This is a genomic window from Carnobacterium sp. GW821-FHT04C06, from assembly GCF_059420345.1.
Genome location: NZ_JBWKTN010000008.1, coordinates 1 through 56,982 on the forward strand (window position 1 = coordinate 1; position 56,982 = coordinate 56,982).

Genomic DNA, 56,982 nt, shown 5'->3' on the forward strand with positions numbered 1-56,982 from the left:
TTGAGATTCTGTAAGCCTTGATGAATCACGTTTCTTCATGGTAATACCTGGTCAATCAAACAAAAAATAACTAAAAGCCTTATGAAAAAAAATCATAAGAACACTAAAGGGAATTTTTCACTCTCTAGTAAATTAGTTATCTGTTTGAATTCTTACATCTAAAAATAAATAATTTAAAAGGGGTTTTAAAAATGGAAGAAAAAAAGGAAGCACTAAAACGAATGAAACAACTAAGTTTGATGGGAAATATTATTGAACAATTTAAAGAAAAGGATAGTATCTTTTGTTCAGAAAGAGCCTCCCTAATTATCAACGGTACAAAAGTAATTAATCCCATAATTTATAATATTGAGAAAAAATTATTGGAAGATATTCGCAAATTTGAAAAAGAATATAATGTGGTTGTGTACCATATTGTAAAAAGTGAAACAGAATACGGTACACTTTATGATTATTTGTTTGTTTCGAATAATCAAGATGAGTGGGAGTACGATAGAGAAGATATAGCTAATAATGTAGCGTTTGTTTGGGTAAATAATACAACTGCTCCACATTTTTCAGAATTTGGAACAATTGGAATACGTCCTAAAATGGGTGGTATTTTAAGAACAGCATAAGTAAAAATAAGGAGGCAATAAGTTATGATTACAGAAATTGAAAGAGAACAGCTACAAGAAAAAATGGCAAAGGAGCTAGGTAATAAAATTGAAGAGATTAAGAAAAAAGGGCTGATAAACAAAGTAGAACATGTTCTTGCAAATGACTTTCTTTTTGAATCAACGGAAAATCATTCATTAATTGATTATGATAACAATGTAGCTAAGGACATGGTTGAGGATGAAGAATACTTTATTAGTGAACTAAAAATAGCTTATCAAAATATGAAAAAGGATTATCCAAATATTGACAGTATGAATGAGACAGAAATTAACGAAATGTCAGCGAGTTACGCTGACATTTTCTAAAAAATAAGGAGAAATTGAAATGAAGAAAGATAAAAATGCAGTTATGATAAAAATCAATCGCTTAGAAGAATTGATGGCAAACGATTTTAAAGTTTCAAATTATGAAATAGGAACAGATTTACTAGAGTTAAGAGTACCCAATGATATTGGAGAAAGAGAGGGTTATGTTGAACTAACTATTTGGGTTAATGGAATAGGTCAAATTGATGGTAATCAAGGTGAGGCAGTAGAGTTATTAATTGGTAACAGGGATAGTGTCGGAGATATTGAAATTATTGAAGATGAAGGATTATTTGACTTCAAATCATACGAAAGTGTAGAGAAATTACTTGAATCTATGGTTGATAGGATTATAGAAGAATCAAAACACAACTAACTACATTGAAAACATAATCTAAGAATAAGGAGACAATGGCTAATATGATACTAAAAAAATCAATCAGAACGCAACTAGCTTATCTACAGGAATACCCAATTATAACAATCAACAGTGAGGATGAATTTGGGCAAGAAGGTGAGTTACTTGCCGAAGTGGGTGAACGATATGAGCAAAGTATAGAGAGTGCTTATTCAGGATTAGGGTATGGTCTCACAACTGGAGAAACATTTTTAAAAAATGGATTATTACTTGATGAAGATGGAAATCCTATTGAATCTAAATTGTTTTATCGCATAGATTGGGAAAATATACCATGTATAAATACTCTTGAAGAGGATTGGGATAGTGATGTAGCTAGACAATTAGGTGATTTAACACAGGCTCTTAAATACGTGGAAAGCGATGAACTTTTATCAGATTTTGATGAAATTTATCGATGCTTATCAATCAACCAATATTTAATTGATTCTAACCAATACAAATTTGTATATGGTTCAGAAAATTGGGATACAGATGGAGAAGAGGAAGCAACATTATTAAAAAATTACAGAGATGAAAAAAATTATGGAGAGTTAATGAAAGAGTTAGGGTATTTTTTGAAACGCTATAACGGTTTTTCAAAAGTAGCTAAATGGAGTACGCAAGAATTGAATGGAATGGAAATAGATTTAGCCAATGATATGATAGAAATGGGGTATGATATATCAACATTAGAAGAAAAAGAAGCAAGAATATACGCTGTAGAACTAGGATTTGATGGATTATCACACCTTACAGAAAATTATTTAAGTCAATTTTATGATACTATTGACCACAAAAGAATTTACATTGGTTTATGAATGAAATAAAAATTGAAAAATCCTTCAAAGTATCGGAACTTGTCCGAAATTTTGAAGGGGTCTTCAGGATAGTATACTCCCCAGGTGGGTCGTATACTGAACTTTTTACAGTATAGGGTCGTCGCATTCATTCGTTTCGTCTTCGACTCATTCCTTTGACTGTGCGCTGCGCTTCACCATAGACAGTTAAATTTTTTTGGATTCCAAAAAAAGCGTTCTATATTATTGTGAAAAATTAAAAAGGTATTTTATTTTTTCACACCCAACAAAACTTGTTGTTGGGGCCCTTTTAGAATACTGTACTGTAGGAAAATGGATAAACTTAAAAATAAATTGATAAATAATACGATATCGTATAGAATGGAGAGTGATAAGGAGCTGGTTTAATGGTAGAAAAGTATGAATTAAATGATCCAAGAATTATGACTTTTTCTGAAGCAAGTAAAAAATTAGGTAAAAATGAGAGCTATTTGAGAATAATGCTAAATAATCATCCTCAAAATTTCTTGAAAGGAACCTACAGGAAATTTGGAAAAACCTATTTAATAACTGAAGAAGGTATTGAATACGTACAAAAAATAGAGCGAAAAAAATAAAGATCTTTTTTCATTGACAAAATATACGGTATCGTATATAATAAGAGTATGAGTTAGAAAAACAAAGGAATTAGCGCTGTAAAAAATACGATATCGTATATATAGGGAGGAGTATAAAATGAAAATTTGTCAGGTGAAAAAAGAGAAAATGAAATTAATTGAATGGACTAGAACAAAAAAACACAAAGAAATTGATAGAGAGTATGTTTTATTAACAGACAAACAATTTCAGATGCTAAAAAATAACGAGTTGCTTAAATCAGAATACAAAGGAAACTATCACATCAGTGAGAGTAAAGCTCAACAAGAAATCATAATGAACGAATTGATTCCATTCTTCAAAAAGAAACTTAACATCGATTTAGAAATTAAGTCTTACTGTTATGCAATGTTTGATTATAAAGACAAATATACAGGAAGCGTTTGTATCGGGGAAAAAAATCAAATTAACATTACGTTTTCAGAAATTCAAGTTAGTTATGGCCATGAAAAGGAAATAATAATGTGGGAAGAATGGTTTTCTACTACTGAAGAGGGTCTAAATTTATTGATCAATCGAGTAAGTAAATATTGATTAAAAAGAAAAAAAGCTAGGAGGTCGCAACTCCTAGCACAAAACAACAAACAAAAATTTGTTTGATTGTTTCTATTATATCACAGAACAAAACAACTAAAACAAAAGGAGTTTGATTAGATATGATGACAGGGTACATTTTCTTTTTCTTAGTAATAATTTTTTGGATAACTTTAATTTCTATAGTATATAAATTGAAAACCAATTTTTCAAGTAAATTTATTCCATTTTGTAACAAACACTTCAAAATCGAATATGATCGTAAAGGTGGTTTGAAAATTGAATTATTCTAAGGAAGAAATTGAAATTATTAAGCTATTATCGATTAATCCATCTATTTACCAGGTTACAAGACTTCCATCCGATAACAAACCTTTTAGTTATCTTTTATCAATCACTAGTGGAAAGAAGCCACTTTTCTATTTCAATTTAGATAATGTTAAATGCAAAATACATTATTTAACATATGGAGCAATTGATAACGAGAAAAACGGAGTAAGTAGTGGCACGACAATACAAATAAGAAGACTGTTTCAAAGTTTGCTCAGAAATGTCATAAAAACAGGGCAATTATACTAGGAGGCTAAGTTAATGGTTATAGGCGATGGATTGATTGTAATTCCTGAATACTTCAAAAAATTTGTAAAAGAAAAAATTATTCTTGATGATCTTCCTAACCAATTTTTAGTTGTTCAAGGAATTAGAAAAAATACTCTTACAAAATCTTTAGAAAATTTAACACGTTTCGTGGTTAAACATGGAAGTGAAATAACAATTATCAATCATTCTACATTTTTTCAGGTCGAAAATGAACTTCGTGAAGTAGCAGTTGTTCAGATTATAGGTTTAGTGTCATGGAAAATTGAAGACTTACTTGAAGAAGAAAGTAAAGGAGACGAAAAATAATGAAAAGAATTGAATCAACACCTTATTATAAAAATGAATCTAAAAATAAAAAAGTGATTGAAGCAGCGGTAGAATCAATTGAAAATAGTGGCTATCAACTTATAGGGTTTTGGGTTGAAGATCGGACTCTTAAAGTTAAATATGATGATCGTTTAGAAGTTGGATCCATTTATGTAGAACGTAAAGTTTCGGTATTTGAAAAAAATAATAATGCTGAAAAGCTTAAATCATTCTTGTTGACAGTAGGGTTAACACTTGTGACTGCATTACTTGCTGGATTAGCAGCATACGGTTATTTGATAGCCTTAATCGCTGAAAATAGGTAAACAAGGGGGAATCTCTATGAGTAAACTAATTACTGAAGTAATTGCAACAATTGTTGAAAAGCAAAAAAACAATGAAGCTAATCAGAAAAGTGGAGGTAATAATTAATGGATTCCAAATATACTGAAATTGTCAAAAAGGTAAAGGGCCTTTTAGCTATTGCAAATGATAGGAAAAACGATGAAGAGAGTCAGTCAGCGTTCTTGTTAGCTCAAAAATTGATGCTGAAATACAACGTCAGTAAAGAGGATGTGTCCGACTCTGAAATAGTTGAGGAGATCAATGAAGAAAGTGTTACAATCTTTAAAAAAATGTTTTGGTGGGAAAGAAAGTTAGCTACAATTATTGGTGATAACTTTAGGGTAAAAGTCTTTTATAGAAGTAAAATATTAGATGGAAATAAAAATAGAACTTCTAAAATCATGTTCTATGGATTTGAAAGAGACTTAGAAATGGCGAAAGAAATGTATTTATTAGCCTACGAAGTCATGCTATTTCATAGTAAACAGTACATTGATTATCATTATAAACAAACTGAAAAAAAACGTACTAGATACGTAACTGAGTCAGTGAAAGTTAGCTATATAAATGGGTTTTTAGAAGGGCTTAATGAACGTTTTAAAGAGCAAGTTCATGCACTAAAGAAGGAATTTGATTTAATGGTTTTAATTCCTAAAGAAGTAGAGGATAGTTATAAATCAATGTCAACAGATTTTGGAGTTTACAAGACTGTTTCTCCTCCAATTGAAGTAACAGCTGCATTTAATGATGGATTAAAAAAAGGAAAAGAAATTGATTTTACGCAAAGTACGGTTGATACAACTGATTATTCAAGTATTTATGGAAAAATAATAAAATTTAACCAAGGTGCTTCAAAAGGATTACTAGGCAAAATTTTAAAAATTGAAGACAAAGAAATGAAGCTATTGGTTTGTTATGATAGGAATAGTGGATTTAGCCCTTCTTTTTACACGTGGGAGTTACCCTTTGATTATCCTTTTGAGTTTGCAGATGATGTTGTAACTGCACAATTTGAATTGAATTACCAAAATTTAAAAGATGAACATCCAATAATTTTTAAAGAATTAGGATTAAAGTAAGGATAACAGAAAAGGAGAATAATATGAAAATACAACAACAAGCAAATATTGAATCAATAGATGAACAAATTCTATTAGTAGACAATCACATTTCTGATCTTTGTGTAGAGATGGAAAATTCCGCATTATCTGATAGTCAAAGTCAGGGATTAGAAAATAAAATTATTAGTCTTACTAGTAAGAAGAACAAATTATACAGAGAAAGAAGTCAGCTGGAAAATGAAAAAGATGTACTCTTTCAAGAATTGATAGGAAAAAATAATCAATAACCTTAAAAAAAGTGTGTGAAGTTAGAAAAACTTAATATATCAGTCCAAATTCAAGATTATTATTGTTAGATTTAAAAATAATTGGTAAAATTATTAAGATTAGAAAAATATAGAATTGTTAAAGATCAAAATATTAAAAATTAAAATAGAGAGAAGTAATTTTGATGAATAAAAAAACAAAATGGTTAGTTGTTGGTGCTTGCGGGCTAGTTTTAGTTGGTGGAGGTATTGTTGTTTTTAATCAAAAAAATGAACAAGCACAAGCAGAGGTGTTACAACAAGAAACACAAAAATCATTAAAAGAAGCAAAAAAAAATATGGAGTTATTATACAATAATGATAAAAAAGAACTTCTCGCTAATTCTATTACTGACATTAAAATACAAGCAGCAAAGAAATCTATAAAAAATGTAGATCCTAAAGCGTTATCTACTAAAGAAGAAAAGACACTTAGTTCTATTGAAAAGCAAGTTGATTTTGCAAAAGAAATGTTAACCATTCAATCTACAATAAAAGAGAAAATACAAAATGATCAAATTTTAAGTGAGAATGTAGAATTTTCTAAAGAAACAAAAGAATTAAAATCATTGGAAAAGGAAAAACCTCTTTTTGTTAAAAATATGACGACTCAAATTGATACTGCTAATCAACAAGTTGAAATAAAAAAATCATTGATGAGAATGTTTAATGACTTTGAAAAAAAAGAAGTGAAAACTGATATATCTCGTACAGATTATGATAACTTAAAAGCAAAGCTTGATTCTCAATCAAGTGATAGCTTTAAAGATAGTTTGAATAGCTATTTTGAATTAGTTTTAAAATCAATTGATGATAGAGAATCTAAAGAAAAAAGTGAACAAGCTAAAGTAGAAGATGAAAAGAAAACAGAAGCAACTAAGGAAGAAGCTTCAGGATCTAGCGCAAGCACTGGAGGAAATTCAACTTCTGCAAGCAACGGAGCTTCAAACGGAAATTCAACAGGAAGTTCAGCAAATAGTCCAGCAAATACAGGAAATTCTGCATCTCAGGCCCCTTCTCAACAAGGTGGTATTGAAGGACTAATTGCAAGTTCACCTACTGGACAACGTACTGATCAGATCGTAGGTGTAGTTGCAAATGGATCAAGCGCAACAGTATATTTATTTGAAAAAAATGGTGGTCAATGGCAAACTGTTTTAAGCAGCGGTGGACATGTGGGATCTATGGGGGTAGGTTCAGCTAGCGAAACTGTATCAAGAACACCTAAAGGATCATACTCTCTAGGATTCGCTTTTGGTACAAGTAACCCAGGTACTCAACTACCGTTTAGAGCGATTACTCCAAATTCATATTGGATAAGTAATGTAAATGACCCGATGTATAACACATGGCAAGAACGTCCTTCTTCTGACCCAGCAGATGAACATTTAAGTGATTACCCTGTACAATATCAATATGCAATCGTTATTAATTATAATAATGGTGTAGGTGGTGGCTCAGGATTCTTCTTACATTGTGATAATGGTGCGCCAACAGCTGGTTGTGTAAGTGTACCTACAGGAACAATGGCTACCCTTATGCAGCGTATTCATAGTGGGGCGTCAATTATAAACGTAAACTCACAAAGTGAATTAGCTAACTATTAATTAGACAAGAAAGAGCCGTTCTATTGAAAGGCTTTTTCTTGTTGTTCCACTGTAAAATAAATTCATTAAAAAAGCATCTATATAAGATAAGTTAGGAGAAGGAAAATGTTGGAGTTATTTTTAAGAATAATTTGGAATTCAATAAATGGGGAATTTTTAGCTGAGATTTACTTCAATTGTAGTTTGATTACTGATGGGATAGAGGTTGATGCACTGTTCGCTCTTTCAGCAACTGTGATTGCATTACTTATTCCATTAGCAATCTTTATGATGGAAAATAATGGGAATTCAAAAGATAGTTCCTTTTTTTGGGATAAAATGGTGATTTTTAATAATGTAATAAATATGAAAGAAACTATTGTAGGACTGTCTTTAATAACAATACCTCTAGTATTTTGGAATTTTATATTTTTGAGACCAATTGCTTTAGCATTATATATTATTGGTCAATATTTTGTTGTTCAATTATTAATTAACTGTTACAAGTGGATTATTGCTAAAGGAAATGGAATGCATAATTATCGTAACCAAAAAAGATTTGAATATCTCGAGAATATATCTACAATAGAAGATTGTATTTACACATGGAAAATTATTTGGGATACAGAAGAAGAACGGAAAGGAATGGATGAAAAAAAATTATTAGAAACGTATATTGTAAATTATGAGAATAACAAAAATTCAGATGCAATTAATCAGCTATTAATGCTGTATGTACCAAATGTTAAAGTTGAAATATATACACAAAAGGTATTATCTGATTTTATTTATCAGGAGTTAGATAAAATGTATGAAGAAGAAATAAGTGAATCTAATCTTTTCTTGAATTTTTCTCGTAAAGATTTATTCAATGAATATAGTAGTCAAAGTATAAAAAATAAAAATAGAACGCTCATTTACTATTTTAATGAAGGTCTTGGTAAATTTATTAAAGAAAAATCTGATGTAGTTGTTTCTAAATTCATTGAGGAAAATGGATTAAAATTAATTGAAAATATTCAAGCAAATATTGAAAATATTTACAAATTGAATGAAATATTACCTCAAGAATTGAATTACGATAAGCAAGAAGGTAACTCACATAAACAAAAAGCTATTGCTAATTTATTTGAAAGCTGGATAAATACTTCGGGCAATTCTGTTTCGAATGATAACGATATAGAAAAGTGGGAACGATCAAAATTTACTAATGAATTATTAACCTTTCTTTTTGATAATATGTCACCCATAACGTTTTCGCGACTTCGTGAATTTTCTAAAAACTTTATTCCTATTAAAGATATAAATGATAAAAATTTAGAAAATAAGATGAAAGAATTTGCTTTACGAAAAAATCCTATAATTCAAATGAGTAGAGTCCATTCTTTTAGTGGAGGAGATGAAAATGATGCTGAAGAGTACTTTTCTCAGAAAGAAAAAGAGGAAACAGAATGGACGTATGAATATTTTGCAAATTCAGATAACTGTCAGTACCAAATTGTAAGAGATGATAAGCAAATAGAACTATACATTGAACTTATAAAAAACATTAAAAAGAAATACGGAAATAAAGAAGAATTTCCTTTTGTTAAATTAGAGGGATTAGAATATGAGCTATCAAACTTACTAAAATATATAAGATCTAAAAAAGATAAAGCAGAAAATTAAGATAAAATTGAGGAAATGAAAATGAGATTAAAGAACTTTTTTGAGTAACTCATTTCAAGAGAAGACTATCAAAACTTATAAGTATTGATAGTGTGTGAGCAGCGTTACAAAATTAAGAGTTTGAGTTAGTCACTTCTTACTGTCAAAAGTAGATCGATAAGTGTAGTTAAGTATAAGGATAGTTTGTAGATATTGTAGTGCTAAAAACGGTCCCTTCTAGTATTATATAAATATGTTGAATCAACTTTCAATGTTAGTATTTAAATTGAGCAGATAGTTGTGCCAAAATCTATGTGTTAATAACATCCCTTTAGCCTATAAACTATTATAGACTACTAATACGATAAAAAAATCAGCGAATACCACATTTCTATTTAAATAATGAATTTATTTTGGTATCTTATTTTCATAATAGGAGGTGATATAAAATTGATGAAGTGGCAGAAACTTATGTTAGGACTATTTTCACTATTAATTCTAATCGTTTCGTTTTATAGTAGTATTCGCTTTCAATACACAGTCGGAAATCCTTTTGATTTTTCATTTTCCATTAGCAATAAGCAGTTTATATTCTATCGTTCGCTTTTATTATTTTGGATTTCCATATTATTACTAGTATGTTCAATTCTAGGATTTATTTTAAGCATAGTTGTTCCTAAAAAAGAGAAACTGTTACGTTTAAATTCAGAGCAACCTAATTCATTAGCCATTCAGCGTAAAACAATAGAATCTATCATATTAATAAAAGCAAATGAAAAAAAGTTCTTTGAAGAGGTAACCACTAAAGTAAAGGTTAAAACGAAAAAAAGAAAAATCACTGCGAAAATTTTGGGTTCCATTCAAAATGTTCCGAATCTTCCTGATCAAAGTAGGCTATTTATAAATGAACTTCATGAGGATATGGAAACGATCTTAGGCTTAGAGTCAGAAAAGATAAGACTGAAGGTAATACTGAAGCCGAACCAAAATAAAAACAAGACGACTACTAGTAAAAAAAGAGTCTCGTAGGGTGGTGAAAAAAATAGATGAAAGATATTATCTATAACAATAAGTTTGCTGTAATAGGCGCTTTAATAGGGTTTATCATAGCTTTATTATTTCTAACACTAGGATTCTTTAAAACCATTTTACTATTAATCATGACAATTGTGGGATTCGGTATAGGATGGTATTTAAAGAAGACAGGTTTGTTAAGTAAATTAAAATAATATAAAAAGGGGTTTTAAAAATGGCAGAATTGACAAAACAAAATCAAAAAAATGAAGAAACGAAAGAAATTGCAAAAGAATTAACGTATGAGGATAAAGTATTACAAAAAATTATTGGCATTTCTTTAGAAGAAGTGGATGGGTTATTGACAGTAGATGGTGGTTTCTTTTCAAATTTAGCGGAAAAATTTGTAAATACAGATACGACCACTACGGGAGTTAATGTAGAAGTAGGGAAAAAACAAGTAGCTGTAGATTTAGATATTGTTGTAGAGTATGGAAGAAACATTCCTGAATTATTTGAAAAGATTATCAAAACCATTCAAAAAAACGTAAATGAAATGACAGGCTTAAATTTAGTAGAAGCTAATGTGAAGGTTGTAGACATTAAGTCTAAAGAACAATACGAGGAAGAGTCCGTAACGGTTCAAGATCGCGTAAGTGATTTTACTGAAAAAGCTGGAAATACAATTGGAGAACAAACTGAAAAAGTAAAAGCTGTAGCTTCAAAAACAACTGAAAATGTAAAAGATAAAGTAGATAACAGTAGAGTGCAGTAAAACATAAAAAGAAGGTATTCGCTAAGTTCACATGCTTAACGAATACCTTTTTTTTAGAAAATAAATGAAATAATAAATTTGAGTATTTGATTTAAAAAGTAAATAAAGTTTATTTTAAATCAGGATAAGGGAAAACATTAATTTCACCTGATAGATACTCAGCCAGATAGATTTGATTTAATTGATAACCTTCTTTTTTTATCTCTTCTTCAAGCCATAGGGTGTCTTTATTAATCAAATCCAAGACATCTTCGTTAATTTGTCCATCTATAATAATGGGATACTTAATGCTTTCATCTCCATATTCAATAATCGTAATTTGTCCATTTTGTTCCATAACTGCTTTTTTTATAGTGGAAATTTCATAAATACCTGAAGATCTTAGTTTAAAAGACAAATCATTGGCTGGGATTCCACATCGTAAGCATTCTTCTACATCGATTTTTCCATTATTAACTAAGGTAATTGGCTTCCCGTCAATCACTCTTTTGATGTACTTATTATTATTCTTTAAAAATTTTAATGAAAAAACTAAAATGGTCCATATAATTAAAACTAGAAAGAATTGTAGAATCGTGATGTCTTCGCTATAAATGACTCCTCCAATAATGCCACCTAAAACATAATTTTGGACTTGGTCCATAGCAGAAGTAGGAGCTAAGTTTCCTTTACCTAATAGGTTAATTTGAAAGATTAGACAGATAAATCCTAGTGCCAGTTTAAGAAGTGCAGAATAATATAAATCCATAGAGGTAGCTCCTTTATTTGATTAATTGTATTTTGGAATTCATAAGTTTCGCAGATGTCAATTGATAAGCTGAATAGTCTGAATTAAAATTAACTAGATAGTATTTATTTTTTATTTTGACGACCATCTCGTCCGCTAAGGATGACGAGCTAACCACTATATCATTGGTTGAAACATTTTGGTCTTTTGAAAGTTTTTCTACAAATTTAGCAGTTTGAGAAAACTGGGATAAATTTGATTGTCCTTGAGTATAATTTGTAAATTGTAAGCCAATGATAAAGATTAAAAGCAAAAAGAAAATAAGACCTAAATCTCGATATTTTGTGTTAATTCTGTTGTGAGCATATTTGATAGTAACAAAGGCTAGAAAGAATAATAGAAATAATATAACAAGATATTTCAGATAACTATTTGAATGAGATTGATTCACTAAATAGCTGTATTTAAAAAATTGCATTATTGTCCTCCTTTGATAGTTGTGAAACTTAAAATTTATTATATACAAAGAGTATGAGGTTTGTAAATAAGTTGATAGTAAGTGCTCTATTTTTATTCGTAAATGTAGTTTTATATTAAACAGTTAGAAGGTTAGCTTAACTATTAAAACCTATTAGCAGTGAAAAATTTTTTTGGAAGGAAGATGACTATGAAAAAAAGAGAATTTATCAATTATTTAAGTTGGACAGCAACTATTTTAGCCATTTTGATGTATGTATCTTATATTCCTCAAATAAAGGATAATCTAAATGGAATAAAGGGAAATCCAATACAGCCGTTAGTTGCTGGAATAAACTGCTCACTATGGGTTGCATATGGAATACTAAAAAAGCCTAGAGATTTGCCATTATCTATAGCGAATTTCCCTGGTATTATTTTTGGTTTTGTCGCATTTTTTACGGCTTTATAGAATTGGTTTGATTGGGATATGATATAGCCCAAAATTGTAGTTTGATTATTTATTGATAAATAATATTTTTTAAGTAAAACTGTCAATATTTATCAGAATCAAAAGTAATGGATTTTACTTGCTATTTTTATCTAAGTATAAAATAATAAAAGATACAAATCCTTTTATAGAGGAGAAAATATGAAAACTATCGCAATTATCGGAGCGGGTGTTGCTGGATTAGCTACCGCTGCTAGACTACAGTCAAAAGGATACCAAGTTACTATCTATGAAAAAAATGAATCAATCGGTGGAAGAATGAATGTTATACAGAAAGATGGGTTTACTTTTGATTTAGGCCCTACCATTGTAATGATACCAGAAGTTTATCAAGAGGTGTTTCGATATTGTGGGAAAAATCCTGATGATTATATCTCAATGAGACAATTGACTACCATTTAAGATGTTTATTTTTCTAAAAATGATTGTATTAGTATTTCAAGTGATTTAGCACAGCTTCAAAAAATGTTAGAAACAATGGAAGAAGGGAGTACTGCGGGTTTCTTAGAATTTTTAACAGAAATATACAAACGTTATGAAATTGCTCGTAAATATTTTCTTGAAAGAAGTTTTCGTTCGCCATTAGATTTTTATAATCCGATGATGATTTACCAAGCAATGAGACTGAAAACATTTGATAGTGCTGATCGATTAATAAAAAAATATGTCTCTAACGATAAAATTCAAAAATTGTTAGCTTTTCAAACACTATACATTGGAATTTCACCAAAGCAAGGCCCTTCCCTCTACTCAATTATACCTATGATTGAATTGATGTTTGGAGTCCACTTTATCGAAGGTGGAATGAGGACAATGGCAGTTGGTATGGAAAAACTTTTTTTAGAATTAGGCGTTCAGATAAAAGTTAATTCTCCAGTTTCTAAAATAGTCATTGAAAAAAACCAAGCGGTTGGAATTCAAATAGGAGAAGACTTTTATCCGCATGATCATGTCATTTGTTGTGCAGATTTTCCATATGCAATGAACAACTTAATAAATAACAAAAAAACAAAAGGGAAGTATACACCAAAAAAAATTGATAATATGGAATATTCTTGCTCAGTTTATATCTTGTATTTAGGAGTAAATCGTAATTTAAAAGGTAAAATCCCTCTTCATAATGTTATCTTTTCAGAAGACTTTGATAAAAATATTGATAATATTTTTGATGGAGAGATCCCCTTAGATCCTTCTGTATACGTATATACTCCTTCTGTTGAAGATGAAAGGTTAGCTCCTACAAATATGGAAAGTGTCTATGTATTGACCCCTGTACCAGAACTGAAAACAGCGAAGTTTAATTGGGATAATGAAGAAAATAGTAACAAGTTAAGAACAGCAGTTTTAAATAAGCTACAGACTATCCCAGCTTTAGAGAACATTGAATGTGATATTATTAGCGAAACCACACTCAATCCAATTACTATCAAAGAACAATTTAATGGCATGTATGGAGCAGCCTTTGGCCTAAAACCAACACTAATGCAGAGTAATTATTATAGACCTCAAAATGTAAGCAAATCTTGTAAAGGCCTCTATTTTGCAGGAGCTAGTGTGCATCCAGGAGCTGGAGTACCTATTGTTTTAACAAGTGCTATGATAACTGCAAATGATGTTTTGAAGGATGACAACTAGAACAGACATTAATAATGACTATAAGTATTGTAAAAAAATTATTGAGGAACATTCTAAATCATTTAGTTTAGTCTTTAGTAAGCTCCCAGAGAGAAAAAGACACGCAATCTATGCTGCTTATGCTTTTTGTAAAGTGCTAGATGATAGCATAGATATTCATAAAGATAATAATTTGTTAAACAACTATGAAAAAAAATTTATCAAGATGTTATCTGGATCAACTGTTAATGAGCCAATATATTTAGCATTAAAAGACTCCTTTAATCATTTTGAATTAAGTTCAAAACCATTTTTTGAACTTATAAAAGGAATCCGTAGTGATCAGGATTTTAAACAACCACAAACAGATAAAGAACTTTTCAATTATTGTTACCAGGTAGCTGGAACTGTTGGAGAAATTATTCTTCCAATTTTAGCTGAAAAGAATCATAAAAAGTTAACTAAAGATGCGATAGCATTAGGGTGTGCAATGCAAATTACTAATATCTTAAGAGACGCAGGCGAAGATTTAAGGAATGAACGCATCTATTTCAGTAAAGAAACTATACAAAATTTTGAAGTAAATATAAGTGATTATAAATTCGTGCCTCAAAAAAAGTATCAAGATCTTTGGGAATACTATGCATCAAGAGCAGAGGGAGTATATATGGAATGATTAACGAATCTTCAATTATTTGACTTAGACAGTCAAATGATAGTTAAATCTGCAGCAAATGTATATGCACCAATTCTGCCAGCAGTTCGGAATATAGATTATAGTCTTGATAAAAAAGCAACCGTTTCTCACTTAAAAAAAATGAAAATATTTTCTAATAACATGAAATAGTATTTTGGACAGATGTCAATAAAGTAGAAAAAAATTGTTATCTTTTTAAGTATTCGAAAAAATGAAAGGAAGAGTAGTCAGCAACTTATAAGTTACTGACTACTCTTTTTTTTATTGATTTATTTGGGATATTGGATAGTGGACAGATGTCAATAATGTAGACACAAAAACAGATACAATTTAGGTAGAGCCAAAATAGATTTTTTCTTTTTCATTTGGTGTCATCATATTGTTTGCTGAATGAGGGCGTTTTAAATTATAAAAATCCTGTATATACTCAAAAGAAGATTGTTCAACTTCTTGAATTGTTCTAAATGTCCTACGATTTAGTTCCTCTTTTTTCATATATTTAAAAAAAGACTCATTTACTGCATTATCCCAAGGATAAGCTGCTTTGGAATAAGATGGAACAAGGTTATGTGTATCTAAAAATTGACGGACGCTAGTTGCACAGTATTGGGTTCCACGATCTGTATGGAATAGAACAGGTTCCTTGGGTTTTCTTTGATTCACAGCTGTTTCAAGTGTCTCAAGGACTAAAGAAGCTTCCACAGTTGGACGAACGCGCCATCCTATAATTTTCCTAGGAAATAAATCTAAAATGACACAGAGATAAACAAACTCTTTATTAACAGGAATGTAAGAAATATCGCTCGTCCAAACTCGATTCGCTTCAGTTGGATTGAATTGTTGGTTTAAGTGATTTGAGTAAGCTAAAGTAACCTTTGGTTTCGCATATAAAAATTTTGGCTTAGCTGTAGACATTTTTGGCAAATCCATTGATTTCATTAATCGGTACGTCCAACACTAATGAAATTTCCAAAATCACGCTCAAGAACAACTTTTATTTTCGCAGCACCTAATCGTTTTTTAGAATCCATGTAGATAGAAAAAATGGTTTGTCGAAGATGTTGATTTTCAACAGTTCTAGGAGCAGGAGTTGGGTCAAATTGTTTATAGTAGGTACTTCTATTTACATTTAAGACTCTACAAAGGCGCACAATAGAATAATCAAAACGTAATAAATGAACCGCATCTAATCGTTGTTTGAGTGTGGCGTAAAAATGGCAATCGCTTTTTTTAAGATGAGGTTTTCCTCTTCTAATAAATAAAGCGTTTTTCTTCTGTAAGTCTTTAATCTGTTTAGCAGTAAGGATGGAACCATCTTCAATTTGAACTTCAGAATATTGTTTTACCCAGAGGGATAAAGCTGTAAAGGAAACACCGTAATCCTTACACAACGAAGTTTGTGTTTTCCCTCCGTGGTAAAGATTTACAAGGCTTTTTTTAATTCTTCATCATACTTTTTGTAATTGGCCATTAAACTCATTCCTTTCATTTTAGTGTCTACTTATAAACAGTATATCATTAAAAAATCAGTCTACTTTATTAGTATATATCCACAGTAAGTAATTCAATTTGTTAAATTTTAGTAAAAAAAACAAGACTATAGTTGTATTGAAATTATTTTTTTGTATGATAATTTATTAGTGTAAGACAATTTAAAATAATAAGGAGAAATGTTATGTCAATTATTAAAGTTTCAAAATCAGTTTTGTTGTCGATTGGTGGTATAATAATTATTGTAATCAGCCAATTATTAGCTGGTCAAGTTAGTAGTTCGCTTAATAATAATTTAGAATTTGTTGTCTTTCCAACCATATATATTTTTTTAAGTGTATTTATTGTTTGGATAGTCAGTAAGATATTTAGGCAAGGAGACTTAAGTAGCATAGGGGTTACTTTGAAAAAAATCAATATCAATTGGATTTTTATTGGTATGTTATTGCCTATAACACTTAATTTAATAACAATTTTATTGAATTCAGGACAGTTTAAAAGTAACCCTATCGAGAACGTACCAATGGTTGTTTTTTCTGCTATTTTAGGTGGGGCACTTGCTCCGGGGATAACGGAAGAAGTTATCTTTAGAGGTTTCTTATTTACAAATATAAAAAAATATGTAGGTACTGCTATTGCTGTTTTTCTACCGTCATTTCTCTTTGCTGCTCTTCATATTTTTAATGGTCATTTAGACTTTTTTAGCACAATTTTATTGCTTGTTTCAGGAACATCAGTAGGAATTATGTTTACTATGATACGCATTGCTACAGGAAGTATATGGGCGGGAGTTGCTGTTCATTCACTTTGGGATCTATTAAGTGCTAGTCAGCAAAACAATATTTTTTCTATTGTCCCTTCAAATGTAGAAAGCACTTCATTTTTTTCTTATTTAATTGAATCAAAATCAGCATTATTAAGTGGTGGTCAATATGGTATAGAAACATCTTTGCTGGCTACAGTTTTATATTTAACAGTTGCTTTAATAATTTATTACAAAATAATTAAAAAAAATGAACAACAGTTTATTTGATTAGTAAAATATAATAGTAGGTATTTTTCTCTACAATTAAATGAGAGAAAGTACCTACTTTTTTATTAGCATGCAAATAACGTAATAATGTACATATTACTAATCTAAAATTGTCTATGATTTTTGACAAGTTTATAACTAGATTCAGTGTTACATTGGAAAACAATATTGTTTTTTAATCGTTATAGACAACGTGAATTTTTATAAAGATTATGATAACCATATACAAATCGGTCTAAAACAGGATACTGTATATAAATAAAGAAATACAAGGATAATTTTTAATTATTTTAACACAAATAAAACATTGTGACATGGTAATTAAAAAATACAAAAAAATATTTTTTATGTATACTCCTTGACTTTTTAACATCTAAAACATAGTATACATTATGCCTATGACATTAGCGATTGATATAATCAGAATATATTTATTGTTTGTTTATACAAAATGATTTTTCTTGTTTTACTGTAAAACAGGAAAAACTATATACAGGCTTGTTTAAAGGATTTGATTATAGTTTTTTTTTCACATTTTCAATATATACCAATTGAAAAATATTGTCAATGATTTTCAATTTTTCAAAAATAATTAAACAGTGGACTTTTTTTTTGTTTCATATATAATTTAAAAAGGCTGCTGACTAATTATTTTTTTAAGCCGTCAATAAGCCGTCAATGTAAAGGAGGTTTTTTATGTCGAAAAGAGGAGAAAATATTTACAAAAGGAAAGATGGTCGATGGGAAGGGAGATATATAAAAAATCGAAAAGATGATGGCAGTATACATTATGGTTATATATATTGCAATTCTTATACCGAGACAAAAGAGAAGTTAACTAACATAAAATCTCTCTACTATCTTCAAAATTATAATTCAAACAATGAATATTCTGGTAATTTAGAGCAGTGGTCTGAACAATGGTTAAAAAGTATAAAAGAAAATGTTAAATTGAGTACTTTCGTTAGCTATTCCCGAAAGTTGTCACTTCATGTGTTTCCATGGATTGGTAAAATTCAGTTAAAAAAACTAAATTATAACGATATTAAACAGTGGATAATAAATTTAGAAAAATTATTGGCACCATCTTCAATAAAAGTTATTTTTCAAGTATTAAATTCATGTTTAAAGGATGCCGTTAAGAAAAAGATACTTTATTCTAATCCCTGTGAACAAATTGCTACTCCTAAAGCGAAAAATAGTCTGGTGCATTCTCTTTCTAAAAATGAAGAAAATAAATTACAAGTTTTTGCAAGATCACATCCAAAAGGTCTTCCTATTTTACTTTCTCTACAAACAGGATTGCGTATAGGAGAAATTTGCGGATTAAAATGGAAAGATATAGATTTTTCATCAAATGTTCTTTATGTTAGACGGACTATTCAACGCTTACCGTCTTTAAATGAGGGTGGAAATAAAAAAACGATGATAGTAGAAAGCTCCCCTAAAAGTGACTACTCAATTCGTTCAATCCCTATTCCAATAACTGTTCATAGAGAATTATTAATTCTAAAAGAAACGTCTTCAAGTTCTTATGTTTTTGGACAAAAAAACCCCGCTGAACCCCGTTTAATTAATTATTGGTTTAAAAAAATTATTAATGAATTAGATATGCCAAACTATCGTTTTCATTGTCTTCGACATACCTTTGCTACAAGGTGCTTAGAAAAAGGTGTCAATATAGCTACAATAAGTGCTTTATTGGGACACCATTCTATAAAAATGACATTAGATACTTATATCAGTTCTTTTCTTTCAGAAAAAAGAGAGGCTATTAAACTAATAACATATACGTAAAAAATTTGATATAGTGCTTTTTTTATTAGACATTCATTTTTGTAAAATGAATGTCTTTTTTTTTTATTTATAGGCGTCATTTAAAGCGTCAAATTTATTTAGAAGCTTACTAGACCTGTCATTAAAAAACTATCTCCTGTTTTACAGTAAAACAAGTGATAGGAGAAGAAAATTGATAAAAATTGGAGTATTAAATTTCACCTCAAATAATGATAATAGAGTGGCAAGAATTGTACAAAATTTGGGATATAAAGTAAAAAAAATTTCTTCAAAAAACTTTAAAATAAATATGATAGAGGGTCTATCTATTATAATTGTTCTAAGTGATGGAATTGATGATTACACTATTATTCGTAATTGGATATATACGGTAACTAAGCAATCAGATATATGTATTATAATTACCGTAAAGAAAGAAATTGAGCTAAACCAATTAGATTATGTATACACAAAAATTGGTGTAACCCAAGTATTTAATGAAAATAGCGAATCAAAAAAATTTGATTACGTTTTAAAAAAATGCTTAGACCGAGCAAGATGCAAAATAAATTATGAAAAATTTGAATTATTTAAAACTAATCATACTGTACTAATAAAAAATAAAAAATTAGCATATCTAACTAAATTGGAATTTAGATTAATGGGCTGTTTATTAGATAATAGTGAGAGGATAGTAGAGCATTCTAAACTTATTGAGTACGTGTGGAATGAGGACGACTGTGTTACAAGAACACAATTAGCAAATTTAATATGTAGACTTCGTGAAAAAATAGAAGATAGAGATGGAGAATATATAAGAACGGTCCATTCAAAAGGATATGTTTTATTAAAAGATAAATATTCTAAAAAATAAAAAAGGGGGAGATAAAAAGTGATAACAATAAAAGAAAGAGTACAAAAGTTAATACTAATATCGATCTTAATTTCAGTAATACTGCTGACTATCAGTAGTTCAGCTTTTTCGATGGAAAATTCACCAGTTGAAACTGTACAAAGTAATGCTGGAATAACTTTTACGGAAAAAGAAAGTAGTTTTCAAGTTAGACCAGAAAACAACGAGATAAATGCTGGTAATTTACCAGGTTTAGGAGGTGATGGAAGTAATATTTCTGGGGAAAATCAGTCTAGCAAATCTATTTTCCCACAAACAGGAGAACGGTCAACAACTGTCCAATTGTATATTGGTTTGTTGATTATTACAATATTGATTAGTTACATTTGCTACAAAAAATATAAAAAACATAGAAAGAAGGAGTAAAGATGAGAAAAACAATATTAATTTCAGGAATCGCGCTATTAAGCTTATTAGGAGCAGGTCAAATTAGTCAAGCTGAGGAGGTGGTAAAAGGAACTTCTGATGGGCAAGGAGCTACTTCTTATGGTTCTATTGAACTAAACCCAGATTCAAATTCTTCTACAGACCCTTTAATTCCAACAAATCCAAGTGGTAAGACAGGAAATGTTGGTGAATTAACAATTGATAATGTATCTCCATTTGTTTTTGGTACACAAAATTTAACTGGTAAAAAAGCTACGTTTTATTCTACAACAAAAGATGCTAACACACAAATTACAGATAAAAGAGGTACTGGAGCTGGATGGACCTTATCAGTAAAAAGTTCAGAATTTGTTGATTCGAAAGACTCTTCAAACGTATTAAAAGGTGCATTGGTAACAATTCCATCAGGAACGGTATCTAGTGATGAAGGTAATAGCTCTGAAAAACCAGTAGCAAATAAAGTTAGCTTAAATTCAACAGATGCTACTATTTTTAAAGCAGAATCAAAGAATGGTCTTGGATCATGGGTAAATAAGTTTGATGGAGAATCTGCTGATTCAAAAGTATCTATTGATATCCCTGCTGGGAGTTTAAAAGGTAACTACGTTTCTACTATTACTTGGACTTTGGAAGATGCACCTAAATAAATATTTGGAGTGAAATAAAAATGAAAAAAATAGTTGTAGCAAGTGTGCTAACATTAAGCAGTTTAGCAATATTTTCTCAGGTAACTATTGTCAAAGCAGACGATGCTAGTAGTCAAGCAAATACAACAGTAGTATCTGGTGACGGATCAGGAAGTTTAATTGATCCAAATGTAAAACCACCAACAAATAGTACTGGTGCACTAACGATTGATGCTGTATCTTCATTTAATTTTGGCACATTAAAAGTTGGGACAACAAGTAAAGTAGCTGAAACAACAAATAATGAAAAATTAGGTGTTCAAGTTCGTGATGTTCGAGGATCAGGAGCGGGTTGGACATTGAATGTGAAAATTGGAGACTTTATTAATACATCGGATAGTTCAAAAAAACTAGCAGCATCAGTATCTGTCCCAAAAGGTACTGTTACCAATGGTGTTGATAATACAACTGGAGTTGAAGCCAAAGCTTTAGCTATTAACTCTTCTTACGCAAATATAATGAACGCTCCAAAAGATAAAGGGATGGGTAGATGGCTAAATGTTTTTGAATCTGATTCTAATAAAGTAACTCTTAAAGATATTGCTCAAAATGCTTATGCAGGAAGCTATACAGCCACAATGAATTGGCAATTAGTAGATGCGCCGTCTTAAAATGAAAAAAGGGAGAATAAAAATGAAAAAAATTATGTTAGTAGTTTTAGTTGGATTTAGTTACAATGCATATTTATTAAATAGTCAAGTAGTAAAAGCAGAGAGTAGCGCTGATTCAAATGCAATATTCTCACTAGAGCCACAAGATCAAAATGGAGGTGGAACAAATCCAATTTTACCTATTCCTCCAACAGGAAATAAAGGCCCTTTAACAATTGATGCTGTATCAAGTTTTGTGTTTCCGAATGCTAAAATATCGGGAGAAGCATTAACAGTAATTGGTGAATCAACTCAAGTTAATGGGAAAACTGGAGTAATGGGAGCTCAAGTTACAGATAGTAGAGGTTCTGGAGCCGGGTGGACATTAAAAGCAAGAATCACTGAATTTAAAGGTGAAGATACTGATAAAAATTCTAGAACTCTAAAGGGGGCAGTTATGACTCTACCACAGGGTCAAGTAGGAACATCTAGTAATGCTACAGCTGTATCTGATAGTAATAAACCTATCTCAAATTCAGTTTCACTCAATAATACTGATCAAAAACTGTTAACAGCATCTCAGGATAAAGGGTTAGGTGCATGGACAGTAAATTTTGAAAATAATGCTGAAGGTGCTGAACAAAAAGAAGTGAAATTATTTGTTCCAACAGGAAACTATAAAGCAGAGTATAAAGCCACCATTTCATGGACACTAACGGAAGCACCAGAATAAGGAGGAGAAAAAATGAAAAAGAAAGTAATGATTGTTTCATCTATCATATTTGCTAATTTATTAATTGCGTCACAAAGTCAAGCAGAGACTGTAAGCAATGGAAGTATCACTTTAACAGATGGTTCTGGACAAGTTACTAAACCATTAGACCCAAAAGATCCTACAAATCCCAACCCAACTTTACCGATTGATCCTAATGATTCTAATAATAACGGTACTGGAAACGTTGGTCCGTTATCAATTGATTATGTATCAAATTTTAATTTTGGGGAACATCGTGTATCTGGTTCAGACATGACATTTTATGCTAAAAATGCAGATCCTTATATTCAAGTAACAGATACACGTGGTACAGGAGCTGGTTGGACTGTACAAGCAAGTATCTCTGATTTTATATCTGAGAGTAAATCTGTGTTAAAAGGCGCTCAATTAACGTTAAAAAATCCTGAATTAAAATCAGCAAGTACATCAACAACATCTGATGCACCAAAAGGAGCTTCAATAGTTTCATTTAATTCAAGTAAACAAACAGTTGCAGTTTCTGTATCAGGAGCAGGTAAAGGCACTTGGCTAACAACTTACCCAGCAGGCGATGGAAAAGCAGAAAATACAAATGCCGTTTTAAATGTACCAGCTGGTTCACCAGAAGCAAATACGACTTATACAGCGACAATCACTTGGGAATTATTAGATGCACCTAAGTAAGATAAATAGTATAAAATAAGGCATATTATTAGAAAGCTGCCTACTATTCAGTCACTCATTAAAAATAAGAAAGTTGGGAAACATATGAATTTAAAAAAATTAATTATTATAATGGGAATAGTAGGTAGTTTTCTCGTTTTATATGGAGAAAAATCTTTTGCTGAAGGTATCAACTATTCAGTAAAGGCAAATATTCCCGAAAATCAGATTGACACTTCTAAATCATATTTTGATCTAAAAGTTCTTCCTGATCAAGAACAATCATTGTCCTTAACAATAAAAAATACAAGCCAACAACCAATTACAGTTAATGTAACTCCGACAAATGCTACTACGAATCAGAACGGTGTAATTGATTATAGTAAAAGAGATATAAAAAATGATTCCTCACTAGTTTATCCATTTACAACTTTAATTGATAAAGAACAAAAAGTAACACTTCAGGCAGATGAAAGTAAAGAAGTCACCTTTAATTTACATATGCCAAAAGAATCTTTTAATGGAACAATTTTAGGAGGTTTTTCAGTCTCAGAAGATACAGGTTCTATTAAAGATTCAAAAAGTAGTGAAGGAGTGCAAATAAAAAACGAATATTCATTTGTTATTGGGGCTTCTTTAAAGATGTCTGAAGATCCAGTTACTCCAAAGATTCAATTAAATGATGTAAAGCCAATGTTATTAAATTATCGAACAGCCGTTTCATTAAATTTGCAAAATACTGAAGCGACTATTATAAATGGATTAAAAGTTGATGCATCAATATCAAAAAAAGGATCAACTGAGGTTTTGCATAAAGAATCAAAAGAATCATTATCAATGGCTCCAAACTCAAATTTTGATTTTCCAGTGTCATGGTCAAATAATGAATTGAAAGCAGGAGAATATGAAGCGACTATAGAAGCATCGGCAGGAGATGAAAAATGGTCTTTTAAAAAAAATTTCTCAATATCTGATAAAGAGAGTAAAAAATTAAATGAAGAGGCTATTGAAGTCAAAACAACTAAAAATAATATATGGTTAGTCATTTTAATTATTATAATCTCAATTATTTTAATTACTTCTATTATTGTTTTTATACGATATAAAAAAAGAAAAAAAGAATTAATTAGGAAAGCTCGTATAAGAGCAAAGAAAAAGAAAAAAAGAGAAGCAGAGATAAGATTAAAAAGAAAAAAATTAAAACAGAAAAGATTAAATAATAATAAAGATACTGAAGCTTAAAAAGGAGTTGGAATGTGAAATGAAAATAAAAAAACATTCATTTAGTCTGGGATTCTTTATAGCAAGTGTACTGATGATTTTTCTATTAATTCAGCCGAAAGTTGCACAAGCTGCAGTGCTTGAAAGTAAAATAATAGTTCCATTATATGGAAATGGTACTGTGAAAAGTAGTACCTTATCTTTAAGGGTAGATGATTCAACTAATGTAGCAAAATTATTTTTTCAACCAGGAGATGCATCTAGTGTGTTTCATAAAGAGTTCGGAAATCAATTTTATTACAGCATAGATATAGTAAGGCAAGACAGAACAGTAAAATTCAATAGTTATAACAAAGGTAATGATTTGCAATCTAAAATGGTAAATGATATAGATGGAAAGCAAATCAGATACGGAGATATTTTGAAAATGCAACTTGTGGAACCTGTTAAAGTTCAAGTTGAAAACTATAATGGTACAATATTTAACTCACTAGAGACAAAATTTAAAGATATGTACTATTTAATGACACCAAGTGGTTTTCTTCCTGTAAATGATGCAATTGTTTTTAGAACATTTGATAATGCAAATGGTGTAAGTAATGGTAACGCGATAGGATTTCAAATGACTAGTATATTTAGTACGCAGTTAATAACAGGATCATTTGCAGCGGGTAATGATGATCTCATAACGAATTCAAATGGAACTTTTGTAAATGATTTTTCTTCTGTAGCAAATGCAGATAGGTGGAAATTTCACAATTTACTTTCAAATAGCCCAAATGAATATTCTTCATTGAGCAAATATACTGTAACTACGGACCATATATTGTCGTCTCCTGAGGTTAGCGCAAAAGCTCAACCACAGACAACAATTGGCAATTTTGGGAATCAAATACAACCTAATAAAAAAATGCCACAAGGAAATATGTCAGGAAATTATGGCTCTATTTATAGAGTTTATTCAGCGGATACTGAAAGAGTACTCAAATTCGCTCAATATGGATGGAACAAAGTTTCTCAGCCAGAAACTTATTATGAATATACTACTGATACATTTAATGCTTTAAAAGAATTAGATTTTAACAAAGTAACTGCAAAAGAAGTTACAATTGAATTAGGAAGCGATACTAGTAAACAGTCAGTAACAAATTTTTCCAATGTTCAAGACTACTCTAAATTAAGTTCAAGCTTTAACGGTAATTTAAAATCAGATACATTAGGTACGTATAATATACCAATTATTATAAAACAACCATTGATTGTGAATAATAATTATCTTAATCATACAATTACCTCTAAAGTTACTGTGGTAGATACGACCAAACCAACAGGTATATTAAAAAATGATTTATCAATTCCAATTAATGGAACTTTAGAAATTAAAGATATGTTTTCAGAAGTTAATGATAATAGTGGGAAAGACAAAGTTAGTTATGAATATGTTGGTAACGCTTTGGATACTTCAAAGCCAGGTGACCAAACAGTAACAGTCAGACTTAAAGACCCTTCAGGAAATTATAGCGACTACAATGTAACTGTAAAAGTAATGCCAGGGAACTTCGGTATCATTTCTGTTGATAAATTTACTTTTGGGAAAATAAAAGCAGGAGCAACTTCAAAAAATATAGAATTAAATTCTAAAAATAGTGTAGGTATTTCTATGGAAGATAATCGCGGAACAAAAGCTGGATGGCGAGTTCAAGCTAAAACTTCTGCATTTATGCCTAAAGTTACCACAACTGGTAAAACGTTCGTAGCAGGAATTAAGTTACCAAAAGGAGTAGCAACTAATAATGGGGCTGTATCTCAAGACTTGGTAGGACACGAAGTAACTTTAAATGGAGCTGTACAAAATGTTGTTAGTGCCCCAGTAGGAAAAGGAGTAGATAAGTGGTCATATTCGTTTGGAACAGTTCAAAATCCTGTTAGTTTAGTAGATATTCCAAGCACAGTATATGTTGGAGATTATGAAGCGGCAATTACTTGGTCAATGATTAATGCGCCGAGTTAAATATAGTTCAAGAGAGGGATAAAATGACATATCTAAAAAAAATTATTCTTTTCACTTTATTAATAATAGGCTTATCAATTAGTTTTTCACTATTTTTAGTTTATCAACCTTCTAATTTTATGATATTCAATATTATGAAATTAGATGACTATGATTTTTTTAAATTATGGATTTCTCCAGTTTTATTTTATATTAGTGGACTTAGTATCTTAATTTTACTAATAGGAATTTTTATCCTAATTTTTATTCCGATAAATTCGAAAAAAATATTAAATAAAAAAAAACATGTAAAAACAATAATAGAAACAAAAGCAATTGAGTCTTTAATTTTATTAGAATTAGAAAAAACTATTTATATTGAAAAACCAAAAGTAAAAGTGTCAGTTTTTAAGAAAAATAAAAAAATACGAGGATCTATTATTGGATTAGTATCTCCTAACTATAATTTAACTATTGATACAGAATATCTTATGGAAAAAATAATATCAAACGCAAGCAAGATGTTTGATATTCCTAAAAATTCTATTCGATTGAAACTTTTGTTAAAGCCTAACAAAAAAAGTGAAAGTAAGAAAAAGCAAATTAAACGCGTACAATAGGAGGAAAAAATGGATGTATTGAAAGAATATCAAATTGTAATTTATGGATGCCTTGTAGGGATATCATTTGGCATATTAATTATTAGTGTAGGATTCTTTAAAATGTTGTTAATTTTACTACTAGCAACTATAGGTGCTGCTATAGGCTATTATTTCAATAAAAGATTTAAAAATTAAAATTGGAGTGTGATTAATGATGGAACAATTAGAAAAAAAAGGACAACAAGTTAAATTAAAAAAAGAATTGACATATGAAGATAAAGTAGTACAAAAAATTATAGGTTACTCTTTAGAGAAAGTAGAAGGATTGCTAACATTAGATGGTGGTTTCTTTTCAAATTTAACTGGAAAGTTATTAAATAATGACGATGTTCGAACAGGTGTAAATGTAGAAGTTGGAAAAAAAGAAGTAGCTCTTGATCTAGATATTGTCGTTGAGTATGGAAAAAACATCCCTAAGTTAGTAGATGAACTAATTGATATTGTAGAAAAAAGTATAAAAATGACAACAGATTTAGAATTAATTGAAGCAAATATTACTGTGGTAGATATCAAAACTAGAAAAGAGCATGAAGAAGATTCTGTTTCAGTTCAAGATAAGCTTGCTAGCGCTACAGAACAAGCTTCTGGAGTAATTAGTGATCAAACTGAAAAAGTAAAAAAATCAATAAGCAAAAATACAGATAGTGCAAAACAGCAAACTAAAAGTGGACGAGTACAATAAAAAAATAATGAAAGAAGGAATTTAGATGACAGATAAGGGAATGTTTGATAAAACAAATGGAAAAGTAAAAGAAGCAGTTGGACATATCACAGGAGATAATCAAAAAAAAGTAGAAGGTTTATTCGACCAAGTAGTAGGAAAAGTAAAAGAAGCAACAGAATCTGTTAAAGAAAAGACTGAAGAAGTTATTGATAACATAAAAAAATAAAAAATTTTCAATAAAAATTTTAAACCACACGTTCTATATCCATAGAAGCGTGTGGTTTTTTCTAAATAATAGTTATTTTATAAACATGAAATTAAAAAATAATTATTTTATTGCTTCAAAAATTTATTTATAGTTAATATCACAATTTTCATATAGTTGATAGAGCATCTATGGCTACATTAAAAGCTTCAGAGTAAATACTAAATTTTTTTAGGAGGTATGGAAAGATCAGCAATATTAAATTTTGGAGTAATTATTATTTAATATTTAAATAATGTTCAAATTGAATCCAATATACAATTAGTAATATCAATAAAAGGAGTCGATTCATTCAATAAATATTTAATTGTAGATGGTCAAATTAATCATGTTGAGTTGGAAGAAATTGAAAATACAGAAGAGTATTTAGAAAAATAAATAAAGATTAAAAAATAATAACTATAATCAAATCAGACATTTAATAAAAATTAGGAGATGAAATAAATGGAAAACAATTCAAAAGAATTAAGTATACAAAATACAATAGTTGGCAATAAAATATCTTGGAGCGCAGTAATTGCAGGTTTAATTACGTTTCTAGTTATCTTTATTATGCTAACTATATTAAGCGTTGCAATAGGATTTGGAGCAGCAGGTAATAATGTTAACAATACTTTAGATAGTTTAGGAGTAGGTGTTACTATATTGACTGTAACTACATTTTTATGTTAGCAGGATTTATATCTGGATTAGCATCTAATAATTTAGGCTTAATTCATGGATTTTTGACTTGGGCAACAGGTATTTTGATGATAATCGTTATAATTTCTTTCACTGCAATAGGAACGCTTTCAGCAATGGGTTCGCTGTTTGGAAGTGTCACGGTAAATGTAGGTGAAAGTGTTTCAACGTTGACATCATCTTTAGGAAAAAAAATAGCATCAAGTATTAACGATGTCTCTAATGATTTGAACTTAATAAATATAGATAATTTTGATGAAGATATGACTAAAATTTTAAAAGATACAAAAGTAAAAGAGCTTCAACCAGGGTATTTAAAAAGCGAAATAGATGAATCTATTAATATTATTAAAGAAACTGGGAAAAAAACTTTGATCCATCCAGAAAATTCAGAAAAAATTATAAATTATGCAGTACAGGAGTTGAAATTAAAAGCTAAAAATATAGGTAAATCTTTAGATAAAAAAGCTATAGCTAATTCTGTATCTGCGAACACCGATTTTACTGGTGAAGAAGCAAAGCAGGTTACAGATAATATTTATAATGAATTGGAAGCCTCTACTAAAAAAATAGAAAATAAAATTGAAGATACAAGCAAAAATTTAAAAAATGTAAACATTTATTTAAAGAGTACTATTGATGATGTAAAACAAATTGCTAATGACGTGGCGCATTCAACTTCAAAAGCTTCTATATGGGCATTTGTAGCGATGCTTTTATCTTTAATTATTACTTCGTTATCTGGATGGCTAGGATCAAGTTTTTCTAAAAGATAAATACCAATAAATTTTTAACGAAAAATTTTTAAGGAGTTTAGACAATGAGAATTGAAGACTTTTGGTATGATGGCGTTTTATATGAAATACAATCAAGAAACAGTCAATCTGATCAACCTCTATATTTGTTTTGTTATACGTATAGTAATATCAAAGAAAATCCAAAAAAAATTATAAATAATTTAAATTATTCAATAATTAAAAATAACAATAAAGAAATATATGAAAATGAGATTTATGAAGTTCTTGTAGAAAAAGAATTACTAGATAATAAAGTGAGTAATGATAATTTTCTACATTCTGTGTATAGAGTTGTTTTTATAGGAAAGCCTAATAAAAAGAAAATAAAAATTGAAAAAATACTTGTCTTAAATAGATTTAATACAGAAAAAAAAGTTAGAGAGTTAGTTAAAGAAAAGTTTAGTAAAGTAATTGAAGTTATCTCTGTAGATTATGAGAATAACGTTATTATTTGAAACAGCAGACTAATAAGTTTACTTTTTATATATTAATAATTTGAAAATAGGCTAGATTAAAGTAATAAAAAAAGCTAAGGAGTTAAATTTAACTATGATAATATTGGGGGAAAAAATAAGAGAGACAAGGAAAAGAAAAAAAATGTCACAAAAAAAGCTTGCAGAAGGAATTTGTACACAAGTTACAATTAGCAAAATTGAAAATAAAAATACAGTTCCCAGAATTAGTAATTTAGCAAAAATATGTAGAAGACTAGAAATTAAAATGGAGGATGTATATGTAGTAGAAACTAAGTCAAGTGATGCTTATGAAAAATTAAAAATACTAGAAAATCACTATAGAAACGCAAGGTATAAGAGGGCTTATGATTATGTACACGCAGAAATAGATGAAAATAGTTTGATTTATACGAGTGATAAAAAAAGATACTACTATTATTTAGCTTGTACATTAATTGAAGTAACAAAAGATACTACCGATGCTTTGTATTATCTTAATCTAGCATTATCAAAATCGAAAAAACATTTTATGGATAGCATGATTTTAAATAAAATTGGTCAAATATATACTATGCAAAATAGGTTAGATAAATCACAACTTTATTATAATATGGCAATAGACAATTTAAAAATGGAGAAGTTACCAGATGATAAATATACAAAAGATACAGTTCTAATTTATTTAGAAACAGCTAAATATTACTCTAAAATTAATGATAATAAGAGTGCTATTAAATATACCAATGAAGGGATTAAAATCTCTGAAATAAATGGAGAATATTTCTATTTAGATGACTTATATTTTGAAAAAGCTAAATGCTTTGGTTTTTTTAATAAAAGAAAAGAAGCTATAGAAAATTATTTAATAGCATTTGGTCTTGCAAAAATAAATAAAAATGATTTGATTGTGGAAACAGTAATAAAAAAATTGAAAGAATATCAGTTATCCCTAGGATAACTATAAAATAGTTCGCTAATAGTATGATGGCAAATCACAATAGACTACTGAATTATAGAACATTAAATGAAATCTGTAAAAGATTAGATATTAATATTAGAGATATCATGAGTGAAAAATTTGATAGTAATGATTTGTCTAATGTTATATAAAAAAAAAGTTGAAAAAAGACACTATCAAATCTACTCCTTGTGATCAAAAAAACATTACTACTATAAAGGTTATTTGATATTCAAATTAAAAAATAATCTTTATGAAGGAGAATGATATTTAAATTTAGTATCTAGTAAAAAAATATTAAATATAGATGTTGTAGATATATTAATAGCTTCAGCACGTGGACTAAATTATTTAAAAAAAGAAAGAGTCCAAAAATCTTTAGAAATTTTTGAATAATTGATACGTAATATCAAATTGTTAAGAATTTAGAAAGAATGAAAATCACTTTTGAAATTCTATATTTATAGCGCTAAATGTTGTTTAAAGTTAAAAAAAGGATTACTATACTGTAATGCTGGAATATATACTATTAAAGAGAAGGAATCCATGTATTTATTATATGTATTCTATTTAGAATAAGGAATTAATTTAAAATATCTATGATGTTAGAAGAGAATAGTAAAAGAACAAACTTTAATTGCTTTGGGCATCGCTTTAAGCAATAATAATATGCAAAATTAGTAGAAAAAATAAAAGAGAAGGTAAAATAACACAATATCAATTTTAATTTTAGTTATAATATAAATTGAAAATAGTCAAATTTTAGAAAATATACAAATGATGTTTTTATTACCAGTAAGCATTAAACTACTTTTACAAGACAATGGACATCATTGTATACATGATGTAAACGTCCGTTGACTAAATAGTCCTAATGATTGGCATGAGGTATTTTTTGATATCCATTCATTGTCATGATTACAGGAACTAGGATTTTTAGTTTTTACCTCAATTGAACATTCATTCCAATGATCTTCATGTTGATGATGTAAGTGATCATCGCGAACATAGTCAATAGGGTACCCATGTATTATTTTTGTGTGGTAGCAGGTAAACGAATGTATGTATAATTATGATTTCTATGTTTGTGTTGCGTCATCTTAAATTCTTCCTTTTTTATAGAATACTGATTTATCATTAATTATTAAAGTTGTCAAAATACAAATCACTAATTAAATGATATTTAATATTTAAATAATTATGTTTTAAAAATAAAAAACATCGATTTTAGATAAATTAAAAAAGTGATATTATTATTATTTCAATAATTAGTAATTATCTTTAACCATTTTTTTCTTACCGATTTCTCTTTTCGAATAACTTGACACAATCTTGTTGTGTCAAGTTCAGTGAAATGGCTCAAACCTAAGTGGCTCTAAGCATGAATCCAATTTTTGGATTCATGCTTTTTATATAGCTTTTTTGAAATTGACTTAATATGTGATATAATGAAATTGAGTCAATTTCAGAAAGTGGGAGAAAATAGTGGAAATTGTGAATCCAATTCGTGATAAAAAGAAGATTGATGATATGAAAGCTGTTTTAGCTTCTACAGAAAAAGGAAATCGAAATGTGTTGATTTTCACATTAGGTATAAATACGGCTTATCGAATTTCTGATCTAGGTAGATTAAAATTATCTGATGTTTTAATAATCTCTAGACAAAAAATTGTAGCAAAAGATCGACTCCAAATGAAAGAGAAAAAAACAAGTAAAACGAATTCAATTATTATATCTAATAAATTAAGGAACCAAATTATAAAATATGTAAAAGAAGAATTTCCTGACCAGCTAGCAAACCAAGAATTTGACTATTATTTATTTCCTAGTAGAAAAGGAAATAATAAACCTCTAAGTCGTCAAGGACTTTGGTTAATTATTAGTAATGCTGCTAAGAGAGTAGGACTCAAAAATATTGGGACACATTCTATGCGTAAAACATTTGGATATTTCTTATATAGTAAAAATGGAATACCTATTGAAATTATACAAGACTTATTAAATCACTCATCAGCTAAGGAAACTTTACGCTATATTGGGATCACACAAGAAGATAAAGATACCGCTGTCATGAGCTTAGATTTATAAATCAGTCTAAAATTTTCCCAAAATAAAGTTTTTTCTCGAATGTTAATTGCGAGAGGACGATTCTAAGACGATTTCAAGTTTCGAAGATGGATAAGTATCTTATTTCACTCTGTAAGGACGTTTTAATAAATGAACAAACTAAAAAAATTCAATACACTTGGAGGATATAAAAATGCTGAAAAATAAGCTAGGTATTACCAATCAAGTTGAATTAGCAAAAGTTGAAGAAAAAATTAGTAAGACTAAGGCAAAAAAACTATATACTTCTGGAGATATTGAAGAGATAGAAGTTGGAACTTACAAGGGATTATCCGATATTCATTGCTATTTGTTTGATGATATTGATGATTTTGCAGGTCAACTTCGAACAGTAAATATTGCTAAAAGTAATTTCAGATTTGCACCGGTTATGTATCTAGAAGTATCTTTGAATCATATTGATAATATGCCACAAACTACTATAGAAGAAATTGTAGAAAAGTACGTAGAAATGAATATTGCACATCCTTTTCGTGAAGGCAATGGACGTGCAACGAGAATATGGTTAGATTTAATTTTAAAAAATGAATTATCTAAAGTAGTGGATTGGAACTTGATAAATAAAGAAGACTATTTATTAGCCATGGAACGTAGTCCAGTGAAGGATTTAGAGATAAAGCATTTAATAAAAAATACATTAACCTCTGAGGTTAATAATAGAGATGTTTATATGGAAGGTATTGATGTGAGTTATTTTTACGAAGGATATATGGAATTTAATATAGAAGATTTATAGTTCAAACAATTTAAATTTCAGATTTATGTAAAATAGATAGGAAGATATGTTATAATAGAACGCGTAGAAAGTGCGAAAGATGGTGGCTAAATCTCTTGAAAAAGGGGTGATGCCTATGTTTTTAGATTATAGCTTTACTCCTGGAAAGGAATAAACGTGTCCGTTTTTGAAGCGTTGATGTTTGCCCTGGCATTCACAACTTTAGCTTTGAAAATTTACGATCATAAAAACAAAAAATAACCATCTGAAAAACACTTTTAGCAGGGTGTCAGATAGTTATTTTTTAATTATTTAAACCTAGCTACCGTCTTTTGAACGGTCTACATAAAAGGGATCATGTTAGCGCATGGTCTCTTTTTCTATTTCAGTATAACATATAATTGAACGCTATTAAAGCAGAGAAGTTTAAATGTTTAACGATAGTTCATTTTTGATTTAATTTAAACCTAGCTACCGTCTTTTGAACGGTATAGATAAAAGAGATCATGTTGACACATGGTCTCTTTTTCTATTTTAGTATAGTAAATTAGTGAACACTATAAAAGTAAATAAGTTTAAATGCATCTTTAGTTACATTTAGATGTAATTGATAATCTGAAATTAGCTAAATAGAATCGATTAAACAAAAAGTAATAAGGTTTTGTTTAATATGTCGCTGATTATATTGACAAATAAATACTTTTAATAAATAAATCTTATGTAAACTAGATGAGTTTCTATACCAGCTTCTTATCCATTAGAATCGAAATTTTAAAGTAACGTAAACAAAAAAATCATATTAGGCTACTGATAATTAATAGTCAATGATATACATATATTAATGATTGCTGTTTGACTTATAATAATCGCCACTTTGCGATAACCATATATAAATTTATTTCGAGACCAATTTTTCTGATATGATGAATCAGTTTATTATTTTTATCTGATTTCACTTTACTTCTCCATCGATAATAAGTTGATCTATAAATACGGAATCCTGAACAAGTTCTTTAATTGTGTAAACTCTTTAGTAAATAGTTTTTAATCAAATTAACTACCCTACTCTACAATAAAACAGGCAATCCTCATGTTAAAAATAGTAAGATAATATATTACTATAAAAATAAACTGCCGGCAGCAGCCTTACGCTACCATAAAACAGGCAATCGCCACGTTAAAAATAGTAAGGTAATATATTATGAATAGTAATACAACATATTACTATTAAATCCGCTGGAATAAATAGGCCTACGCTACCATAAAACAGGCAATCGCTGCGTTAAAAATAGTAAGGTAATATATTATGAATAGTAATACAATATATTACTATTAAATCCGCTGGAATAAATAGGCCTACGCTACCATAAAACAGACAATCGCTGCGTTAAAAATAGTAAGGTAATATATTACAAATGGTAATACAATATATTACTATTAAATGAACTGGAAGTATTAGACCTACTCTACCATAAAACAGGCAATCGTTATATTAAAAATAGTAAGGTAATATATTATGAATGGTAATACAATATATTACTATCGAAAAGAACTGAAAGCAGTAGACAAACTATTCAATAAAATAGGCAATAGCTTTGTTAGTAATAATAAGGTAATACAAAAAAAACTAGGAATGTTACTCCTAGTCTAAGTCATCAGTAGCATTTAAATTTAAGGGATATTTACTATATTCTTTCAAATGCTCATTAAGCTCGTCTTCAGTAGCTAGTCCTAAACCGTGGAGATGAATCCAAATAGCATTATCCACGAAATCTGAAATAAACCCCTTTGTACCAGGTATTTTCTTATTACGACGTTTATCTTTATAAACAAGGCTTTCAAGTCTATCAATGGTACTTTCACTAAGTTTATAAGTTTTTGGTATTAATGGGTCAAGAGTTTCTGAATTTGAAATTTTTAGCCCAAAATTATTTGATATGGTATCTGATAAATGATGATTAACAGAGGGGGGGCGTATTTCTTCAGTGACAGTAAAGTGATCTGTCGACGTATGCTCTGTAGTTTCTGAAGCTTTACTGTACTCTGAATCTTTTTCGTCTGTAGGCACGTTAACTTCTAGATTACTAGACTTTTCTTCTACTGTTTTATTATCTGATAAATCATCTTGTAAGCTGTCTTCGGGTGTTGCAATTTGATCTAATTCTGTATCGAAAAAAGAATTAAAATCACCTGATGCTTTATTTTTAATTTTTTTATTTGGTCTAGGCATTATTCATCTTCCTCCACATTCAAGTAAAGTTGATTTGGTATTTCTAAGATAGTACCATCTTTTGTTAACAAACCAATTTCGTTCATTTCGTTTAGTAGTTTATAAAAATTTTGAGAAAATTTATTTTCAGGTGCACTCATTGTAATTGGCATACCACTTCTTACTAATTTATCTGCAAATGATATTGAACGTGGAATCTCGGTATCAAAGTAATGGTAGTTGTTTCTATTAGTGTATTTCATCATAGTATTAATCATTTTAGCATGTAGGTTAGTATTGTATACTTTGTTAGCTAGAACCCCGCCAATTCTAAGGTCAGGGTTATATTTGTCTTTAAGAGTATTTACTCTAGAAATTAAATGAGTTACTCCATCTACACCATTTAAATCGGGCTCGTAAGGAACTAAAACAACGTCAGCAATTGAAAGAACAGATGACGTAACTTGTTTTAATTCAGGAGGAGTATCGAAAATGATAAAATCATATTTATCTTGAACATTATCAAAAGTTCCTTCAAGAGCGTTAAAATAGTTAGAACTAGGATCAATATGTTTATTCATTTTTTTCTTTAGTCCTTCTAAGGTCATTAATTCTGAGATATTTTCTTTAAACTTCTTAACTAAGTCTACAAACCACTCTAAAATGGTATCACGAAACTCTTCCATTTTGTCAAATTCAAGGTAATTATTATCAGCGTTAGCAGGAAGCACATCGATTAGATTATCATACGTGTGCACGATAGTTTCTTCAACAGTTGCATTTCCCATGAAGACGTCATAAATAGTATTTTGATCATTTTTTATTTTAACTCTGAATGATTTCGTAGTATTTCCTTGGGCATCTGTATCAACTACTAATATTTTAGCATCTGGAAAAGATTTTCTGATGCTACCAGCCAAGTTTAATGTTATTAAAGTTTTTCCAACGCCACCTTTATTTGCTGCGACTGTAATCCCAACTGCCATGTACAATATCCTCCTTAAAAATAATGGTAATATTTGAAAGTTACTATATATATTACTATTAAAAATATATGTGTATTACTATACATAGAATCTTAACATATCACGTTGTTAAAATCAACAACAACGGCTACTTTTTGTTTGAAATAAGACATAATTAACAAAAAAATATAAAGGTAATATATTGTATTACTATTGAAATTGTATTTTTAATGGTAATACAATATATTACTATTTATATTATCAGCGTTTTAGTAGGGAAATTGCATTATTATTTAAAAAAAAAGAATAGAAAATAGTTGTAGAAAGATTAGATTAGTGCTATTATTTGTGTTGAGAAGTGTTGTTATATTTGACAACAAGGAGAGATTGTAATGGAAAAAGGAAGTAAAGAATATAGAAATGAATATAATCGGTATGTACTACTGTTTCTTATTGATAATTACTATATAAGTCGCATTGAGCTGTCTAAAGCTATCGGTTTAGCTTCAAGTTATGTTAGAGAATTTAGTAACGGAACACGTAGTTTTGGAACGGAAGCATTAGATCGATTCGAAGAATTGGTATTTAATAAATATGAGCCATTGTTAGATGAAAATTCCTTTGAACTGGAACAAGTAGAAAAAATGATTTTGGAATTAAATACTTCAGAAGAAGTTGAACTTTTTCGTCTAAAAGGATCTAATGCACTGGATATTGATTGAAAGATGGGTTTACTTTCTTCCAAATATTAGATATTATATTGAAAAACAAACAAAAAAAAGAGAGACGGAATGTATTTGAGATTAGGCCCTCAAATATATTCTGAATCACATACAAACCTATGTGTTCATTTTCGTCTCCAATAAAAATAAATATAAATTTTTTAGTTGATAGGAGAAAACAGATTACAGTCTGTTTCTCTAGATACTTAATTATATCATTTTTATTGGAAAAATCAAGCTAATAACCTTTATTTTGGTGCATAAATTTGCTGAAAAAGGATCTACGTTTGGGACAAAAAGAGAGAACACTGCTAGTAGAGTGTTCTCTCTTTTTATGTTAAAAACGAGGTGAAATAAATGTTGAAAATGAAGCAAAAATGGGCAAACGAAGCGAGAGAATTGGTGTTAAAGACTGGTTTAAAGCAATATAAAGAGTATAACAGTAAAGTAGTGTCCTTGACGTATAAAGAAGATCAAAATAAAAAAGGATCTATTTTTGGCTTTAGATCAAAAGAAGCAATGCAAGAGTCAAGAGGAATCGTTTTGACATCTTTGGAGGGCTTACGTGAGAATCCTAATTTAACGCATTGGACTCCCAACGTCTATGGGTGGGGTGGTTATGCTGATAAAGGACGTAACTATGTTGAAGGTCACTTCGAAAGAAATTTAAATCAAATCAATTGTTTTGTAGTAGATATTGATTGCAGCGAGGACCAAAAACCAACAGAAAATGAAGTGATTTTAGAATCATTGAATACAGAGTTAGGATTATTGCCTACTCTTATTTTAGATACACCAAAAGGCTACCACGTTTATTATATATTGGAACATGCAAGTTATATCTCTAGTAAAAATAATTACAAGTCATTAAAAGTCGCAAAAGCTATTTCTATCAGTATTCGTTTATCTTTTGAAGAGCGTTTTGGATCTATGATTGATGTTACTTGTAATCATTTTGGGATCTTCAGAGCGCCTAATGAAGAGAATATCGTTCATTTTGAGCCTAACTTCACGTATAAATTTGATACTTTGATGAAATGGTCAATAGAGTACCAGGCTAAGAGATTAGAGCTTAAAAAATCAAATCTAACATTAGTGCCTAAACCTTTAAAGAAGGTTAAATATAGACAAATTGATAGTATGTGGTACAAAGCATTAATCAATTCTGAAAACATCGATTGCGGAAATGGTGAAGATTCAGGGCGTGATAATACCGTATTTACGCTAGCACTTGCTAATTTTTCTTCAGGAGTACCTTTCCAGGATTGTTTAAACGAAATGGATCTGTTTAATACAAGCCTAACCAACCCTTTGGATAATAGAATTGTTGAAAAAAAGGTAATCAGTGCTTACTCAGGTGAGTACCAGGGTGCAAGTAGTCAATTTATTGATCTTTTAATAAACAAATGGGTGAAATCCGAGCAGTTATTAGCATTTAAGAAACAAAACATTGGCCGAGTAGACCGTTCTTTATGGGTGAAACACGCTAAAAAACGTGAGGACAGAGAACGTAGTCATTACTACGAGTGGAAAGAGGACTTCTTCGGTTATATTCATTCAAAAACAAGCTACAATAAACCGACATTAGAGATTACAATGCAGAAAATTGTAGAAGAATTAAAAATCCCTTTAAGTACACTAAAGGAATTAATGGGACAATTGCGTGCTGAAGGGGAGTTATTTGTTAAAACTACACGTGGTCGATACGGCAAGACGTACTTGACGACTAGATCTCTAATGCTGCAGTTAATTTTAAAATCAAAAAGAGAAAAAATGGATCAGTTACAAGAGGCCTTAGCGAACTTAATACCGGAAACGCATAGAGTATTTCAAACGATGAAAAAAGAAGCCCTGGAGAGCTTTAAAACAACGGTGGTACAAGGGTCTTTAGACTTGGATACGGGTTGAATTTAAATAGCCACTCTGCCAATAACAATATATCAAGTATACGACAACCTTTGTTAAGCTATGCTCTTTGCATTAGAAATATAACGTAATCAATGTTAACCTAGATAAGCAGATAAAAAGAAAAAGCCCACTAAATATAACTAGTGAACTTCTTTTATGTTTTTATTTGAAAAAGGTTTTGTATGAATTTTCGTTTTGTGTATCTACAATACTCAACAATTTCTTTAGAAGTTTAAAGAGTTTGATATCATCGAACTTTTTTGGTATTTCAATTAATTTTAAACATTGATTGAATTACTCTAATTTTCTTGTTTCAGAATAGGGTTGTAGCTTTTTTAAAAAGTTTATTTTTTAAGTGTAGAAATAGTTTGTAGGTGTTAGTTCTACTTTAGCTAATGGAAGGTATTCCTTAGCTCTACTATGTCATTGCAGCTGGGTTAGTTCACTTGAAATGTTGAAGTAAAAACAGAGTATAACGTCGGTAATAGCCTGGTTACGAAGTTCTCTAAATTCAACTGGAAACATTTTATTATGCAAATGTTCAATCATGGGTATAGGTGCTAACTTTACAAGTAAAGCTAATATTGTGTAAATAGGTGAAGCAACTAAGTAATCATAGATACTTCTGATTTTCTTAGTTGTTAAGGGTAATATGAGTTTATTATTTTTGAATCTAATTTTAAATTCAAGATAAAGGCTAATAATTTTTCGGTCGCTTGAGAGATCTTCTTTTATTTTTTGATTTAGTAAAAGAAGATCAGAATTTTTTATATTTACAGAATTAATAAGATCAGTAAATTCTGTATGTAGTTCGTCGTATTGATTGCTGTTGAAGTTTAATACGAAAACATTGATATCATTTGAATCAATGTTTAATTTAAAGAATATCTGCTTTAATTGTTCTAAGGTAGGAGAGGTTTCATTATTTTCTATTTTAGATAAATTCCTTCTAGAAATAATGTTTTCGGATAGTGTTTCTTGAGACATATTTTTTATAAAATGTCCAATTTCCATTGAGTAACTCCTTTCAAAATATTCTTTTTAAAAACATGAATGGTTATATATTCTTTGATTTTAATCTAATGTGTTAGATATTCAAACATTAACGATCGTTATTTAATATTCTTTAGTTATAAATATTTTAAAGAGCTATTTTGCTTGTGCAAATATTGCACAAGCTCTAGATTATGTATGGATATGTGGGGTATAATGTATATAGATAAACGTTTATTGATACATGAAAGGAGAGGGGACTTCTTAAACTTAGAATAATAAATTTAGAGGAATGTATAATAGTTATACAATAATATTTTAGAAATGGTTGATTAAAAAAAACTACTGTGTTATTCTTGTTTTGTATTTATTAAAATAAGGTTATATTTTCGCTTAAACTTATTATTATTAGTTTTAAGCAAACAAATAAAATAAAGAAGGAAGCACCATATATAAGTTTCTCAGGCTTATATACGGATGATCTACCAAAACAGTCTATACCTGTTTTAGAGACGCTCCCTCCTGTGACTGTAAACAGCCACACTTGCCAGTATAACAAATTTTTGAAAAATTAACAGTAAAATTAGTTTGTATACCTAAAGTTATTTATAAATAATGATTAGGTTAACGCTAACACCAATTGACATGATTTTTTTGTATATCAGTTGGTACTATAAGGTTAATTAGTCTATTTTGTTATACTGAAGTGTGTGTATTTATGGCAAAAAGGAGAGTAGATGTTACTAAACAGTAGCATCTACTCTCCTTTTTTTTATTTGTTTGTTTAGAAGTAATAAAAACCTTTTTGGTGTAAGTTTTACTTATACGGCCTACAAATTGGGGTTTATTACTATCAAATATTTATTGAGGAGGAAAACTAGTTGAGTTGTCAAAAAAAAATAAATCACAATAAAGTTCAAGTAAATGATATTAAAGAAAACGGATCATTGATTAAAACATTTTCTGGAAATACCTATAAAGTAAGTGGTGATTTTGGTTATTTGCAACATGAATTTATTATTGGTGGTCGGAAAAATACTATTCATCGAACACAAATGAAATTGCACTATTTGTATCCAAATATTCGATCAGTAAAAGATTCTTCAGGGATTGTGATTGCTAAACGACTTAACAAATCTTGTCCGCTGCTAAGCACGAATAAAGGAGCTTTTAAACATAGAAAAGAAATTAAAATACATGAAGTCAAAGTAATGTCGGATCGTCTTATAAAGCAGCAGTAACAATGTAAAAGCAGTAAACAGTTGATAGTTGCTAGTTTGAGGAATTCGATTCAATTGAATTCTTTACAAAAAACAAGCAATAGAAAATTTGAGTTGATTTGAGTAAGAAATGGAAGAAGCATATGTGACTATGTAGTCTATGAACTTAGGTAAAGTAGGTGAAGTATGTGGAGCGGAATTTTAATTATTAGAATTTCGTGGATTGAAAAATCTTTTTTTCACTAAAAGGAAAAAAGAAAACCATTTAAGAAAGGATAAACGAAACTAATTAAATAGTCGGTCTAGTCAACCGCCTCTCTAATCAATCGTGTGTCTATATAAGGGGAGAGGGTCAGAACTGCGCTTATTTGTTTAAATAAGTAGAGTAGGACACAGTACATGAAACGATTTGCCATGAGTTATGTCAGTGACATAATGAGCGAATATTCAGCGTTTCTAGAGTTAACCGTTATCGATTGCTATAAAACGGGCGAAGCAACAATGACTATTATAGTTATTACAAATTAAAATTAGTAACTATCAGCTGTTTACAACATAGTACGAGATTTACCATTTAACAGAGCAAACCAAGTTTTTTAACATTTTAAAGAATGTTAGAAACAACAAACACATTGCTAAAAGTTACCAAAAAAGAAATAAGGAGTTTCTTTATGGAGACATTAGAATTTAAGATATGCAATCTATACAATCGTGAATTAGAAAGAAAAGAAAAAGAACACAACCAAAACTATTATGTGAGTGGCGAGAAATTTTATCTTCTTGCTGGCTATGAATTAACCATAGGCTTGTATTATTCCCTTAGAAAGAGAGAAAAAAATGTTTCTTTTGATTCTATTATGAATTTGTACAGAATGGAAACGATAGAACTATATCAGTACATTTGTGAAAATGAAAAAAGAATTTCGGAATTAAAATTAATAAAAATATTATCATTAAAGACTCTAAGAAAAGTCCAAGATGAGAATTTAATTATTTTGGAAAGATCGGAATACATTTGATTTGTATTATGAAAGGATCTGCTTAAATGAACTTGAAACAAGAAATACAAAAAATTATGACCTTTATGAAAGATAGAATGGGCCGCAAGGATGTAACAAAGCTTGTTCAAGATATAGAAACACTAAAATGTTATGAATCAACACGAACAATGGTTTCAAAAAACGAACCAATTGTAACTTGTTACGAATGCAGAAAAGAAATCAAAAATAAAAAGTTAGCTGCAAATATAAGAGAAACTACGTTTTTCCAAGGAAAACCAACTATTAAGAAGAGAAACTTTTGTTCAGTAGGGTGTGAAGAGACCTGGGTGATTAGAAAAGTGGATTGTTCAACTAAACTCTTAAAATCGTTGGAGTGTTGGCCTAATGGATTATCAAAGGAGACTATAAAAGATGAGTTACAATCAATTTCAAGCTGAACTGAGTAAGATATTCTCTAGTAATTTACAACTACCAAGATTAATGGAACTGTTGTATGCAGCAATAACAATAATATGGATTTGTTTAGCTATTGGTTTTATAAGGAAATCTACTTTAGCATTTTCAGAAATAAGGGGCTTCTTAAAGTTTTTAATTTTAATAAGTTGTATTATTATAATTCTTGTTTTAACCGCAATTTTTACTACTTTTTGTAAAAATAATAGTGAACAAGAAAAGTTAATCAATACCTTTATAGAAGACTCTTCAAATTTTACTTGGAACGAAAAGAGAATAGATACATTGGTCCCTTTTCCCTCAAGTGATGGGATGGATGAGCTTGTATATTTAAAAATATGCAATGATATTTATGGATATAACAGTAAAAAAAATAATGAAATAGAATATCAGGAAGATAAAAATGAAAAAACTTCCAAATATGATTTGTATTCTGTCTTTTTTGGAGACGACAAAATCTACAATTATGAGCGTAGTGTTTATTGGAGTACGGATACAAAAAAAGTACATGACATTCCATCTAAAGTTAGTTACGAATACAAATTGAAAGAAGATAAATTCTACAAGAACAAAGATAAATTGCCACGTGAATTTTGGAGAAGAATAGAGAATAATCCAAAAGAAAAAATAGTTTTTTACATTCCAAAATAAGAATCAGGAATGAGAAAATAATAAATCCTAAATAAAAAGAAGAATCATTCCTGGCGGATGGTTCTTTTTTTGTGGTCAAAGGAGAACTAAATATGGAACAGAAAAAAAAAGCAAATTGATGAAGAAATTTATCGATTAGGGGATGTCGTTCGTTTTAAGTATGAAGGAGATTGGACAACAGGGCTGTTAGTATCTTTTATTCCAAACGGAATGAAGATAACACCATTAGTCAATACCAGAGTTCGGAAGAAAATAAATTCTTACGTTACAGGATATAAAAACATTCAGAAAATTTATTGATAAACCAAACAATAGAAGGAAAGAGAGTGATTTTATGATTAATACGTATTTAGAGTCAGTATTGAATGAGTTAATGCAAGAGAAAAAGATTTTAAAAAGACAGGAACTTAAATCTATCTTTTGGCTAAGGGAACCGCGTTTTATTGTCAAAGCAAGGGATATAGAAATCAAAACTGTTAATGAGCTGATAAATATCACAAAAATTGAGATGACGAAAATAAAAAAAAAACGTACACAGATTTGAAGCAAACTCTTAACCAATTTGAAGGAGATCCTAAAGGGCTACTTGAATTTACAACTCTAGAAAATAAAAAACAATTACAAGGTTATTTAAGTTCTTTAACTGAAGTAACTTACAGAAATGGATTTAACGATGAAACATTAATCAGAAAAATAAGAGATCGGACTGTTTACGAATTTTTGTTAACGGAAGGGAAAATCGACTTTACCAGAAAAATTGATAAATTGGAATTTAAAGCAAAACGTTTGGAAAGTAAACTTCAAAAGGAATTTATTAACAATAATAGTATGTTAATGAATGACGAAAAGCTTGAACTACTGATAAAAAAAATTAATCAAAAGTTAGAAGAAAACAGTCAAAGAAATGAACATTCATTAGAAATTGAACACTTACTAGATATAGACGAACTAAATAAAATTCGTTCATTTATTGAAAAAGAGTTGGTAAAAAGAAAAATTCCAAAAAATAAAAACAGAAGAACTCACACACTAAAAACAGAGCCAAGTTATTTTGAAGCCGTACTAAATGGATCTAAGAAATTTGAGATTCGAAAAAATGATCGGAACTACCAGGTAGGTGACTTTCTGCTTTTACAAGAGTGGGACCCGAAGGAGTCAATGTATACTGGCCGTTCGGTATTGGTAAAAATAATCTATATGAGTGATTTTAAACAAAACGAGGGATACGTTGTTCTTTCAATAGAGGTTCAATAGATAAAAATAATGTACTAGAGGAGAAAATACTATGAAAAAGAAATTAAATCCAACCACAAAACAATGCAAAATCTTACAAGCAAGTGGTCTTGATCCAACTCATTGGTTTGTGATAAAGAATTTGAGTGATCGATTAATCGTTGTGAATCGATTTTTAAATACCACTCATGAAAAAATTGTTTGGAAGGAGAGGATTAGTCAAGATGAATCAATTAAAAGTGCAAATTGAAAATTACAAAAACACTTGGAAAGAACCAGGATACAAAAAAATTAAAATGTACACGTTAATATGCTGGCTTGAAAAAATTATTAAGTATATTGCGGGTATGGGAGGTATGGCCCTTTCGATATGGTCATGTAAAAACCTGTACTCAATGTTCATTATGGAAATTAAGCAAAGTTTATTTTTGATGTTAGACCCTTCTAAGCAAGAAGAATTTACAAAATTTTTGGAAGACATTGGTGCTAATTTTAGTGCATTTGTGGCGATTGTGTTTTTCTTACTTATTTTGATAAACTGCCTACAATTTATGGCCCCAACGGTAGGCTTTAACGGTTCATTTTTAAGGGATAAGGTCACTATAGAGAAACCGAATTTTAGAGTAAAAGAAACAAGAACCCTTGAAAGTGAGTATAAATCGTTGAGGATAAGAAGGATAGTAATTTGTTTTGTAGGGATATCCTTAGTAATGATCCCATTCAATGAAGTGTTTCCAAGAAAGCTTAGTTATTTTGTTGTCTTTGCTGTACTAAGCTTTCTTATTTTCCAGGGAGTGAAGCGATTTATTCTTTTGCGATTAGCGAAAGAGTTCCAATACGGGCTGGAATTGTTAACGACTGAAAAAGACTTTCTTCGTTTAGATCAACGAATAGGGTCTATTTTAAAATTACCAACTTATTATCTCCCATTTTTAAAAGATTCTCATGTTCAATTAACACATGAATTAATTAAACCGCCTGCTGACAATCAAGGACTTTCCAATGAAGAGGATAACGAAAAAGATACGGAATCTTTAGTATATTGCAAGTTTATGAAAGAGTATCAGTTTATTTTTTCTCCTATTCGAGTTCAATATGAATTGCCAATTTATTACTTTAAAAACAAAATAACACTTGAAAATCACGAAAATTCATTAAAGGAATTTATCGGGGATACGAATTACAAAAAACTAGGTTGTTTTGTCTATTTAAAGGATAAACCTAAATAAAACTATGAAAATAACATCTGAAAGAGGTGATAGAAAATGAGTGAGTGTGAATATGCTTCTAGAAGTCCCACATAAGAAAATAAGCAATAAATAGATAGTGATTAAGGTTGAATAGCATTACGAATAATAAAAATTCGTATTAGCTATCATTATAGAAGAAACTCAACGTACAAGTTTTGTGCGTTTTTTTGTTTCTGTTAAAGAAAGTTGGAATGACATGCAACAAGAAATGACCATCCATCGAAAAAACATTTCAAGAACAGTTTATCAAAAAGGAAAATTAAGTATTGAAAAAGTTGTTCTAACTGAATCTTGTTCAAAAAAATATCCATGGATTAGCCAATTAGTATCAGGTCAAAGAATAAAAATTGTAGATACAAGTAGAGGTAGTTCATCTATTTTATATGTTACTCTACGAAAAATTGAAATTACAGAAAGTCGAACAGTGCATCTGTATTTTGCAAATAAAAATAAAAAAAAAGAATTGAGATGATAAAATGATTAATTTCAAAATGAAAAATAAAATTGCGACGTCTATTTTAACGCTTAGTTTAGCTTTAGGAAGTTTTTTATCTGTTGCTAGCGTATCTGCTAAAGGGGAAGAAAATTTTTCTGCTACAAAGCATACAATTAGTATTTTAGAAAAAGATATCACTTATCTTAAAAGTGAAAAAGATGGTTCAACTCCAGTGCGTATGGTAGATCGTTTAAGAGATGAAAACGGAATGGCAACGTTCTGTATCAATTTTGATCTTCCTTCCCCACCAGGGTTAGAAGTTGAAGGGTTTGAGCAATTAGATAATGCAACCACTTATCTAATGAATGCTTTTTATCAAGGAAATCCAAATTTAACCGGTGATAAATCAGTCGATGAATATATTGTGCAAGCAACGATTCACAATATTAAATCACCAAACAGTTTTTCATTAGATAGACCATTTATCGATGAAAAAGGTATCTTACCAAGAATTAAAGCTTTAAAAGAAGAAGCTCTTAAAGCGCCAGCTCCAAGTGTTCCTGTGTACGATAACAACTTAAGTGTTGATAAGAAAGATTTAACCTTTAAATTAGTAAATGGAAACTATGAATCTAACGTAGTAACTGCAACTGTAAAGGGAGATTTACAGTCTAGTACCGTTACTATAAAAAATGCTACACCAGGTACAAAATTAGTAAATGAAGAAGGAAAAGAAGTAAAAACTGTTACTAATGGATCAAAAGTGAAATTACTTGTTCCTGAAAAAGAACTTCAAGGAAAAGCATTATCTCCTTCAGTGTCACTAAAAGGACACTTTTCTAATGCGTACAAGGTAGCGGTACGTTTCGGAGGGAATGAAGGGTATCAAGACGTAGCTTCCTATGAATCCAAAGAATTCGCAGAAGATAAAGAAGCGACTATTAATGGGAAAATTGATGCTGTAAAAGGTTCTGTTAAGTTTGAGAAAAAAGGATCTGATGAAAAGTTACTTGATAATGTTAAGTTTAATATCCTAGCTGCTGATGAAAAAACAGTAGAAAAAGAAGTAACTACCAAGGATGGTAAAGTACAATCCAATGATTTATCTTACGGGGTACATTATTTAGTTGAAGTAAGCACATTGCCCAATTATGTTCTAAATGGTGAAAAAATTCCATTTACAATTAATCACGATCAAGAAGTCATTGATTTAGGAACTATTTACAATCAATTGAAAAAAGGAAAAATTATCATTCACAAAGTGGATAAAGAAGGAAAACCCTTAGAAAATGCAGAATTCACACGTATGGATGAAAATGGTGAAACAGAAGTAAAAACCTCGGATAAAGATGGATTAGTAGAATTTGATATTGAAGCTGGACATGTATATTCAGTTGAAGAAACTAAAAATCCTGAAAATTATAAAGGGACGTTTAAAGAAGAGAATATTTCTGTAGAAAAAGATGGTCAAATTTTTGAATATTCAGTAGAAAATCAAAAAATTGAAAAATCAGAACCACTACCACAAACAGGCGAACCTAAGCTAATTATTGGCGTAGTTGGCCTAACTATGATTGCAGCGGGTTGTATTGGTTTTGTTATTTGGAAAAAAAATTAGTTAAATAACCGTTTTAAGTAAATTTAATAGTAATGATTAAAGAGAATTTTTATCAAAAGATAAAAGTTCTCTTTTTATGTAAAAAAAATCATTGAAAGTTGGGAATAATCATGGCTGGAAAGAAAAAAGTAAAACCGTTTTATGAAGAAGCTGCTGAAAAGATTTTAGAAAGAAAAGGCCAATCTTACAAAGAGTGGAAAAATAATAAAATAAGTGAACGTAAAATGGCGGTATTGCAAGGTACTGACAAAGAGTGGGAATCAAAAGTAACTGAAGAAGAATGTTACAAATTAATGGCTAAAAATATTCAACAATAGGAAGGAAGAAAACAAATGAAATTGGTATTTATGCAAAGGTTAGTAGAAAAAGTTCAAGAGGCTAAAACAATTGGAGAAGTATCATTAATGAATTGGGCTTTAAATGATTTTGGGGATAGCGTAATCAATGGAATCAATTCATTGATTACTACCGCACAGAAAATAGCACCCGCTGCATTTGCAATTTGTTGTATCGGAGCTGGGTTTCTCTTCTTTGCTGGTCGAAAAGGAGCAGATACAGCAAAGCCATGGATTTTATATTTAATCATTGGCATGGCATTTATTTTCGGAGCGATTTCATTTGCAGATTTCGCAAAAACCAGCACTCAATTTTAGATCCTAATAACCTACTAAGATAGGGGAGTTTGGGTACTCCCCTATTTTTACATTAAAAAGGAGGAAAAAAATGAAGAACTATTCCATTAAGTTTACAAAAGCTGACAAAATCGTAAAAAAACTAAAAATCATTAAACTAAAAAAATCATATTTGTTACTGGAATCTGAAAGATTACTAAAGGAAATATATCCTGAACTTGATTCAATAGATGCTACAAGTTTTAATGTGTCTTTAGAAATTATGGAAGAGGAATCGGATCAAGAATTTGAGTTCGATAACTTAAAAATTAATTTTAAAGAAAATCCTGAATCATTGCTTTCTATCATTACAGAAGATATTTATAAATCTATGGAAACAGCAACGGAAGAAGAGGTAGAAATTCTAGAAGAGTTAGCAGATGATTTACAAAATCAACTAGAAGAAGAACAAACTCATCCAGAAAAATTTAAGATAAATGAACAAAAAGGATTATCTTTGAATTTTTTCAAAAAGAAAGAAGCAAATGATCAGTCTTCAGCGCCTTACAATTCAAGTTGGGAAGAAGTCACGGAATCTACTAAAGAAGAGCAAACACCAATCGAAACAGAAGAACCTAAAACTGAAATTGTATTTGAAGATCCAACTTCTTTAGCTGTTGAATACGACGATGTAAATGATAATAAAGAAGAAATGAATTCTATTCCTCCAGGGGAAATTACAGATAAAAAAGAGCAACAAAAAATGGAATACATTTCCAGGGTTAATGGAACATACAAAAAAGCTTCTGAAATGCAAAAAAACAGCATTTTAAGCTCTTTAGAAAGCTATTCAGACTTAACATCCAATGGAACTTCCGATGCAATAGAAGTGATTTTAACAGGATTAAAAGAGCAATCACAAAAAGAAGAAGAAATGTTGTTAGATCATTTTAATTTAAAGGAAAATTCAACTAATCTAAGTCCTTTCGAACAAAAGAAAAAAGCCTATTTAAAAACCATTAAACAACCTAATTTCATGTTGTCGCTTGTAAGTAATTTTGAAAAAAATGTTCGTACACTAGAAAATAAAGCGAGTCAGCAACTAGTAGGAAAATTCCAATCCAATAAAGAATTGCCACTAGAAGAAGCAATTGAAGACAAATTGAACAATTATAAAATTGAAGTTGCTCAAAAGGCACAGACTAAACTAAATCAAGTAAGTGAATCAATTGAAAATGAACATGTAAACGAGAAAAAGCAGCTTGAAATTCGTCACGAAAATGAAATGAAAAAATTAGAGTTGCAGCAAAGCAATGAAATTGAAATGCTTGATCAACGTTTTACACAAAAGAAAACAACAGAAGAAGAAAAAGTGAAAAAAGAAAATACTGAACTTTTACAACATGAAATTGAAGAAAAGAAAAATGAATTTCTTCAGAACGAGATCCAAAAAAGAGAAGAAGAATTATTGCTATTCAAGAAACAAATTTTGGAAGGTTTTTCACGAGGGCTGCAAGATATTATTAAAGCTGTTAAAGAGACACAAGAATCCTATTATGACGATTTAGAGGCACGTCTTCAAGAAAACGAAGAGAAATGGTTGACCGAAGTATCAAGAGAGCAACGTCTACAAATGAGACAAGCAGAGCAACAAATTTCCCAAGAGTCTAATCTTCTAAAAAAACAAGAACTAGAAATGCTTGAAAAAGCAAAGCAAAAAGAAGGAAATCGAATGGAAAATAAAGAGTTTCTACTCTCTGAAATCTTAGATTCAAATGATCGGCTTCATATACAACTTCAAAGAGAACGTAGAGAAAGCCAAGAATTTCAAGAAAATATTCAAAGACAACTGAAGGAAATAGAAAAATCTAAACTGGAAAATATTAGTGAAGCAAATAGTAAAGCAGCACTAGCTTCTGAAACTATCTCAGAAGAACAGCCAAAGAAAAAGAAAAGATTTATTTTACCTTTAGTGATTGGTATTTGCGGTCTATCTCTTATGGGAACAACCGGTTATTTTGGTTATTCAATTTACCATGAACAAGAAGTGAAGATGCAAAAACAAGAGAAAATAGTAAATGAACTAAACGCAAAATTAAAAGAACAATTAAAAACAGAAAAACAAAATAATGTTGAAACTGTTGAAAAAGATAAAAATAAAATTCCACTTGCTACTTTGTTAGAAGAATCCCGCTACATCGAAGCTGCTGATAAATATCCTGATCGACTGGATGAAATAGAAGCACAACTTTTTAAAGATAAAAGTGTTAATCAATTAATGGCCTTTAATGTTTTATACAAGTCACAGAACGGATCATTAGACCAAGCTATTTTGGAAAATAACAATGAAAAAATTATTCAAGAATATGAAGTTCATGAGAAAAAAGAAAGTCTGACGAAAGATCAAGAAAAATCAATAGCTCTTGCATACTTTACTAAAGGAAATACCGAAGAAGGCAATCAAGTATTGAATGGAGGCAAATAGGTATGTTAGATAAGAATTACAATATAGAATTAGTGACTTTAGATTTATCTAAACCAGGAGTTCCTTTTGACCCCTTAAAAATTGTTTTTGAATTAGATAAAGAAAATCCGAAGAGAATTAAAATGATTAAAATGTGGGAAGAACTGCAGCTTGAAAATTTAAAAGCGGTTTGTAAAGAAGAACACTTTGAAAAACTTATTATTGATTTTGAGAATATCGCACCTGAAAATTCAAAACAAATTGTAGAACACCTAAAAAGATATTTAGTTGTTATTCCAAGTAGAAACATTCAAGTAGTGGTTGTTGAAAGAAAGAACAATGAATTTTACAACCAATTAATGAAGCGGCTTGAAACAGATAAATATGATTTTTTTTCTGATGTTAAAAGACTTAAAGGGAAAGATATTTCGGGGGAAGAAATATGAAATTAACAGCTAATCAATTAGGAATGATTTTACATGGCATGTATATGTCAGACTACTTTAAAACAGAAGATTTAGAAAATTCTCTAGAACAGCTTATTGCAGATAAAAAGACAATTGTGGTAGTTGAAAATGAAGAGCTAAATTCGATTTTAAAAAATGAAACAGGGTTAAAATCAATTGATATTGACAAAATTCAAATTTTAACTAATACGATTACACTGGTCGATACCTTTACAGTTCAACAAATAGATTCGCTTTTGCAAATGAAACCTAAACTGGATGCTTTGAAAATAGATGTAGGGTTTATTGTTGATTCCAAATTATTTGAAATATTACAGTTGAAAAAAGAAAATTTACTAAAAATAGAAAACGAAGTATAAAAACGAATTGAAGGAGTATTAAATGCGAAAACTTATTTTAAAACTGAAACTTTTTTTTAATCGAGAAGTAACTGGCAAAGAATTTGTTGAATTAAATTACAAGAAGCTAACAGATCCTTTTGAACAAATTGAATTTTTAAAAAGAGAAAAGAGATATGAAGAAAAAGGTTCTTTTGTATTACAAAATGGTAAAGTATCAATTATTTCAGTATTTTCAGTATCAAACATTTCAAAAAAATCAGAACATGTTTTTTTCAAAATTACCAATGATTCTAATACTAAGGAGGAAAATTTAAATGATTAATGCTAATAATCTTATACAGTTGGACGGATACATTCAGAATATTTCACTAAAAGGAAATCAAACGTTTTTTAACATGAAAGTGAAGAGAAACTACAAAAATACGAATGATCAAAATGAGAAGGTTTACTTCACAGATATTGTTCCATGTAAGATAAGTGGTCCGAGTCAAGAATACGTGGAGAACTATATTACTGATGGGCAAAAAATTAAAGCATTAGGTTCAATGGAATCTTATAAACAAACGATTATTGACGGAAAGCTACAATCTTTTGATGCTGAAAAAGGTCCAACAATTTATCGTCAAATCGTATCGGTAGAGACAATTCAAAGTCAAGAATCTAAAGAAAAGGCTATGGAACGAATGGAATCTTTCAAAAACAAAGATATAACCGACAAACAAAATCATGAGATTGCTTCTACTGAAGGGGAAAATATATCTTCTACAACTATTCCACAAAAAAATGATTCGTATCAAGACAAACAGGAAACTGAGTTTGATGCGGACGACTACTTTCCTTCATGATTGGAGGATAAAACATGAAAAGAAAAAGAAAATTAAGCGCAAAATTGAAGCGGAACCGTCATTTTAGAAAGTTTTCTCTTTTGAAAAAAAGAGGATACTCTATTAAGGGTGAGGATTTACCTGAAGAAACACGAAGGCTTAATCGAATAGGATTGATAGGCTCGTTCATTACATTTACGGGTCTATTTTTGATAGGTAACTATCTAATATTGAGTTTAAAAAAAATGTGGCCCGTAGTTAAAACATTTTTTACAAGTCGTTTTTCGTTAGCTGAGTTTGAGCAGAAATACGATCAAGTGAAACCATTTCAACTATCTAATATGTTTCAATTCAAGCTGACAGGGTTCAGCTTATTTTTATTGATATGCTTATCAATAATTGCTGCAGTGTATGTCTATTTGAAATTATCGTATCGATTTAAAAAATTACACCATGGACAAAAAGGTGACAATCGATTAGCAACTTTAGAAGAAATCATGGAACAATATCATGAAATACCTGATAGAAAAGGGGCTTTTAAAGGTATTGGTGGGGTTCCCATTAGTCACTATGACGATCATTATTATATTGACACAGATACAATTAATACTTGTTATTTAGGGGTATCCCGTTCAGGTAAAGGTGAAATGTTCGTAACGATTTTGATTGATATTTTATCTAGAGCGATGATCAAATGTTCTATGGTGTTAAATGATCCTAAAGGAGAATTATATGCCGCCTCAAAAGAGACATTAGAAAAAAGAGGTTTTAATGTTCAAGTTCTCAACATTTTAGATCCAATGCAGTCCATGAGTTACAATCCCCTTCAGTTAATTATTGATGCCTGGGTACAAGGGGATAAGGCAACAGCGCAGCAACTTACAAATACATTGACTTTCGCTCTCTATAATGATCCGAATGCGGGTCAAAATAAGTTCTTTAACCAAGCTGCACAAAAAGCGGTAAACGGTATTATATTGGCTCTCATTGAAGAATGCGAGAAGACTAATGAGTTCGAAAAAGTAACAATGTTTAACGTAGGACAAATGCTTAATGAACTAGGAACCACAAATTGGGTCGATATGGAAACGGGACAAGAGAAAAATGGATTAGATGAATACTTTAACAACTTACCGCAAGGAAATGTAGCTAAGTCACAATATGCGACTACAAACTTTGGTAGTGACAAGGCAAAAGGAAATATTTTGGCCACTGCAAATGAAGGATTAAGTATTTTCCAATTTGAAACGATAGGAAAAATGACTTCTACCAACAGTTTTGATCTGAAATCAGTTGGATTTCCCAAAACGTTACAACTTAAGTTTTCAAAAGACATGTTAAACAAGCGGATGACTGTAAAATTCATTAGTGCTAAAAATAATCGGATACTCGGCGTTGAATCCATTAAGCCAAATTTACAAGGTATCGTCAATCTTAATTTTAATTACAATTTAGAAACAGGAGATACGATTAGAATTACATTTAGAAACAAAGGGAAGAAGGAAGAGGCTGTTTACCAAGTAAATAGACAGTTGGATCCTGAAACTAAAGAATATCAACGTAAAGTTGATATGCGATTAGTTTTAAGCACATTGACGAGCTTAGAAACGGTTAAAATGGACTATTCAGATAAACCAGTTGCCGTCTTTATGATCACTCCTGATTTCGATGAATCGATGCACGTTATTGCAAGTATTTTTGTTAAGCAGCTTTATACAACATTATCTCAAAATGCTTCAATCACTAGAGGGAAAAAATGCTTTAGACGTGTACAATTTATTTTGGATGAATTCGGTAATATGCCAGCAATTGAAGCCATGGACAACATAATGACTGTTTGTTTAGGGCGTAATATTCTTTTCAATATTATTGTACAAAGTTATAGTCAATTAAAAGGTTTATATGGAGATACAGCTGGTGATACAATCAAGGAAAATTGTCAAAATCATATTTATATTATGAGTGGGAATATGGAAACGATTGAGGAAATTTCTAAAAAAGTTGGTAGACGTACGGTTGAAGGTAGGACTTCCAATGATAAACAAATGGAAATTGGAAATAGTCATAATCGATCAGCGGAAGAAGAATATCTCATAACCACTGAAAGGTTAAGTACGTTGATTGAGGGAGAAACAGTCGTCATACGAAACTTGCATAGGCAAGATATTAAAAGAAAAAAAATACGACCATTTCCAATTTTTAATACAAAAGAAACTTCAATGCCTTATCGTTGGGAATTTTTATCTGAAGACTTTGATACAGATAAAGATATCAATTCATTTGATATTCCTTCAGAACATACCCATCTAGATTTAGGAGAACTTTCGATTGATTTTGCAAGTTGGTTAGATGAGGATGGCGTAGAGTTTGAAATTCAGGAAGATTTAAGAACAGAACAACAAACAACTACAAAAATTGGAGAATTAAGATCTAGCATACTTTCAATTTTGAATAAGAGTAATGCTCAAAATGATACAATTAAACTCTTTATGAGTTCAATAAATGAAAGTGACCGATATACACTAGAAAAATTATGTCAAAATATTTCAGATCCTGAAGTACAGTCAAGGATTTCTGCATATGTTAGTGAACTTATTGAGTTGCAAAAAAATGTCGCTTAGTTAATTCATATGTAATAATTTTTTTCTGACTATTAGCAAAAAGTATGAATTTGTTAGATGGTAAAAGTGATTTAACAAAAACTATTTGAAAGGATGAACCCAGGTTATGCAATTCCGAATAGAAAAATCTGCAACATTTATTAGTGAAGATGAAGCATTCGAATTTGGGGCAAAAAGAGTAACACTGAAGGGCGAAGAATACTCCAGATTTATCGTTGAGATTGTTTCCACTGAAGAATTAATTTTACTAATTCAAAAAGTAGCAACTAAAGGATATGAAGTTGTTGTGAAAATAGATTACTATCACAAATCTCCAAATATACCCGTTCTTGAATTGATACCAACGAGAGAGTCTTTTATTTAGAGTAGTTATTGTTATAAAATAATTGACGTACTATGTTAAGTACGCTATAATTGATTTATAATAAAAATACAAATAGAAGGTTGGGATCATTATGGCATCGACTGTATTAAATCCAAGTAATGCTAGAAAAAATTTCTACCAATTATTAAAAGATGTAAATGAAAATCACACTGAAATTGAAATTGTGAGCGATAAAGAAGAAAATAATGCAGTTTTGATTAGTAGAAAAGATTGGGACTCTATTAAAGAAACTCTTATGTTGGAGCAAACTGGTACTCTTGATAAAGTTCGTCAAAGAGAACAAGATTCAACAGGTTTCACAAATATGGATGATATTGATTGGGACAATTTGTAATGAATCAGTACGAAGTTAGAATAAAAAATTCAGCAAAAAGTGATTTAAAAAAATTAAAAAATTCAAATCTAAAAGAATCTTTTATGAAAGTGTTAAGCACTTTAAAGGAAGATCCTTACAAACCGACTCAATCATTTGAAAAACTACAGCCTAAATCTGCTGGTCGTTATTCACGTAGACTTAATAACCAACACAGGGTTGTTTATACAGTAAATGAAGAGACGAAAACAGTAGATATCTATTCAGCATGGACTCATTATGAATAGAAACCATATGAAAGGGTTTAGGTGAATTCAATGAACAAAATTATTAAATTAATTGGAGTATTCGGGATAATCTTGTTGATTATATCAGGATGTGGTAAATCAACAGCTACTAAAGAAGAAAAATCTATTTCCGATGATTTTTTTGAGAAGGGTGAACTTTACAAGATTAGTGATTCAAAAGAGAA

At 29.7% G+C, this 56,982-nt stretch carries 69 protein-coding genes and 1 pseudogene (1 of these 70 only partly in view); 64 read left to right on the forward strand and 6 right to left on the reverse strand.

Going from position 1 to position 56,982, the window contains the following annotated elements:
• The first annotated feature begins 191 nt into the window (after positions 1–191).
• The 15 genes from AC07SW_RS12680 to AC07SW_RS12750 all read left to right on the forward strand — a co-directional run bounded on the left by AC07SW_RS12680 (position 192) and on the right by AC07SW_RS12750 (position 10,992).
• Positions 192–617: a hypothetical protein gene (locus AC07SW_RS12680; RefSeq protein WP_494633024.1), complete on the forward strand. Its 426-nt coding sequence runs from the start codon at positions 192–194 to the stop codon at positions 615–617.
• 24 nt (positions 618–641) lie between these two features.
• Positions 642–965, forward strand: coding sequence for a hypothetical protein (locus AC07SW_RS12685; protein WP_494633025.1), 324 nt, complete (start codon positions 642–644; stop codon positions 963–965).
• Positions 966–984: 19 nt separating this feature from the next.
• Complete coding sequence (locus AC07SW_RS12690; protein ID WP_494633027.1) at positions 985–1,341, forward strand: hypothetical protein; 357 nt, start codon at positions 985–987, stop codon at positions 1,339–1,341.
• A 35-nt stretch (positions 1,342–1,376) separates the two neighbouring features.
• Positions 1,377–2,183, forward strand: coding sequence for a hypothetical protein (locus tag AC07SW_RS12695; protein ID WP_494633028.1), 807 nt, complete (start codon positions 1,377–1,379; stop codon positions 2,181–2,183).
• A 386-nt stretch (positions 2,184–2,569) separates the two neighbouring features.
• Positions 2,570–2,779 carry a helix-turn-helix domain-containing protein gene (locus tag AC07SW_RS12700; protein ID WP_135019000.1) on the forward strand — a complete coding sequence of 70 codons (210 nt, stop codon included), beginning with the start codon at positions 2,570–2,572 and terminating at the stop codon, positions 2,777–2,779.
• A gap of 118 nt (positions 2,780–2,897) precedes the next feature.
• On the forward strand, positions 2,898–3,353 hold the full coding sequence (locus AC07SW_RS12705) for a hypothetical protein (protein WP_494633030.1): 456 nt from the start codon (positions 2,898–2,900) through the stop codon (positions 3,351–3,353).
• 591 nt (positions 3,354–3,944) lie between these two features.
• The gene (locus tag AC07SW_RS12710) at positions 3,945–4,259 is read left to right on the forward strand and encodes a hypothetical protein (protein ID WP_494633031.1); all 315 of its coding nucleotides are present in this window, start codon (positions 3,945–3,947) and stop codon (positions 4,257–4,259) included.
• The gene (locus AC07SW_RS12715; protein ID WP_494633032.1) at positions 4,259–4,585 is read left to right on the forward strand and encodes a hypothetical protein; all 327 of its coding nucleotides are present in this window, start codon (positions 4,259–4,261) and stop codon (positions 4,583–4,585) included. The genes AC07SW_RS12710 and AC07SW_RS12715 overlap by 1 nt, the downstream gene beginning before the upstream one ends.
• 105 nt (positions 4,586–4,690) lie before the next feature.
• Positions 4,691–5,683: a DUF2786 domain-containing protein gene (locus AC07SW_RS12720; RefSeq protein WP_494633034.1), complete on the forward strand. Its 993-nt coding sequence runs from the start codon at positions 4,691–4,693 to the stop codon at positions 5,681–5,683.
• A 23-nt stretch (positions 5,684–5,706) separates the two neighbouring features.
• Positions 5,707–5,952 (forward strand): hypothetical protein, encoded by a 246-nt coding sequence (locus AC07SW_RS12725; RefSeq protein WP_494633035.1) that lies wholly within the window; start codon positions 5,707–5,709, stop codon positions 5,950–5,952.
• 164 nt (positions 5,953–6,116) lie between these two features.
• Entirely contained in the window at positions 6,117–7,577 is a 1,461-nt protein-coding gene (locus tag AC07SW_RS12730) for a L,D-transpeptidase family protein (RefSeq protein ID WP_494633036.1), read from the forward strand.
• A gap of 105 nt (positions 7,578–7,682) precedes the next feature.
• The gene (locus AC07SW_RS12735; RefSeq protein ID WP_494633037.1) at positions 7,683–9,224 is read left to right on the forward strand and encodes a hypothetical protein; all 1,542 of its coding nucleotides are present in this window, start codon (positions 7,683–7,685) and stop codon (positions 9,222–9,224) included.
• Between the two features lie 432 nt (positions 9,225–9,656).
• Entirely contained in the window at positions 9,657–10,232 is a 576-nt protein-coding gene (amaP, locus tag AC07SW_RS12740; protein WP_494633039.1) for an alkaline shock response membrane anchor protein AmaP, read from the forward strand.
• Positions 10,233–10,249: 17 nt separating this feature from the next.
• A complete protein-coding gene (locus tag AC07SW_RS12745) occupies positions 10,250–10,432 on the forward strand; it encodes a DUF2273 domain-containing protein (protein WP_494633041.1) in 183 nt (60 codons plus the stop codon).
• A 20-nt stretch (positions 10,433–10,452) separates the two neighbouring features.
• A complete protein-coding gene (locus tag AC07SW_RS12750) occupies positions 10,453–10,992 on the forward strand; it encodes an Asp23/Gls24 family envelope stress response protein (protein WP_494633042.1) in 540 nt (179 codons plus the stop codon).
• Positions 10,993–11,101: 109 nt separating this feature from the next.
• Here AC07SW_RS12750 and AC07SW_RS12755 read toward each other — a convergent pair whose 3' ends face one another.
• The gene (locus AC07SW_RS12755; RefSeq protein ID WP_494633043.1) at positions 11,102–11,740 is read right to left on the reverse strand and encodes a DUF421 domain-containing protein; all 639 of its coding nucleotides are present in this window, start codon (positions 11,738–11,740) and stop codon (positions 11,102–11,104) included.
• Positions 11,741–11,753: 13 nt separating this feature from the next.
• Entirely contained in the window at positions 11,754–12,197 is a 444-nt protein-coding gene (locus AC07SW_RS12760; RefSeq protein ID WP_494633045.1) for a DUF3290 family protein, read from the reverse strand.
• 189 nt (positions 12,198–12,386) lie between these two features.
• On the opposite strand from AC07SW_RS12760, the gene AC07SW_RS12765 reads away from it, so the two are divergent.
• The 4 genes from AC07SW_RS12765 to AC07SW_RS12780 all read left to right on the forward strand — a co-directional run bounded on the left by AC07SW_RS12765 (position 12,387) and on the right by AC07SW_RS12780 (position 14,976).
• Complete coding sequence (locus AC07SW_RS12765) at positions 12,387–12,647, forward strand: SemiSWEET family transporter (RefSeq protein ID WP_494633047.1); 261 nt, start codon at positions 12,387–12,389, stop codon at positions 12,645–12,647.
• Positions 12,648–12,827: 180 nt separating this feature from the next.
• Positions 12,828–13,088 (forward strand): phytoene desaturase family protein, encoded by a 261-nt coding sequence (locus tag AC07SW_RS12770; protein ID WP_494633048.1) that lies wholly within the window; start codon positions 12,828–12,830, stop codon positions 13,086–13,088.
• A 63-nt stretch (positions 13,089–13,151) separates the two neighbouring features.
• Positions 13,152–14,321: a phytoene desaturase family protein gene (locus AC07SW_RS12775; protein WP_494633050.1), complete on the forward strand. Its 1,170-nt coding sequence runs from the start codon at positions 13,152–13,154 to the stop codon at positions 14,319–14,321.
• Positions 14,311–14,976: a phytoene/squalene synthase family protein gene (locus AC07SW_RS12780; protein ID WP_494633051.1), complete on the forward strand. Its 666-nt coding sequence runs from the start codon at positions 14,311–14,313 to the stop codon at positions 14,974–14,976. The genes AC07SW_RS12775 and AC07SW_RS12780 overlap by 11 nt, the downstream gene beginning before the upstream one ends.
• A 351-nt stretch (positions 14,977–15,327) precedes the next feature.
• Here the strand turns inward: AC07SW_RS12780 and AC07SW_RS12785 are convergent.
• A pseudogene (locus AC07SW_RS12785) lies at positions 15,328–16,468 on the reverse strand (IS3 family transposase).
• Between the two features lie 204 nt (positions 16,469–16,672).
• Here AC07SW_RS12785 and AC07SW_RS12790 point away from each other — a divergent pair.
• From AC07SW_RS12790 to fic, 21 genes are all read left to right on the forward strand, one after another.
• Positions 16,673–17,521, forward strand: a complete 849-nt coding sequence (locus AC07SW_RS12790; protein WP_494633052.1) for a CPBP family intramembrane glutamic endopeptidase — start codon at positions 16,673–16,675, stop codon at positions 17,519–17,521.
• Positions 17,522–18,217: 696 nt separating this feature from the next.
• On the forward strand, positions 18,218–19,318 hold the full coding sequence (locus AC07SW_RS12795; protein ID WP_494633054.1) for a tyrosine-type recombinase/integrase: 1,101 nt from the start codon (positions 18,218–18,220) through the stop codon (positions 19,316–19,318).
• Between the two features lie 172 nt (positions 19,319–19,490).
• Positions 19,491–20,171 carry a winged helix-turn-helix domain-containing protein gene (locus tag AC07SW_RS12800; RefSeq protein WP_494633056.1) on the forward strand — a complete coding sequence of 227 codons (681 nt, stop codon included), beginning with the start codon at positions 19,491–19,493 and terminating at the stop codon, positions 20,169–20,171.
• Between the two features lie 18 nt (positions 20,172–20,189).
• A complete protein-coding gene (locus AC07SW_RS12805) occupies positions 20,190–20,576 on the forward strand; it encodes an EF2685/EF0750 family sortase-dependent surface protein (RefSeq protein WP_494633058.1) in 387 nt (128 codons plus the stop codon).
• 2 nt (positions 20,577–20,578) lie between these two features.
• Positions 20,579–21,244, forward strand: coding sequence for a WxL domain-containing protein (locus AC07SW_RS12810; RefSeq protein ID WP_494633060.1), 666 nt, complete (start codon positions 20,579–20,581; stop codon positions 21,242–21,244).
• Between the two features lie 20 nt (positions 21,245–21,264).
• The gene (locus AC07SW_RS12815) at positions 21,265–21,894 is read left to right on the forward strand and encodes a WxL domain-containing protein (RefSeq protein ID WP_494633061.1); all 630 of its coding nucleotides are present in this window, start codon (positions 21,265–21,267) and stop codon (positions 21,892–21,894) included.
• A 22-nt stretch (positions 21,895–21,916) separates the two neighbouring features.
• Positions 21,917–22,606: a WxL domain-containing protein gene (locus AC07SW_RS12820; protein WP_494633063.1), complete on the forward strand. Its 690-nt coding sequence runs from the start codon at positions 21,917–21,919 to the stop codon at positions 22,604–22,606.
• 12 nt (positions 22,607–22,618) lie between these two features.
• Positions 22,619–23,311, forward strand: a complete 693-nt coding sequence (locus AC07SW_RS12825; protein WP_494633065.1) for a WxL domain-containing protein — start codon at positions 22,619–22,621, stop codon at positions 23,309–23,311.
• Between the two features lie 84 nt (positions 23,312–23,395).
• The gene (locus tag AC07SW_RS12830) at positions 23,396–24,532 is read left to right on the forward strand and encodes a WxLIP family cell surface protein (RefSeq protein ID WP_494633066.1); all 1,137 of its coding nucleotides are present in this window, start codon (positions 23,396–23,398) and stop codon (positions 24,530–24,532) included.
• Between the two features lie 19 nt (positions 24,533–24,551).
• Positions 24,552–26,522, forward strand: a complete 1,971-nt coding sequence (locus tag AC07SW_RS12835; RefSeq protein WP_494633067.1) for a WxL domain-containing protein — start codon at positions 24,552–24,554, stop codon at positions 26,520–26,522.
• 23 nt (positions 26,523–26,545) lie between these two features.
• Positions 26,546–27,121: an alkaline shock response membrane anchor protein AmaP gene (gene amaP / locus AC07SW_RS12840; protein WP_494633068.1), complete on the forward strand. Its 576-nt coding sequence runs from the start codon at positions 26,546–26,548 to the stop codon at positions 27,119–27,121.
• 9 nt (positions 27,122–27,130) lie between these two features.
• The gene (locus AC07SW_RS12845; protein ID WP_494633070.1) at positions 27,131–27,298 is read left to right on the forward strand and encodes a DUF2273 domain-containing protein; all 168 of its coding nucleotides are present in this window, start codon (positions 27,131–27,133) and stop codon (positions 27,296–27,298) included.
• A gap of 19 nt (positions 27,299–27,317) precedes the next feature.
• The gene (locus AC07SW_RS12850) at positions 27,318–27,845 is read left to right on the forward strand and encodes an Asp23/Gls24 family envelope stress response protein (RefSeq protein WP_494633140.1); all 528 of its coding nucleotides are present in this window, start codon (positions 27,318–27,320) and stop codon (positions 27,843–27,845) included.
• A gap of 25 nt (positions 27,846–27,870) precedes the next feature.
• Entirely contained in the window at positions 27,871–28,053 is a 183-nt protein-coding gene (locus AC07SW_RS12855; RefSeq protein WP_494633072.1) for a CsbD family protein, read from the forward strand.
• Positions 28,054–28,335: 282 nt separating this feature from the next.
• On the forward strand, positions 28,336–28,470 hold the full coding sequence (locus AC07SW_RS12860) for a hypothetical protein (RefSeq protein WP_494633141.1): 135 nt from the start codon (positions 28,336–28,338) through the stop codon (positions 28,468–28,470).
• Between the two features lie 66 nt (positions 28,471–28,536).
• Complete coding sequence (locus tag AC07SW_RS12865) at positions 28,537–28,764, forward strand: hypothetical protein (RefSeq protein ID WP_494633073.1); 228 nt, start codon at positions 28,537–28,539, stop codon at positions 28,762–28,764.
• Complete coding sequence (locus AC07SW_RS12870) at positions 28,758–29,549, forward strand: hypothetical protein (protein WP_494633074.1); 792 nt, start codon at positions 28,758–28,760, stop codon at positions 29,547–29,549. Before AC07SW_RS12865 ends, AC07SW_RS12870 begins: the two co-directional genes overlap by 7 nt.
• Before the next feature lie 44 nt (positions 29,550–29,593).
• Positions 29,594–30,025 (forward strand): hypothetical protein, encoded by a 432-nt coding sequence (locus AC07SW_RS12875; RefSeq protein ID WP_494633076.1) that lies wholly within the window; start codon positions 29,594–29,596, stop codon positions 30,023–30,025.
• A gap of 94 nt (positions 30,026–30,119) precedes the next feature.
• A complete protein-coding gene (locus AC07SW_RS12880; protein WP_494633077.1) occupies positions 30,120–30,983 on the forward strand; it encodes a helix-turn-helix domain-containing protein in 864 nt (287 codons plus the stop codon).
• A 1,485-nt stretch (positions 30,984–32,468) separates the two neighbouring features.
• Entirely contained in the window at positions 32,469–33,071 is a 603-nt protein-coding gene (locus AC07SW_RS12885) for a tyrosine-type recombinase/integrase (RefSeq protein WP_494633078.1), read from the forward strand.
• Positions 33,072–33,243: 172 nt separating this feature from the next.
• On the forward strand, positions 33,244–33,846 hold the full coding sequence (fic, locus tag AC07SW_RS12890) for a protein adenylyltransferase Fic (protein WP_494633080.1): 603 nt from the start codon (positions 33,244–33,246) through the stop codon (positions 33,844–33,846).
• Between the two features lie 1,621 nt (positions 33,847–35,467).
• Here the strand turns inward: fic and AC07SW_RS12895 are convergent.
• Positions 35,468–36,055, reverse strand: a complete 588-nt coding sequence (locus tag AC07SW_RS12895; RefSeq protein ID WP_494633082.1) for a hypothetical protein — start codon at positions 36,053–36,055, stop codon at positions 35,468–35,470.
• Positions 36,055–37,020 (reverse strand): ParA family protein, encoded by a 966-nt coding sequence (locus AC07SW_RS12900; RefSeq protein WP_311780744.1) that lies wholly within the window; start codon positions 37,018–37,020, stop codon positions 36,055–36,057. Before AC07SW_RS12900 ends, AC07SW_RS12895 begins: the two co-directional genes overlap by 1 nt.
• A gap of 371 nt (positions 37,021–37,391) precedes the next feature.
• Between AC07SW_RS12900 and AC07SW_RS12905 the strand changes: the two genes are divergently transcribed.
• Together AC07SW_RS12905 and AC07SW_RS12910 are read left to right on the forward strand one after the other, a co-directional pair.
• A complete protein-coding gene (locus tag AC07SW_RS12905) occupies positions 37,392–37,721 on the forward strand; it encodes an XRE family transcriptional regulator (RefSeq protein ID WP_311780745.1) in 330 nt (109 codons plus the stop codon).
• 357 nt (positions 37,722–38,078) lie between these two features.
• Positions 38,079–39,629, forward strand: coding sequence for a primase C-terminal domain-containing protein (locus AC07SW_RS12910; protein WP_494633084.1), 1,551 nt, complete (start codon positions 38,079–38,081; stop codon positions 39,627–39,629).
• A 423-nt stretch (positions 39,630–40,052) separates the two neighbouring features.
• Here AC07SW_RS12910 and AC07SW_RS12915 read toward each other — a convergent pair whose 3' ends face one another.
• Positions 40,053–40,643: a helix-turn-helix domain-containing protein gene (locus AC07SW_RS12915; RefSeq protein ID WP_494633085.1), complete on the reverse strand. Its 591-nt coding sequence runs from the start codon at positions 40,641–40,643 to the stop codon at positions 40,053–40,055.
• A gap of 860 nt (positions 40,644–41,503) precedes the next feature.
• On the opposite strand from AC07SW_RS12915, the gene AC07SW_RS12920 reads away from it, so the two are divergent.
• The 22 genes from AC07SW_RS12920 to AC07SW_RS13025 form a co-directional block, all read left to right on the forward strand.
• On the forward strand, positions 41,504–41,863 hold the full coding sequence (locus AC07SW_RS12920) for a hypothetical protein (RefSeq protein WP_494633087.1): 360 nt from the start codon (positions 41,504–41,506) through the stop codon (positions 41,861–41,863).
• A 650-nt stretch (positions 41,864–42,513) separates the two neighbouring features.
• Positions 42,514–42,861, forward strand: a complete 348-nt coding sequence (locus AC07SW_RS12925; RefSeq protein ID WP_494633088.1) for a hypothetical protein — start codon at positions 42,514–42,516, stop codon at positions 42,859–42,861.
• A 26-nt stretch (positions 42,862–42,887) separates the two neighbouring features.
• A complete protein-coding gene (locus AC07SW_RS12930; RefSeq protein WP_494633089.1) occupies positions 42,888–43,280 on the forward strand; it encodes a hypothetical protein in 393 nt (130 codons plus the stop codon).
• Positions 43,255–43,947 (forward strand): hypothetical protein, encoded by a 693-nt coding sequence (locus AC07SW_RS12935; RefSeq protein ID WP_311780751.1) that lies wholly within the window; start codon positions 43,255–43,257, stop codon positions 43,945–43,947. The genes AC07SW_RS12930 and AC07SW_RS12935 overlap by 26 nt, the downstream gene beginning before the upstream one ends.
• A gap of 334 nt (positions 43,948–44,281) precedes the next feature.
• Positions 44,282–44,491, forward strand: coding sequence for a hypothetical protein (locus AC07SW_RS12940; RefSeq protein WP_494633090.1), 210 nt, complete (start codon positions 44,282–44,284; stop codon positions 44,489–44,491).
• On the forward strand, positions 44,488–45,201 hold the full coding sequence (locus AC07SW_RS12945; RefSeq protein ID WP_494633092.1) for an ASCH/PUA domain-containing protein: 714 nt from the start codon (positions 44,488–44,490) through the stop codon (positions 45,199–45,201). The genes AC07SW_RS12940 and AC07SW_RS12945 overlap by 4 nt, the downstream gene beginning before the upstream one ends.
• A 31-nt stretch (positions 45,202–45,232) precedes the next feature.
• Positions 45,233–45,430, forward strand: a complete 198-nt coding sequence (locus AC07SW_RS12950) for a DUF6906 family protein (RefSeq protein ID WP_494633093.1) — start codon at positions 45,233–45,235, stop codon at positions 45,428–45,430.
• Positions 45,405–46,409: a hypothetical protein gene (locus AC07SW_RS12955; protein ID WP_494633095.1), complete on the forward strand. Its 1,005-nt coding sequence runs from the start codon at positions 45,405–45,407 to the stop codon at positions 46,407–46,409. Before AC07SW_RS12950 ends, AC07SW_RS12955 begins: the two co-directional genes overlap by 26 nt.
• A 217-nt stretch (positions 46,410–46,626) precedes the next feature.
• Positions 46,627–46,902: a hypothetical protein gene (locus AC07SW_RS12960; protein ID WP_494633097.1), complete on the forward strand. Its 276-nt coding sequence runs from the start codon at positions 46,627–46,629 to the stop codon at positions 46,900–46,902.
• A gap of 4 nt (positions 46,903–46,906) precedes the next feature.
• Positions 46,907–48,484 (forward strand): MSCRAMM family protein, encoded by a 1,578-nt coding sequence (locus AC07SW_RS12965; protein ID WP_494633099.1) that lies wholly within the window; start codon positions 46,907–46,909, stop codon positions 48,482–48,484.
• 110 nt (positions 48,485–48,594) lie between these two features.
• Complete coding sequence (locus AC07SW_RS12970; RefSeq protein WP_135018936.1) at positions 48,595–48,801, forward strand: DUF5415 family protein; 207 nt, start codon at positions 48,595–48,597, stop codon at positions 48,799–48,801.
• A 15-nt stretch (positions 48,802–48,816) separates the two neighbouring features.
• Entirely contained in the window at positions 48,817–49,137 is a 321-nt protein-coding gene (locus AC07SW_RS12975; RefSeq protein ID WP_494633100.1) for a TrbC/VirB2 family protein, read from the forward strand.
• Positions 49,138–49,207: 70 nt separating this feature from the next.
• The gene (locus tag AC07SW_RS12980; protein ID WP_494633102.1) at positions 49,208–51,580 is read left to right on the forward strand and encodes a hypothetical protein; all 2,373 of its coding nucleotides are present in this window, start codon (positions 49,208–49,210) and stop codon (positions 51,578–51,580) included.
• 2 nt (positions 51,581–51,582) lie between these two features.
• Positions 51,583–52,005, forward strand: coding sequence for a hypothetical protein (locus AC07SW_RS12985; RefSeq protein WP_494633104.1), 423 nt, complete (start codon positions 51,583–51,585; stop codon positions 52,003–52,005).
• Entirely contained in the window at positions 52,002–52,385 is a 384-nt protein-coding gene (locus AC07SW_RS12990; RefSeq protein WP_494633105.1) for a hypothetical protein, read from the forward strand. Before AC07SW_RS12985 ends, AC07SW_RS12990 begins: the two co-directional genes overlap by 4 nt.
• A 22-nt stretch (positions 52,386–52,407) precedes the next feature.
• A complete protein-coding gene (locus AC07SW_RS12995; RefSeq protein WP_494633106.1) occupies positions 52,408–52,689 on the forward strand; it encodes a hypothetical protein in 282 nt (93 codons plus the stop codon).
• Positions 52,682–53,212, forward strand: coding sequence for a hypothetical protein (locus tag AC07SW_RS13000; protein ID WP_494633108.1), 531 nt, complete (start codon positions 52,682–52,684; stop codon positions 53,210–53,212). Before AC07SW_RS12995 ends, AC07SW_RS13000 begins: the two co-directional genes overlap by 8 nt.
• A 14-nt stretch (positions 53,213–53,226) precedes the next feature.
• Positions 53,227–55,812 (forward strand): VirD4-like conjugal transfer protein, CD1115 family, encoded by a 2,586-nt coding sequence (locus tag AC07SW_RS13005; RefSeq protein ID WP_494633109.1) that lies wholly within the window; start codon positions 53,227–53,229, stop codon positions 55,810–55,812.
• A 106-nt stretch (positions 55,813–55,918) separates the two neighbouring features.
• Positions 55,919–56,176: a hypothetical protein gene (locus AC07SW_RS13010; protein WP_485402864.1), complete on the forward strand. Its 258-nt coding sequence runs from the start codon at positions 55,919–55,921 to the stop codon at positions 56,174–56,176.
• Between the two features lie 91 nt (positions 56,177–56,267).
• Positions 56,268–56,531, forward strand: a complete 264-nt coding sequence (locus AC07SW_RS13015) for a type II toxin-antitoxin system Phd/YefM family antitoxin (protein ID WP_135018948.1) — start codon at positions 56,268–56,270, stop codon at positions 56,529–56,531.
• Positions 56,531–56,797, forward strand: coding sequence for a Txe/YoeB family addiction module toxin (locus AC07SW_RS13020; protein WP_311780809.1), 267 nt, complete (start codon positions 56,531–56,533; stop codon positions 56,795–56,797). The genes AC07SW_RS13015 and AC07SW_RS13020 overlap by 1 nt, the downstream gene beginning before the upstream one ends.
• Before the next feature lie 30 nt (positions 56,798–56,827).
• Positions 56,828–56,982, forward strand: the 5' end (the start) of a protein-coding gene (locus AC07SW_RS13025) for a hypothetical protein (protein ID WP_311780763.1). It continues 337 nt past the right edge of the window; only the first 155 of its 492 coding nucleotides appear in the window; the start codon lies at positions 56,828–56,830; the stop codon falls past the right edge of the window.

Excerpts from the sequence above, each read along its gene's own strand:
- AC07SW_RS12680 (WP_494633024.1), top strand. The coding sequence starts at position 192 with ATGGAAGAAAAAAAGGAAGCACTAAAACGAATGAAACAACTAAGTTTG.
- AC07SW_RS12685 (WP_494633025.1), top strand. The coding sequence starts at position 642 with ATGATTACAGAAATTGAAAGAGAACAGCTACAAGAAAAAATGGCAAAG.
- AC07SW_RS12690 (WP_494633027.1), top strand. The coding sequence starts at position 985 with ATGAAGAAAGATAAAAATGCAGTTATGATAAAAATCAATCGCTTAGAA.
- AC07SW_RS12695 (WP_494633028.1), top strand. The coding sequence starts at position 1,377 with ATGGCTAATATGATACTAAAAAAATCAATCAGAACGCAACTAGCTTAT.
- AC07SW_RS12700 (WP_135019000.1), top strand. The coding sequence starts at position 2,570 with ATGGTAGAAAAGTATGAATTAAATGATCCAAGAATTATGACTTTTTCT.
- AC07SW_RS12705 (WP_494633030.1), top strand. The coding sequence starts at position 2,898 with ATGAAAATTTGTCAGGTGAAAAAAGAGAAAATGAAATTAATTGAATGG.
- AC07SW_RS12710 (WP_494633031.1), top strand. The coding sequence starts at position 3,945 with ATGGTTATAGGCGATGGATTGATTGTAATTCCTGAATACTTCAAAAAA.
- AC07SW_RS12715 (WP_494633032.1), top strand. The coding sequence starts at position 4,259 with ATGAAAAGAATTGAATCAACACCTTATTATAAAAATGAATCTAAAAAT.
- AC07SW_RS12720 (WP_494633034.1), top strand. The coding sequence starts at position 4,691 with ATGGATTCCAAATATACTGAAATTGTCAAAAAGGTAAAGGGCCTTTTA.
- AC07SW_RS12725 (WP_494633035.1), top strand. The coding sequence starts at position 5,707 with ATGAAAATACAACAACAAGCAAATATTGAATCAATAGATGAACAAATT.
- AC07SW_RS12730 (WP_494633036.1), top strand. The coding sequence starts at position 6,117 with ATGAATAAAAAAACAAAATGGTTAGTTGTTGGTGCTTGCGGGCTAGTT.
- AC07SW_RS12735 (WP_494633037.1), top strand. The coding sequence starts at position 7,683 with ATGTTGGAGTTATTTTTAAGAATAATTTGGAATTCAATAAATGGGGAA.
- amaP (WP_494633039.1), top strand. The coding sequence starts at position 9,657 with ATGAAGTGGCAGAAACTTATGTTAGGACTATTTTCACTATTAATTCTA.
- AC07SW_RS12745 (WP_494633041.1), top strand. The coding sequence starts at position 10,250 with ATGAAAGATATTATCTATAACAATAAGTTTGCTGTAATAGGCGCTTTA.
- AC07SW_RS12750 (WP_494633042.1), top strand. The coding sequence starts at position 10,453 with ATGGCAGAATTGACAAAACAAAATCAAAAAAATGAAGAAACGAAAGAA.
- AC07SW_RS12755 (WP_494633043.1), bottom strand. The coding sequence starts at position 11,740 with ATGGATTTATATTATTCTGCACTTCTTAAACTGGCACTAGGATTTATC.
- AC07SW_RS12760 (WP_494633045.1), bottom strand. The coding sequence starts at position 12,197 with ATGCAATTTTTTAAATACAGCTATTTAGTGAATCAATCTCATTCAAAT.
- AC07SW_RS12765 (WP_494633047.1), top strand. The coding sequence starts at position 12,387 with ATGAAAAAAAGAGAATTTATCAATTATTTAAGTTGGACAGCAACTATT.
- AC07SW_RS12770 (WP_494633048.1), top strand. The coding sequence starts at position 12,828 with ATGAAAACTATCGCAATTATCGGAGCGGGTGTTGCTGGATTAGCTACC.
- AC07SW_RS12775 (WP_494633050.1), top strand. The coding sequence starts at position 13,152 with ATGTTAGAAACAATGGAAGAAGGGAGTACTGCGGGTTTCTTAGAATTT.
- AC07SW_RS12780 (WP_494633051.1), top strand. The coding sequence starts at position 14,311 with ATGACAACTAGAACAGACATTAATAATGACTATAAGTATTGTAAAAAA.
- AC07SW_RS12790 (WP_494633052.1), top strand. The coding sequence starts at position 16,673 with ATGTCAATTATTAAAGTTTCAAAATCAGTTTTGTTGTCGATTGGTGGT.
- AC07SW_RS12795 (WP_494633054.1), top strand. The coding sequence starts at position 18,218 with ATGTCGAAAAGAGGAGAAAATATTTACAAAAGGAAAGATGGTCGATGG.
- AC07SW_RS12810 (WP_494633060.1), top strand. The coding sequence starts at position 20,579 with ATGAGAAAAACAATATTAATTTCAGGAATCGCGCTATTAAGCTTATTA.
- AC07SW_RS12815 (WP_494633061.1), top strand. The coding sequence starts at position 21,265 with ATGAAAAAAATAGTTGTAGCAAGTGTGCTAACATTAAGCAGTTTAGCA.
- AC07SW_RS12820 (WP_494633063.1), top strand. The coding sequence starts at position 21,917 with ATGAAAAAAATTATGTTAGTAGTTTTAGTTGGATTTAGTTACAATGCA.
- AC07SW_RS12825 (WP_494633065.1), top strand. The coding sequence starts at position 22,619 with ATGAAAAAGAAAGTAATGATTGTTTCATCTATCATATTTGCTAATTTA.
- AC07SW_RS12830 (WP_494633066.1), top strand. The coding sequence starts at position 23,396 with ATGAATTTAAAAAAATTAATTATTATAATGGGAATAGTAGGTAGTTTT.
- AC07SW_RS12835 (WP_494633067.1), top strand. The coding sequence starts at position 24,552 with ATGAAAATAAAAAAACATTCATTTAGTCTGGGATTCTTTATAGCAAGT.
- amaP (WP_494633068.1), top strand. The coding sequence starts at position 26,546 with ATGACATATCTAAAAAAAATTATTCTTTTCACTTTATTAATAATAGGC.
- AC07SW_RS12845 (WP_494633070.1), top strand. The coding sequence starts at position 27,131 with ATGGATGTATTGAAAGAATATCAAATTGTAATTTATGGATGCCTTGTA.
- AC07SW_RS12850 (WP_494633140.1), top strand. The coding sequence starts at position 27,318 with ATGGAACAATTAGAAAAAAAAGGACAACAAGTTAAATTAAAAAAAGAA.
- AC07SW_RS12855 (WP_494633072.1), top strand. The coding sequence starts at position 27,871 with ATGACAGATAAGGGAATGTTTGATAAAACAAATGGAAAAGTAAAAGAA.
- AC07SW_RS12865 (WP_494633073.1), top strand. The coding sequence starts at position 28,537 with ATGGAAAACAATTCAAAAGAATTAAGTATACAAAATACAATAGTTGGC.
- AC07SW_RS12870 (WP_494633074.1), top strand. The coding sequence starts at position 28,758 with ATGTTAGCAGGATTTATATCTGGATTAGCATCTAATAATTTAGGCTTA.
- AC07SW_RS12875 (WP_494633076.1), top strand. The coding sequence starts at position 29,594 with ATGAGAATTGAAGACTTTTGGTATGATGGCGTTTTATATGAAATACAA.
- AC07SW_RS12880 (WP_494633077.1), top strand. The coding sequence starts at position 30,120 with ATGATAATATTGGGGGAAAAAATAAGAGAGACAAGGAAAAGAAAAAAA.
- fic (WP_494633080.1), top strand. The coding sequence starts at position 33,244 with ATGCTGAAAAATAAGCTAGGTATTACCAATCAAGTTGAATTAGCAAAA.
- AC07SW_RS12895 (WP_494633082.1), bottom strand. The coding sequence starts at position 36,055 with ATGCCTAGACCAAATAAAAAAATTAAAAATAAAGCATCAGGTGATTTT.
- AC07SW_RS12900 (WP_311780744.1), bottom strand. The coding sequence starts at position 37,020 with ATGGCAGTTGGGATTACAGTCGCAGCAAATAAAGGTGGCGTTGGAAAA.
- AC07SW_RS12905 (WP_311780745.1), top strand. The coding sequence starts at position 37,392 with ATGGAAAAAGGAAGTAAAGAATATAGAAATGAATATAATCGGTATGTA.
- AC07SW_RS12910 (WP_494633084.1), top strand. The coding sequence starts at position 38,079 with ATGTTGAAAATGAAGCAAAAATGGGCAAACGAAGCGAGAGAATTGGTG.
- AC07SW_RS12915 (WP_494633085.1), bottom strand. The coding sequence starts at position 40,643 with ATGGAAATTGGACATTTTATAAAAAATATGTCTCAAGAAACACTATCC.
- AC07SW_RS12925 (WP_494633088.1), top strand. The coding sequence starts at position 42,514 with ATGGAGACATTAGAATTTAAGATATGCAATCTATACAATCGTGAATTA.
- AC07SW_RS12930 (WP_494633089.1), top strand. The coding sequence starts at position 42,888 with ATGAACTTGAAACAAGAAATACAAAAAATTATGACCTTTATGAAAGAT.
- AC07SW_RS12935 (WP_311780751.1), top strand. The coding sequence starts at position 43,255 with ATGAGTTACAATCAATTTCAAGCTGAACTGAGTAAGATATTCTCTAGT.
- AC07SW_RS12940 (WP_494633090.1), top strand. The coding sequence starts at position 44,282 with ATGATTAATACGTATTTAGAGTCAGTATTGAATGAGTTAATGCAAGAG.
- AC07SW_RS12950 (WP_494633093.1), top strand. The coding sequence starts at position 45,233 with ATGAAAAAGAAATTAAATCCAACCACAAAACAATGCAAAATCTTACAA.
- AC07SW_RS12955 (WP_494633095.1), top strand. The coding sequence starts at position 45,405 with ATGAATCAATTAAAAGTGCAAATTGAAAATTACAAAAACACTTGGAAA.
- AC07SW_RS12960 (WP_494633097.1), top strand. The coding sequence starts at position 46,627 with ATGCAACAAGAAATGACCATCCATCGAAAAAACATTTCAAGAACAGTT.
- AC07SW_RS12965 (WP_494633099.1), top strand. The coding sequence starts at position 46,907 with ATGATTAATTTCAAAATGAAAAATAAAATTGCGACGTCTATTTTAACG.
- AC07SW_RS12970 (WP_135018936.1), top strand. The coding sequence starts at position 48,595 with ATGGCTGGAAAGAAAAAAGTAAAACCGTTTTATGAAGAAGCTGCTGAA.
- AC07SW_RS12975 (WP_494633100.1), top strand. The coding sequence starts at position 48,817 with ATGAAATTGGTATTTATGCAAAGGTTAGTAGAAAAAGTTCAAGAGGCT.
- AC07SW_RS12980 (WP_494633102.1), top strand. The coding sequence starts at position 49,208 with ATGAAGAACTATTCCATTAAGTTTACAAAAGCTGACAAAATCGTAAAA.
- AC07SW_RS12985 (WP_494633104.1), top strand. The coding sequence starts at position 51,583 with ATGTTAGATAAGAATTACAATATAGAATTAGTGACTTTAGATTTATCT.
- AC07SW_RS12990 (WP_494633105.1), top strand. The coding sequence starts at position 52,002 with ATGAAATTAACAGCTAATCAATTAGGAATGATTTTACATGGCATGTAT.
- AC07SW_RS12995 (WP_494633106.1), top strand. The coding sequence starts at position 52,408 with ATGCGAAAACTTATTTTAAAACTGAAACTTTTTTTTAATCGAGAAGTA.
- AC07SW_RS13000 (WP_494633108.1), top strand. The coding sequence starts at position 52,682 with ATGATTAATGCTAATAATCTTATACAGTTGGACGGATACATTCAGAAT.
- AC07SW_RS13005 (WP_494633109.1), top strand. The coding sequence starts at position 53,227 with ATGAAAAGAAAAAGAAAATTAAGCGCAAAATTGAAGCGGAACCGTCAT.
- AC07SW_RS13010 (WP_485402864.1), top strand. The coding sequence starts at position 55,919 with ATGCAATTCCGAATAGAAAAATCTGCAACATTTATTAGTGAAGATGAA.
- AC07SW_RS13015 (WP_135018948.1), top strand. The coding sequence starts at position 56,268 with ATGGCATCGACTGTATTAAATCCAAGTAATGCTAGAAAAAATTTCTAC.
- AC07SW_RS13020 (WP_311780809.1), top strand. The coding sequence starts at position 56,531 with ATGAATCAGTACGAAGTTAGAATAAAAAATTCAGCAAAAAGTGATTTA.